The following is a 55,817-nucleotide window of genomic DNA, read 5'->3' on the forward strand; positions in this document are numbered from 1 at the left end:
GCCCGGAGTGTTCTTTTCACAGGCATCGCGGGTGAGCTTTCCTACTTGGAGGCTGCCTTGGATCGGATCGCTGGTGGCCGTGGCATCACACTTGACCGGGGTAGAGCCGGGCAGGCCACGCGGTTGTACGCCGATGGTGTCCCACTCATCGCGCACGGCCTGCGGCCACGGAACAGCGGTATTTCCAGCCCACATATAGGCATCACCACTTGGGCCACCAGGGTTGGTAAACAACGCGCCACGGCGGGCGCCTGGGTTGGCGGCGGGAACGCGCACGAAGCCGACGCTAATGGTGCCGGCATCAGGGTTGTCGTAGTACGTAGGGACCTCGATGCGGCCGCACTCGGCGCTGTCGATGTCCACCTGCTCTGGGCAGTCTTCCCAGGAAATGGCGGGCTTGGTGTCTTGTGGCGCGGCCGTGGCAATCGGTGCAGTAACACCAATGGCGACCGCAGCAGCACCGAGCGTGGCCGCAAGTTTAGAAGAAAAAGAAAGCATAGGTTAGGTCTCCAGAATAAAAATTATTGGTAGACCTAGCCTATGCTTTCTTGATGCCTTTGGCATCATATTCACAGTAGGTGGGTGCCCTCACCGGCCGGGGGAGGGCTATGCAACCTACTTGACGATGAGGACGATGAGATCACGCGGACCGTGTACGCCCTCGACGCGAGCGAGCTCGATATCAGAGGTAGCGGACGGGCCAGAGATCCACGTTGCCGGCTTCTCCGGGTTCATACGGGAGATGACCTCGGGGATGCCGTAGACGATCTCATCCTGGTAGACGATGCACAGGTGGCGATCCGGAACCAGGGTGAGCGCGCGACGGCCGCAACGCTCATCAGACTGGAGCACGATGGTGCCGGTCTGGGCGGAGGTGACGTGGGAATAAGTGACCACAGCGTCGGTCTCGTTCAGGGTGCGCGGATCGACGGACCTATCGTCCGGCTTGGCGTCGAAGCCCTCGAAGAGGGTGGCGTCCATGCCTTCGGCGTAACGAATGTCGTTGCACTCGCGGTCCTTGAGGATCGTGGCGATGGCCTGCTTGAGCTCGCCTTCCTCGGTGACGTGCACCTCGGCCTTGTAATCCTCGAGTCGGTCAATGAGCATATCGCGCAGCTCGTCCGCGTTCAGGGTGCCCTCGTGGTGGTAGTCGCGCGGGGCATCAACGTGGTCGGGCAGACCAGCCTGCTTCTGAGCGGAGCGGATGCGGCTTAGGATTTCCTGCTTTGCGTTCACTTTTGGGACTCCTCACGGGCCTCGGCAAGAAGCTCCTTGCCTTCTTCGGACTCGAACCACTGGCGGAAGGACTTCTTTGGCGGAACCGCGGTATCGCGGCCTTCGGACCAACCGGACATAAACAGTGGCAGGGATTCGATGGTCTTGTTGGTGCCACCCAAGATGCGGCCCAAGGCGACCATGTGGGTTGCCTTGTTCCACAGCTTCGGGTTGCTCCACAGCAGCTGAATGGTGTTGAAGAGCTTCGGCTCGATTGGTGGGGTGGCGTGGGTGACCTTCTGGTGGCGGTTTTCCAAAATGACGTCGGAAAGCGGAATCTTCACCGGGCACACCTCGTCGCAGCGGCCGCACAGGGAGCATGCATAAGGCAGGCTGGCGGAAGGATCGTTGTGGTCTTTCATACCGGTCAGCTGCGGCGTCAGGGAAATGCCGATCGGGCCAGGGTAGACGGAGCCGTAGGCGTGGCCGCCGGCGCGCTCGTAGACCGGGCAAACATTCAGGCAAGCCGAGCAACGGATGCACTTGAGAGCCTGATGGCCAATCGGGGAGGACAGGGCCGCGGTACGGCCGTTATCCAGCAGGACCAAGTGGAAGTTCTGCGGGCCATCGCCCTCAGTAACACCGGACCACATGGAGGTGTACGGGTTCATACGCTCTGCGGTGGAAGAACGTGGCAGCAGCTGGAGAAAGACCTCCAAGTCCTGGAAGGTTGGCACTAGCTTCTCAATGCCCATGACGGTAATGAGGGTCTCTGGCAGGGTCAGGCACATGCGGCCATTGCCCTCGGACTCCACGATGTTGATGGTGCCGGTTTCTGCCACGCCGAAGTTGGCGCCGGAAATGGCAACCTTGGCCTTCATGAACTGCTCGCGCAGGAACTGGCGGGAAGCCTCAGCCAACTCTGCCGGCTCTGCCTGCAGGGAGTCATCGGTATTTGGCATCTTGTTGACGAAGATATCGCGAATCTCCGCGCGGTTGCGGTGGATAGCCGGAACCAGAATGTGGGACGGCTTATCTTCGCCCAACTGCACGATGAGCTCTGCGAGGTCGGTCTCGCGAGCGTTGATGCCCGCTGCCTCCAGGTGCTCGTTCATGCCGATTTCCTGGGTGGCCATGGACTTAACCTTGACCACATCGGTCTCGCCGGTGGCGCGAATGAGACCTTCGATGATCTGGTTGGCTTCCTTGGCATCGCGTGCCCAGTGGACAACGCCGCCGCGAGCCTTGACTGCCTCTTCGAACTGCTCGAGCAGTTCGGGCATGCGAGCGGCAACATCTTCTTTGATGGCGGAACCTGCAGCGCGCAGCTCCTGCCAATCGTCCAGCTCTTCTACAGCGTTGGAGCGCTTTTCACGAATGGTGGTGGTAGCGTGCTGCAGGTTGTGGCGCTGGGTGGCGTTATTAAGGCCAACGTGAGCCAGCGGGACGAAAGCCTTGCTGCCGCGCAAATTGCCGTAGCCTTCCGGCGCGCGCGGTGGAGTGGTATCGAGGAAAGAGGTCATTAGAGCATCGTCTCCTTGGAGTAAGCGGCGGAGGTAGGAGTCCATGGGTGCTCCTTGGTTGAGGCCAAGATCTCAGCCATGTGAACGGCGCGGATACCGGAACGCTGGCGGCTCAGGGCACCACCGATGTTCATCAGGCAGGAGGAGTCACCGCCGGTAACGTATTCAGCCGCGGTTTCCTTAACGTGGCGGGTTTTATCGGTGACCATCGCACGGGATACCTCTGCATTCTTGATGGCGAAGGTACCGCCGAAGCCACAGCATTCTTCCTTATTGGGAAGTGTGACTAGGTCAATTCCTTCTACTTCCTGGAGAAGCTGCAATGGGCGGTCTCCGAGCTTCAAAAAGCGCAGCCCGTGGCAGGAGGGGTGGTACGTTACGCGGTGCGGGAAGAATGCGCCGACGTTGGTCACACCGGCGACATCCACTAGGAATTCTGGGAGATCCAGGGTCTTTTGAGTGGTCTTGCGTGCGCCGTCGACGTCGGCGGAGTTGCCAAATCGGTCAGCGATGCGCTCGTGCTGCTCGCGAACGGCGCCGACACAGGAGCCGGAGGCCGCGACGACATAATCAATGGAGGGATCGGCAAAGGCATCCGCATAGGAGCGGATCATTCCCAGGGTTTCCTTCTGGTAGCCGGTATTGATGTGCATCTGGCCGCAGCAGGTCTGCTCCTCCGGGAAGACCACCTCGTGGCCCAAGCGGGAGAGAACCAATGCCGTTGCCTTTTGTACGTCCGGGAAAAGGGCGTCACCAATGCAAGTGGAAAATAGCGCAATGCGCATACGGTGCTCCTCGTTGATTTTTTACATGGGGGTAGCCACAACCCTACTCCTTTTAAGCAGTACGTGTGTAATACATCCCCCGCTTGACCAGCAATTATTTCGCAATATTAGTGTTGCAGAAAACTGCTATCAACCGTTTGTGCTGCAAAGGCGAACTTTTTGCTATAGCCCTTTTCACACTCGTCTTTTCAGTGAACTAGAATCGTGCGACATGACTCCAGCTGATTTGGCCACACTAATCAAAGAAACCGCCACCAAGGTTATGGCGGACCACGACCTTGATTCCTCCGTTTTGCCTGAAACGGTCACTGTAGAGCGACCTCGTAACCCTGAGCACGGTGACTATGCCACCAACGTGGCGCTGCAGGTAGCTAAGAAGGCCGGTGCTCACCCACGCGAGCTAGGCGGCTGGCTGGCAGCGGCGCTCGCGGATGATGAGGCCATTTCTGAAGCAGATATTGCCGGCCCGGGCTTTATTAATATTCGTCTTGCTGCCGATGCACAGGGAGAGATCGTTGCCCAAATCCTGCGGGCGGGCCAGGATTATGGCTCTAATGACTCCTTTACCGGCAAGAAAGTAAATCTGGAGTTTGTTTCCGCTAATCCGACTGGACCGATTCACCTGGGCGGTACTCGTTGGGCGGCTGTGGGCGATTCTCTCGGCCGCGTATTGGAAGCATCCGGCGCGCAGGTTACCCGCGAGTATTACTTCAACGACCACGGCGGCCAGATTGATCGTTTTGCCCGATCCTTGGTTGCCGCAGCTAAAGGGGAGCCGACCCCAGAGGACGGCTATGGTGGTGCCTATATTCAAGACATTGCTGCCGCTGTGGTGGAAAAAAATCCTTCCGCGCTCGAAGGCACTGCCGATGAGGTTCAAGAGGCCTTCCGTGCGGATGGCGTGGAGATGATGTTCGCGCAAATCAAGCAATCCCTGCACGAGTTTGGCGTGGATTTCGATGTGTACTTCCACGAGAATTCACTCTTTGAATCGGGTGCCGTTGACACGGCTTTGGATAAACTCAAGGCAGAGGACCATCTGTATGAGGCAGAGAATGCCTGGTGGCTAAAGTCCACCGACTATGGCGACTCCAAGGACCGCGTAGTGGTGAAATCCGATGGCAATGCGGCCTATATTGCCGGCGACATCGCTTATGTGGCCGATAAGTTTGACCGCGGTCATGACTTGAATATCTATATGCTCGGCGCGGACCATCACGGCTACGTTCCGCGGCTGAAGGCTGCGGCAGCAGCGCTGGGCTATGACGCCGATGCGGTGGAGGTACTCATTGGTCAGCTGGTCAACCTGCTGCGCGATGGCCAGCCGGTGCGCATGTCGAAGCGGGCGGGCACAGTCATCACCATGGAAGACCTTGTTTCGGCTATTGGCGTAGATGCCGCGCGTTACTCGCTGGTGCGCTCTTCTGTGGACCAGAGCATCGATATTGATTTGGGTCTGTGGGAATCCCAGTCTTCTGATAATCCGGTGTATTACGTGCAATACGGCCACGCCCGCCTGTGCTCCATCGGCCGCAAGGCAGCCGAGCTGGGCGTCGATTCGGAAAGTGCGGATCTCTCCTTGCTCACCCATGATCGCGAGGGTGACCTCATCCGCACCCTAGGCGAGTTCCCGGCCGTGGTGGAAGAAGCCGCGCAGCTGCGCGAGCCGCACCGCATCGCCCGCTATGCCGAGGACCTCGCTGCGGTCTTCCACCGTTTCTATGATTCCTGCCAGGTCCTGCCCAAGGCGGGCGAGGATGAAGCTCCTATTCACGCCGCCCGCCTCGCGTTGGCGCAAGCCTCCCGCGTGGTCTTGGCCAATGCCTTGACCATGGTGGGCGTAAGCACCCCGGAGAAGATGTAAGTGGCGGACTTCAATGAGCTGCCGGCCCACGTCTGGCCGCGCAATGCAAAGCGCGAGGAAGACGGCGTAGTAACCATTGCTGGTGTTCCGCTGCCGGATTTGGCGGAGGAATTCCAGACCCCACTTTATGTCTTCGATGAAGATGACTTCAGGTCCCGCTGCCAGGACATGGCCCGCGCGTTCGGTGGACCCGAGCATGTGCACTATGCCTCCAAGGCCTTCATCTCAAAGAAGATCGTGAACTGGGTTAATGAGGAAGGCCTGTGCTTGGACGCGGCCTCGCTCAATGAGCTCAAGATTGCCTTGGCCGCAGAGTTTCCAGCCGAGCGCATCACTACGCACGGCAACAATAAGGACGATGAATACCTGCGTTTGTGCGTAGACGCCGGCGTGGGCCACGTGGTCATTGACAACGAGCTCGAGCTGGAAGAACTCAATCGCATTGCAGGCGAGGCCGGCAAGGTCCAGCCGGTGATGATCCGCGTCAAGCCGGGTGTTGATGCGCATACGCACGAATTCATCGCCACGGCGCATGAGGACCAAAAGTTCGGCATTTCGCTCGCCACGGGCGCGGCCTTTGCTGCGGCCAAGCGTTGCTTGGAGGCGGATAACCTGCACCTGAGCGGCCTGCACTGCCACGTGGGATCCCAGGTCTTTAATGCGGAGGGCTTCAAACTTGCTGCGGAGCGCGTCATGGGGCTGTACCGCCAGATTTATACCGAGCTGGGTGTGACGTTGGAAGAGCTCGATCTGGGCGGCGGTTTTGGTATTCCCTACATGCCTTATGAGGAGGCGCTGGATATCGAGCGCGTGGCCGGCGATATGCTCGGCGCGGTCAAGCACACCGCAGAGGAGTTGGGCATTGAGGCGCCCTTCCTCTTGGTTGAGCCCGGTCGCTCCTTGGTTGCCGGCTCGGCGGTGACCGTCTATCGCGTGGGTACCGTCAAGGATGTAGAAACTGGCAAGTCGGATCTGCCGCTGCGTCGCTATATCTCCGTCGATGGTGGAATGTCAGATAATATCCGGCCAGCGCTCTACGGTTCGGCCTATGACGTGCGGGTGGTCAACCGCTTTAGCGATGGGGAAGAGGTGCCCTCCCGCGTGGTGGGCTTCCATTGCGAGTCCGGGGATATTCTCCTTCAGGACGGCGAGCTGCCCAATGATATCCAGCCGGGGGACTTGATCGCCTTTGCGGCGACTGGCGGCTACCAGTACATGATGTCCTCACGCTATAACGGTGCGGTGCGCCCGGCGGTCGTTGCCACGCGCGTAGGCGAGACTAAGCCTATGCTGCGCCGAGAGACCATCGAGGATCTTCTTTCCCTCGAAGTGGACTAGCCTAGGCACTCGGTCCCCGTCATAAGGCCTAATTTAATTCAGGCCCTGTGACGGGGGATTTTCTATGTATAGACCCATTTACGGCGAAAGTAGACAGCTTGTTCTGTATAGTGTTCTGTATCCGCAATTAGCGGGCACAACACCTTTACCCCAACCGCACAATGGAGACGGATTATGGCTGCATCTACTAGCGAGCTTCAGGCACACAAGCATTCCGGCAAGGGCGAGGGCGAGACCGTTGGCATCGCCCTGCTGGGCTTTGGCACCGTGGGTGCTGAGGTCTTCCGTCTGCTGGGAGAAAATGCTGATGCCTTTGCTCATCGCATCGGTGGTCCAGCCGAGATTCGCGGCATAGCCATCCAAAATAAGAATAAGCTGCGCCCAGGCGTGCCCCAGGACCTTTTGACCGATGACGCCAAGGCGCTTGTCGCCCGCGATGATATCGACCTCGTGGTTGAGGTAATTGGCGGTATTGACTTCCCGCGCGAGCTGGTGCTCGCCGCACTTAATTCGGGAAAGTCCGTGGTGACCGCCAACAAGGCCCTAGTGGCCGCGCATGCTGACGAGTTGGCAGAAGCTGCCGACCGCGCCGGCGTAGATCTTTACTTCGAGGCTGCCGTGGCCGCTGCCATCCCAGTGGTAGGCATGTTGCGCCGGTCCTTGGCCGGCGATCAGGTAGAGCGCATCTCCGGCATCGTCAATGGCACCACCAACTTTATCCTGGACGCGATGGAGTCCACGGGCGCTTCCTATGACGAGGCGCTGGCAGAGGCTACCCGCCTAGGCTATGCCGAGGCCGATCCCACCGCGGATGTCGAGGGCCACGACGCCGCTTCTAAGGCTGCCATCATGGCGTCTTTGGGCTTTCACACCCGAGTGAAGTTCGAGGACGTCCACTGCGAGGGCATCACCAAGGTCACCGCCGCGGATATCGCCGCGGCAAATGATGCCGGCTATTCCATCAAGCTACTGGCCATTTGCGAGCGCCTCCAGCGTGAGGACGGCTCCGAGGCCGTCAACGCCCGCGTACACCCCACCTTGGTGCCTAAGGAGCACCCGTTGGCTTCCGTGAGCGAGTCTTATAATGCCATCTTCGTTGAGGCAGAGGCCGCAGGTTCCCTGATGTTCTACGGCAACGGCGCGGGCGGCAATCCTACGGCGTCTGCCGTGCTTGGCGACGTCGTCGGGGCAGCCCGCAATATCGTCCACGGCGGTCGCGCACCGGGCGAGAATACCTATGCCAACCTACCTATCGCAGACTTCGGTGAGGTAGAAACCCGCTACCACATCGATATGGAAGTCCAAGACCGCACCGGTGTGCTGGCCGCCATCTCCGCTGTCTTTGCCGACAATGACGTTTCCCTGCGCACCGTGCGCCAGGAAGACGGCGCGGACACCGCCCGCCTCATCGTGGTCACCCATGCCGCCAAGGAGGCCACCTTGGATACCATTGTGGCTGCTTTGGGCGAGCTCGAAGAGGTCAAGGCTGTTCATTCCGTAATCCGCCTCGGCAGCTAGCCCGGAGCAATAGACTGGACAGCTATGAGTATCGAAGTTGAAGTCGGCACCAAGGCAATTGTGACCGTTCCTGCCTCCACGGCGAACCTTGGCCCAGGATATGACACCTTGGGCATGGCGCTGAGCCTGTATGACACGGTCGAGGTAGAGGTCACCACCTCGGGCCTTGTGGTGGAGATTTTCGGCGAGGGTGCAGAAGATCTGCCGCGCGATGGCTCCCATTTGGTGGTCAAGGCGATTCGCTCCGCGCTTTCGGCAGCCGACGCCACCGTGCCGGGCCTCCGCGTGGTTTCGCATAATACTATCCCGCAGTCGCGCGGCTTGGGCTCTTCCGCTTCCGCCGCAGTGGCAGGCGTGGCCGCCGGCAATGCGCTGGCGGGAAGCCCCCTGACCCAGGAGCAGGTGGTGCAGCTTTCTTCCGCCTTTGAGGGCCATCCCGATAATGCCGCCGCCTCCGTGTTGGGCGACGTCGTGGTGTCGTGGACAAATGTCCCCGTCGACGGCCATTCTTTGCCGGACTACCGCGCCGCGTCCATCAAGGTGCACGAAGATATCCGCGCCACCGCGCTCGTGCCAGATTTCCATGCCTCCACCCAGGCGGTGCGCCGCGTCTTGCCGTCGCACGTGACGCATTCGGATGCGGCGTTCAACGTCTCGCGCACCGCGGTCCAGGTGGCGGCGTTGCAGAACTACCCGGATCTCCTGTGGGAGGGAACCCGCGATCGCCTGCATCAGCCGTACCGCGCGGATGTGCTTCCCGTGACCGCGGAGTGGGTCAACCGCCTGCGCAATCGCGGCTATGCGGCCTACCTATCCGGAGCCGGCCCCACCGTCATGGTGCTGCACACCGACGATATCGATGAGGGCATTCTTGCCGACGCCCGCGAACAGAACCTCCGCGTCATCGATCTCACCGTCGCCGGCCCCGTCAGGGTGGAGCTTACGCAGGCTTAATTTCCAGCCTGCACACGTTGTGAGGCTGGCGTGGCACCAAGTTAATGGTGGTGTCTTCATCGCTGGTTTCTTGCAGGAAGCCAGCGTGTACCGCGCACAGGAACGGCGAAGGCTTAAGCCCCGAAGAGACAAACGGGCAGGCATGGAGCTCGATGTCGGTTGAATCAGGCTTGGTGGCAGGATCAAAGCCCATATCGCGCAGGGTGGCAAAGAGCGTATCGAGCGCACCATTGGAGGCATCCGCGCCCGCAGTGCGCGCCCAGCGTCGCCCCATCTCGAGGGCCTTGGTCGATGCGGCGTCATCAAGCTCTTCCTTATCCGCCAGCATCGTGGTAAGCACTTCCACCAAGGTGATGTATTCCTCTGCCACCGCTTTATTATCCGGTACGCGGGCCCGAAAGATGAGGGAGGGGCGCCCGCGGCCCTTACTCGGCGCGGAGACTACGTTGACGGCCCCAGCGTTGACCAGCTCATCGATGTGTCCGCGGGCGGTGTTGACGTGCATGCCTAGTTCCTCGGCGACGGTGCCGGCCTTGGCGCCTTCGGGGTGGCGCTGCACAGCGGTGAGCACCTCGCGCTGCTTGGGCGAGAGGTTGAGGGCCTCCGGAAAGAGTTCGGTGGTGGGCCGGGGAAGTGAATCAGGCATGGTGGAAATCCGCCTTGGGATCTGCGAAAACAGAAATATTAGTTGGGGTGGATAAAAACGTTTGCTTTAGACACTGTTAAGGATACGATGTTACCCACCTCAACGTCTAAAGCGAACTCGCGGTCTATCGGTACGCACGCCTCTTGGCCGCCCAGATCAACGCGCAGCTGCATCGCCGCGAGGCTGGTGGCCTCGACTGCAAGGACTCGCACCGTCCACTGATTGCACGTTTCCTGCGCGGCGCCAATTGTAGCCGCATGCGGGTCAAAGGTCACCGCCACCTTCTGGCCGGGCGCAAGAGACGCATGCTCCGTGGCCGCCAGAACGGTAATATCGCCGCACGCGACTTCTACCGCGGACGCGCCAATCTCGGTTACGGTTCCCTCGAGGCGGTTAAGACCCGCTAGCGCCGCAACGAATCCTGTCGGCGGTGCCTCAAGCAGACGCGCGGTTGCGCCGTGCGCCCGCACCTGGCCGGATTCCATGACCAGCATGTCCTGCGCTAGGTGCGCAATATCGAGCGCATCATGGGTAACAAGCAGTGTGGTGCGGTCTGCGCAGGCCGCGTGCAAGAAGCGGCGCCATCTCTCGGCCGATTTCACGTCGACTGCGGCCAGGGGCTCGTCCACAATCAACACCGCCGGCCGTGCGGCTAGCGCGCGCACCAGCGCCACGTGGGCGGCTTGGCCGCCGGAGAGGGCGGGAACGGGGACGTCGGCAAGCTCGTGCAATCCCGCTGCCGCCAGGAGCTCCTGCGCACGTACCTTATCGCGGGTGACCATGGCCACCGCCTCCACGGCCGTCGAGCGCGGCGGCAACCCCGGCCGCTGGGTGAGCAAGACGACGTCGGCGCCCTCCGGGGAGATCTCCCCGCCGCTCAGACGCCCGGCAATGCGCCCTATGAGCGTGGTTTTACCGGAGCCGTTTGGGCCCACTATGGCGGTAATAGCGCGTGGGGAAAAGTCCGTGCGCACCCCATCGACCTTCACGGAAACGGCCGGAACCTCAGCGGGTCGGGTGAGCTCGCGCAGCTTGTCGACGTCGAAGGTGTGCAACTTCCGCGCCCGCGGTTGGTAGTGCCTCCGCCGCAGGACAGGCAAGCCTGCCAGTGCCAGGCATAGTAATGCCAGGCTGATGAGCAGCGCCGAAAGTACATAAGCGCCGTCCGCGTCGACCACGCGCTCTAAATAAATGCCCAGCGGCATGGTGCGGGTAACCCCCGGCTGCGAGCCGGCGAAGGTTAGGGTCGTGCCAAATTCGCCTAGGGATCGGGCGAAGGCTAAGCCGGCACCGGTCGCCAAAGCGGGCGCAATAGAAGGCAGGGTGATTTTGCCGAGTATCTCCCACCGCCCCAAGCCCACGCCGCGCGCAGAAGCGAGGATTTCCTGGTCTAGCTGGCGCAGCGCCGAATCGACCGCCACCACCACAAAGGGCAGTGCCACAAAGGTCTGTGCCAAAACGACTCCGGGGAAGGCGAAAGCGAAGTGGATACCTAGGGCGTCGAGAAGTGGGGCCAGATACCCCTTGCGGCCGAAAGCTGCGGTAAGTGCCAAGCCGCCCACCACCGGTGGCATGGCCAGAGGGAGGTAGACCAAGAGGCGTACTACGGCGCTGCCGCGGCCGAGCTGCTGCACCCACAGGGCCAGCCCCAAACCCAGCACGAGCGCAAGGACCATAGATTGGAAGGCGGCTGCCACTGAGATGAGTAGCATGTCTCGGATCTCGTCACGCGCGAGGTAGTCGCCGATGCGATCCCACGGCACGCGCAGCCCGAGGGCCGCCACCGGAACAATGATGGTGGCTACCGCAATGAGGCCAATAAGGCCGATGAGCAGCGGGGACTTTAGGCGGATGGGTTGTGGGGAAGACATAGAGATAGAGACTAGTCTGCCTGCTGGAAGCCGAGCTCGCGCCAGGTGGAATCAAAGTCAGTGGCCAAAAGATCTAGGATTTCTTGCGCCTCCTTGGGGTGTTCGGCTTCGGCCGTGACTGCGCCGACGATCTGGTTGGCGAATTTGTCCGCCCCAGGAATGTCAATTACCTCGACATCATCGCCAGCTGCGGCGGCATCGGTGGAATACACCCATCCGGCATCGGCTTCACCCGCGGAAACTTTTCCTAAAACGTCCGCTACCTGGCGCTCTTGGGAGGAGGGGTGAACGTCGAGGTGCTTGTCATCGATGATCTGAGAGGAGATATCGCCGCACGGTACCTGCGGATCACAGAGCACAAAGTGGCGGGCGCGGGAAAGATCCTGCAGCGAGTGAATAGTGGCCGGATTTCCCTTAGGCACCACCATGACCATGACGTTGGTGGCAAGCACCTTAGGTTTGGTGACGGTGCCGTCTTCGACTGCTTGGTCCATGGTTTTCTTGGACGCCGTTAGGAGAAGATCTGCTGGGGCGCCCTCGCGCAGCTTGCTCACGAGATCGGAGGAGCCGCCATTGTCAAAGCTCAGATTCATTGGCGGCTCGAGCTGGCCTGCGCGCTGAGTGAGTTTCTCATTGATGACGCGGGTGGAGGACGCAGCCAGGACATTAAGCGTAGGAGCATCCGCGTCTTGGGCGGAGGTCGTTGAAGTTGGGGGAGCGCAGGATGTAAGGGCGAATGCGATGGCGGCGAGGAGTGCGGCGGCGCGCTTCTTCATCTGCGGAGGGCTCCTTCTACAGTGGAGAGTGTGACCTATCCAGGATAGCCCTCCGCCCTGCGAGGGTTTAGCGCACGCGGGTGAACTTGATGTGGAAGTCGTTTTCTTCTTCCTTGAGGTAGTCCAGCTCGAAGCTCTCCTCGCGAGCCTCGACCTCCTTGAGCAGTGGAACTGGATTATGCGGGGCGATGAGGATCATGGATTCGCCCACGTTGAGGGTGCCCAGCGCGCCATGGATGGCGCCGTGGCGAACGGCGTGCGGAATTTCGGAGGCGTTCAGGGTCGGGATGGAGTGTGGCTTATTGGCATCGGAAATGGGCAGTTGCATGGTTTGTAGTCCTTTCTTAAGGGGTGCGGTTTTCGCTCTGTTAGCAATATTAGTACGATAAAACCCGTGCAAAATAATAGCGTGGCGCATCGCCTCATCTTCCTCGCCTTCGCTGGCCTATCGCTGCTGGTGGGCCTAGCTGCGGGCGCCACTCTTTTGGGGTTGACCGCCACCCCTGGCGCGTCCTTTGCCGCCGACCACGGACCGCTCATGGTCTTCGGCTTCGTGGGCGGAGCCATCGGACTGGAGCGCACCGTCGCTGTGCGCACCTCGTGGGCATGGGCCGGGCCCGTATGCCACGTCGCCGGCGTACTGGGCATTCTCGCCGGCCTGCCGCGTGCGGTCCCCGCAGTGTGTTTTGCCGCCAGCTTCCTTGTCCTTGGCTTCATTTACGCCACTATCTATCGCCGCCAGGCGAGCCTCGCAATCCTGGTGCAGGCAGCTGGCGTAATCGGGGGAGTAGCAGCCGCTGCACTGTGGGCCATGGGCCCCGGGTTCGCTGCGGCGATGCCGTTGTGTGTCCTCTACGCCGTGGCCACCATCATCGGCGAGCGCATGGAACTAGCGCGCGTCACCATGGCCGGAACCCGCGCCGAAAACCACCTGACCCTCCTAGTTCTGGGGCTGGCGGCGGCCAGCGTCATCTACGTGCTTGCCCCTGCGGCGGGCTATCGCGCCATGGGCATGGTGCTCATCGCCATCGCTGCGGCCACCGCGCGGGTGGACGTGGCCAAGAATCTGGTGCGCTCTCACGGCCTGCCGCGCTACTCGGCGGCGTGCATGTTGGCCGGCTACGGCTGGCTCGCCCTCGGCGGCTACCTCTGGCTGCTGCACGGACAGTCCACCGGCTTTGCCTATGATGCCTCAGTGCACGCCATCTTCTTGGGCTTTGTCATGTCCATGATTTTCGCGCACGCTCCTATCATCTTCACCTCCGTGATTCGCCGCAGATTGCCGTACCACCCGGTGCTCTATGTGCCGGTGGTGCTCTTACATGGCGGCCTCGCGTTGCGCCTCCTTGCCGATTGCGCCGAGCACACCACTGCCCTCCACACCGGCGGGGTAGTTACGATATTCGCAGTGTTAATTTTTCTCGCCTGCGGCATTTCCTTGACTGCGAAGGAGGCGCGACGTGCGCATTCATGACGTATCCCTGGCCGCGCGCGGCCGCTGGCATACCCTGAGCGCCGCCATTATTGGCCTGTGGATCTTTATTGGCCTCGGCGTTCTCATTGCCGCATCCTTGGGTGCACCTGTGGTGTGGTGGGATATCATCCACCCCTTTACCATTGGCGCGCTGACCACGGCGATCATCGTCTTTTCCACCCATTTCACTGAGGCGTTGACCCGGACTGCGGGTGGGGACTATCGGGGCGTCGGCAGTCGCGTGGGCCTAGTGCAGCTCGGGCTAATCCTGCTGCTCATTGATAGGGCGGGGTATGACTGGGGCCCGCTTGCCGACGCCGCCTCTATACTCATCATCGCCGCCCTCACCTGGCATCTGTGGTTCGTCGCGCGGCGCCTACGCGGCTCATTGTCTGGTTCTTTTGCCGTGACCGTGCCTTTTTATATCGCGGCGGCCGTGTTCATGATTGCCTCCGTGGTGCTTGTCATCCTCAGCGGTAATGGGGTAGGCGAGTATTCCCTCCTCGTCGGCGCCCACTCGCACGGCATGATCTGGGGCTTCGCATGGCTTACCGTCATCGGCACGGTGGTCACGTTGCTCCCCACGCTATCGGCCACCGCGATTTCACCCACCGCTCGCGCGCGGTGTACTCGCGCGCTCATCGTGCACTGCGTTGGCTTGTCCTTGGCGATGGCGCTATACGCGGTGGGCCTTAGCCGCGTCGCAGGCGTGGCCCAACTGCTCGTGGTCCTCGCGGCGGTGCTCGTCATTCAGCCGGTGCTTGCCACCGTAATGGGCCGCTCGCCGCGGCTGACCACCGCCACCGTTGCCGTCATCGCCGGACTGCTGTGGATGTTGGCGCTGTGTGCCGGTGACGCCATTTCCGCAGCGGTGGGCGCTTACCCGCGCACCATCACCCTGGTTTTGCTGCCCGCCTTCCTCGGTGCCGGCCTCTTGCAGTTGGTCACCGGAGTCCTTCACCACCTGCTACCCATCCTTACCGGCGCACGCCCTGATACCACTGAGCGCACCGGCTACGCCCGTCTGCTGCTCATCAACGTGGGCGGACTGCTGACATTGCTAGGCGCTACCGTGGCCGGGCTTATCATGATGGGGATAGGCCTTGCCGCCAACGTTATTGCCGTCGGCCGAGCCATCTACCTACAGAAAAGACTGGAGAGTTAAATGCTGAGCGTTTCTTCCTCACAACCTGCGGAAAAACCCGCGCCGAAGGATTCATCGTGGGCCTCGTGGCTGCTCATCGGCATCGCGCTGGCGGCGGTCATCGCGCTCGCGGTGATCAATTCCACCGGCAAGGGCACGGAGTCTGCCGCACCGGTATCCTCTGGCGAAACGCAGACCATTGACGTGGGCGTGGATGGTATGGCCTTTACCCCCTCGTCCATCGACATCGAGCCCGGCACCCACCTGGTGGTCAACTTCACCAACTCCGGCGACCAAGTCCATGACCTTAAGATTGGCGACGCCGAAACCGGCCGCGTTGACCCGGGCGAGACCGTCCAACTCGACGCCGGAGTCATCGACTCCTCCGAGGAAGGCTATTGCACCATCGCCGGCCACAAGATGCAGGGCATGACCTTCCAGGTCAACGTGGGAGACGGCGCCGCTGCAGGACATGACCATTCGGTGTCCTCAGCTAGCAATCCGCACGTAGACGTGCCAACTGCCGCCGAACTCGGCGCTCAGCGCGACGATTTTTCCGCCTTTGACGCCACCTTGCAGCCGGCCGCTGAGACGAAGACGCACAAAGAGACCTGGACGATGACCGAGGAAGTCGTGGAGGTCGCCCCCGGCATCAAGCAGATGCGTTGGCTCTTCAACGGCCAAGCCCCGGGTCCCACCCTGCGTGGCAAGGTGGGCGATAAGTTCGAAATCACCATCAAGAACGAGGGCTCCATGGCCCACTCCATTGACTTCCACGCCGGCGAGGTCAACCCAGATAAGACCATGAAATCCATCCAGCCGGGCGAGGAATTGACCTACAAGTTCACCGCGAACCGCTCCGGCATCTGGATGTATCACTGCTCCACGATGCCCATGTCCCTTCACATCGCCAACGGCATGGCCGGCAATGTCATCATCGATCCGCCGAACCTCAAGCCCGTTGACGCGGAGTATAACTTCATGGCTACCGATGTCTTCCTGGGCGAGGAATCCACCGGCGCCGACGCCCAGCGCGTTGCCGACGGCCGCTTCGACCTGATGGCCTTCAATTACTACCCTGGCCAATATGACGCAGAGCCCATCAAAGCCAAGGTAGGCGATACCGTCCGCTTGTGGTTGACCAACTTAGGCCCCGACCAGCCGCTGAGCTTCCACGTTGTGGGCGAGCAATTCGATACTGCCTACAAGGAAGGCGCCTACCTCATCAAGAATGAGGACTCGACCGGCTCGCAAGCTCTGGACCTCCTCCCGGCGCAAGGAGGATTCGTCGAGATGACGTTCAACGAGCCCGGTACTTATTCCTTTGTCAATCACATCATGACTAACGCCGAGAAGGGTCAGCACGGCAAGTTTATCGTCACCGAGTAGCCCGCCTGCGGTTCGGCCCCTCTCGCCGTTCGGCCCTTCCCGCCCTTCGCACTCACCAGCGACCGTTCGTGGTCACATTTGGTGCCCACCGTGAGCGCGAAGGGCGGGTTTGTGCATTCGTCCACCCCTCGCGCTCACGGAGGCGGCGATTTCGCGCTTGCTGCGGCTCTCAGTGAGCGCGAAGGGAGCGGAGGCCGAGACTTCTTCTCTTGGCGCTCACGGGCGGAGGCGGTGGGTTAGGTCAGCGGCTGCCGGTGAGCGCGAAGGGCAGTGTAGGGAGTGAACGCAGGAAGCTCGCGCAGCTCCGAACGGGTGTCGTAGTCGCGTTCGGCGCCGGTGCCGGGAATCTCGATGAAGTTGGCGCCATGGATGAGGCGACGGACGGAGACGCTCCGAGCCGTAGGAAGGGAATCGAGCTGAGCTTGGAGCGCGGGAGCGCGCCAGAGGGAACACAGCGGCTGGAGGTAGCCGTCGGCGGCGCGGGTGAGTACGGCATCGGCTGTGGAGGAGGCGAGGGTCGAGCGCAGACGGGGAAGCAGTAGCGGCGAATCGGGGGCATCCACGGCGAAGAGGGCGAGCTCGGAGCAGTGGGATAACGCCTGGGCGCCGGCCGCGATGCCGGCGACAGGACCACCGTAGAGCGGTGACTCGCACACCTGGGGCACGCCGAGGCGATGCGGGGAGACAGCCACGGTCGGGGTGCCGTAGGGAAGCTGGGCGAGCAGGCGGTCGATAAAGCGCGTGCCGTGGACAAAAAGGGAGGCCTTATCGGCGCCGCCCATGCGCCTGCCGTGGCCGCCGGCGAGGATGACCGCGCCTAGCATTAGGACTCCGGGAGGGTGCGGGACCAGTCCCCGGAGCGGCCGCCGGATTTCGCCACGATTCCGCAGCGGCGGATATACGTGGAGCGGTCCACGCCCTTGACCATGTCGATGATGGCGAGTGCGGAAACGTTCACGGCCGTCAGAGCCTCCATTTCCACGCCGGTGCGGTCGGCGGTGCGGACGGTGGCGGAGATGGACACGTGGTCGTCGGCAAGCGTGAGCTCGACTGCGCAGCCGTGTACGCCGATGGTGTGTGACAAGGGAAGTAGCTCGGGGACCTTCTTGGCAGCCGAAATGCCGGCGATGCGGGCAACGGCGAGGACATCGCCCTTAGGCACGGTGCCATCGCGCAAGGCGGTCATAACTTCCGGGGAACAGGCTACCTCGCCCTCAGCGGTGGCGGTGCGCACCGTGGGGTGCTTCTCGGTGACGTCGACCATGTAGGCGGCGCCGTCAGAGTTCAGGTGGGTAAATTCCATGGTTGCTCCTTAATACAGATAAACGGTGATGTCTTCGCCCATGGCCGGCGGCTTGGAGTCAATGAGGCAATAGCCATTGGTGCCGGCCAGCGACACGATGCGGTGACTGCCGTGGGGCAGGTGCGAGGTGATGGCCGGCGCTGCCTGAAAGTCTACGGTGACGGGAACAATGGTCGGCCGTCCGCGGGAGGCGGGAAGGGGCGAATCCACCCGGGCGCGCAGGTTGACCCGCTGGCGTGGCGCGGGGTGTCCGGACAGTGCGGCGATAAGTGGCCGGGCATAGAGCTGGAAATCGACGAAGGCCGCTACGGGGTTGCCGGGCAAGCACAGCACCGGGGTGTCATTCCACAGGGAGTAGCCCTGCGGGGCACCCGGGCGCTGATCGACGTGCCCGAACCACGCGGAATCCGTGCACCCGAGTACGGTGTGGACAACGTCGAAGGCGCCGGCGGATACTCCGCCTGAGGTGATGACGAGGTCGTGGGAGGGGGCTAGTTCATCTAGCGCAGAGGCGAGGTCCGCAGGGGCATCACCCACGTGGACGTGTGCGTTTGCACCTGCAAGGGCAGCGAGCATCGGGCCATTGGAATCCGGTAGTTGGCCGGGGGCGAGCTGCGCTGGGGAAGAGACGAGTTCTTCGCCAGAAGAAATGACTGCGATGCGCGGGCGGCGGAAGATCGAGACGGAATACACGCCGGCGGAGGTGAGCGCGGCAATGCCGGCGGCATCGATAAGCGTGCCGACGGTGGCGACTGGCGCGCCGGGCTGGATATCCTCGCCGGCGGGGCGAATATGCGACTTGGTGGGGGCCTCCGTGATGGTGACCTCGTCCGGAAGTGCTACCGGGCCAGCCGGGGTGGTGGTGTTCTCCACGGGAACGACGAGCATTCCTGCGGTATCGGCCACGGGGGCACCGGTCATGATGCGAACGGCGTGGCCGGCGGGCACATCGATGGGAGCCGCGCCGGCTGGCACATCGCCGGCGACGGGGAGGGTCCATGGTGCGGAGGAGGAAAGATCCGCGGCATGGACGAGGAAGCCATCCATTGCCGAATTGGCATGGGGCGGCACGGGGAAGCGCGCGGTGGCGTCAGCGGCGAGGACGTGGCCGATGAGGGAGGCGTCGACTGGCGCGGACTCGGCCGGTGGGGTGGAAGCCAGCGCGAGTACGGCATCGAGGTGCGCGGAGATGCTGCGGGGCGTGGACATAAGACTCAGGTTAGCCGCCAATGGCGGACATCGGACGGTCTGGTTGGAGAAAGCCCTCGTCATCAATGCCGTGACCGGGTTTTTTGGTCCACATTTCCCCGGCCCAAGCCTCCATGATCTCTGCATCGCTCGCGCCGGAGCGCAGCAGGTCTCGCAGCGGGGTTTCGGAATTGCCAAAGAGGCAATTGCGAATGGCGCCGTCGGTAGTAAGGCGGGTGCGGTCGCAATCGCCGCAGAAGGGGTGGGTGACCGAGGCAATGATACCCAGCGTGCCGTGCGTGCCATCCGGAGCGCTGACTTCCCACAGGGCGGCGGGGGCGGAACCGCGTGGTTCGCGTGCCGGCGTCATGGAAAAGTGGGTGCGCAGTCGGGCGAGGATATCTTCGGCCGTGACCATGTCCTCGCGGCGCCACTGCTCGCGGGGCCCGAGCGGCATCTGCTCGATGAAGCGAAGCTGGGCGCCGTGGTGGACGGCATAGTCCGCCAGCGGAACGATGTCTTCTTCGTTGACCCCGGGCATGACCACGGCGTTGATCTTGATGGGGTGCAGGCCCGCGGCATCCGCGGCGGCGATGGCCTGCAACACATGGTCGAGCCGGTCGCGGCGGGTGAGCGCGGCGTAGCGCTCGCGGTCGATGGTGTCGAGCGAGATATTGATGCGGTCGAGCCCGGCCGCGGCGAGGGCGCCGGTGCGCTTTTCTAGGCCAAGCCCGTTGGTGGTCAGCGCGGTGGACGGGGCGCGACCCTGGTCGGTGCGCAGCTCCTTGGTCGCGGTAATAATCTTCTCCAGCGACTTGCGTAGCAGGGGCTCGCCGCCGGTAAAGCGCACTTGGCGGATGCCCAGCTTGCCGACGCCTATGCGGATCAGCCGGATGGTTTCCTCATCGCTCAAGGTTTGCTCTGTGGGCATCCACTCCAAACCTTCGGCCGGCATGCAATAGGTGCAACGCAGGTTGCAGCGATCCGTGAGGGAGACGCGCAGGTCACGGGCTTGGCGTCCATAGCGATCCAGCAGTGCGCGCGTGCCATCAGCGGCCGGTGCAGGTAGATCCGCCGGCGGTTTCGCTCGGCCTACGGTAGGCAGGGGCAAGGAAACCACGGGCTGCTGGGAGGAAGAGGTCATTGGTGCCAGTCTAAGAGAGGGGACGAGGTACACCAAGCTGCAACGGCGACTGACGCGAATTTATTCCTAGTTTTCCCGGCTTAAATCGGCGGCGCCGGTGACGTCGAGCCGCTGGGATTCACCCGGGCCCTTGAGCCGGATGATGTTGTACTCGCCCTCTGCCAGGTGGGCGCGCAAATCTTTCTTATCGAATTTGCCCACGGATGTCTTATCGATGGACTTCACAAAGGTCCAATACTCCGGCAGCATCCAGCTCGGCAGTTCCTTGCGCATGCTGGCGCGCAGGCGCTCCGCAGTCTCGATAGTGGGCGAGGCGCCCTCGGCCAATACTGTGACGGCGAGTGGGCGCTCGACCCATTGCTTATCGGGGTAGCCGATGACGGCGGCCTCGACGACAAGCTCGTCGGACATGATGAGGTTTTCTAGCTGCACGGAATAGATCCATTCGCCGCCGGAGCGAATGACATCGCGGGCGCGGTCCTCCACGGTAAGGAAGCCGTCCTTGGTAACAGAGCCGACGTCGCCAGTGCGCAGCCAGCCATCGGCGGTGAACTTATCCTCCGCGGCCTCGACTTGCTTGCCGCGGAATTCGGAGGCGATTTCGCCCGGCTCAGCGGTGGGCGAGTGGTAGTAGGAACCGGTGACCAGGTTGCCGCGCACCTGCAGCTCGCCGGCATTGCGGTCGGTGCGAGCGACGACTTGCCCGTCGTTGACCACGCGGTATTCCAGTGAGGCGGGGATGCGGCCTTGGGATACGCGGTAGGCCCAGCGGGTATCGCCGGAGGCGCCCTGGGGCGGGCGGGCAACGCTGCCCACGGTGGAGGTTTCCACCATGCCCCACACGTGGACCACATCGACGCCGTAGCGCTCCTCCCACATCTTGATCAGCGTCGGCGGGACGGGGGAGCCGCCGGCGTAGATCTCGGTGAGCGTCATGCGCTCTGGAGGGTGATGCATGTAGTGGACAAAGAGCTGAATCCAGATGGTAGGCACGCCGTGTGCCACGCGCGGAGAGGTAGCGGCGATGGCTTTGGCTAGGGTGGGGGCGGACACGTCGGCGTCGGGAAGCACCAGCGGGGTGCCCGTCATGAAACAGGTGAAGGGAACGCCCCAGCTGAGCACGTGGCAGATAGGAATGCAGCACAGGAAGGTCTCGCCGTGGGTAATGCACAGCGAGTCTGAGGAACGCAGCTGCATGGCCTCCAAATAGAGAGACCGGTGTGAATACAGCACTCCCTTGGGTGCGCCCGTTGTGCCCGTGGAATAGCACAGCGCCGCGGCCGTGCGCTCATCTAGTTCGGGCCAGTCATAGACGGTAGAGCGGCCGTCGATAAGAGCCTCATAGGAATACACCTCAACCCCGCGGGGGAAAAGGTGAGCAAACTGCTGCGCTGGTTGGGCGCCGGTGATGATGACGCTTCCCACGGAGTCGGTGCCCACGAGCACCTTGCCTAGCTGCTGCGCCAAGCGGGGATCGCACACGATGGCGGAGATTTCCGCATGGTTAATAATGTGGCGGATCTGGTCATTCATCAGCTGCTTATTCAGCGGGGCAAAAATCGCGCCCTTGCAGGCGGTGCCGAACATTACCTCCAAGTGCTCGGCGCAATTCCACATAAAGCTGCCCACGCGCTCATCGCTGGTGATACCCAATTCATCGTGAATGGCGTGGGCGAACGCGGCGGCGCGGGCAGCGATATCGCGGAAGGTAACTTCCTCGGCCGGATCGAATTCTGAGCCAGTGCCCTCACCGTGCCAGGTGGTAACCGTGGTGTCCCCGTGTACCGAGGCACCGTATTCCAAAATGCGGGTCAGGGAGAGGGGGATATCCATCATCGTGGAAAGCATGCCTCTACTGTAGCGGTGTCATGGTGCGGGCGTTGCTCCCTATGCGTTATACTTGTTCGCGACTGGTAGGAAACCGGATATTTTAGCTCCCCTTTCCTATGCATTCGGGCCCAGAGAAGTATTTTTGCCCGCAGTCGTTTCTTGATTTCTTCCGGTTCGTGCACTCGCTGTGCGAAGTCTCCACAAGGACACGGAAGAGGCCTCATACTTATTGCCCGGCAGGACGCGCATGCGCCTTGGCACGAGGGCGAGAAGTCCTAGAAAAATACACATTGGCTTCCAGTGCAACGCCGCGAGCATAGGCTGCGGCGGCTCCCGCATAATCGGACCTGGTCAAGCAACGAAAGGATATCCGTGAGCGAAACGGACAACACTGCAGCACAGGATCTTGCATCCCTGAAGCTGCCGGAATTGCGCAAAATGGCCGCAGAGCGCGGCCTACGTGGTGTCTCTGCCCTGCGCAAGGGGGATCTCATCACCGCCATCAAGACCGGACAGGTTCCGCCTAAGGCCAAGGCCAAGGTGGAAAAGGCCGTTCAGGTAGAAAAGGCGGAGAAGCCTGAGAAAGCAGATAAGCCGCGCAAAAAGGCGCAGGAAGATGCGCCGCTGAAGGCGGAAAAGCAGGAAGAATCCGGCGAGAAGCAGGATAACCGCCAGCAGAGCTCTGGCGAGGAGCAGCGCTATGAATCGCGCTCCCAGGCCCGCCGCGCTCGCCGCAACCGCGCCCGCCGCCAAGAGCGTCAGGAGCGCCAAGAACGGCAAGAGCGCGAGGAGCGCAACCGCAACGAGGAGCAGGGCGGCGCTAAGGACAACCGCGACAATAGCTCCCAGGATGGCTCCGATAATCAGGGCGAGAAGAATGACCGCGGCGATAATAAGCAGCGCGGCAACCGCCACGAGGACAACAATAACCACGAGCGCGGCAACCGCCGTGGGCGCCGCAATCGCCGCAACCGCCGCGGCCGCGGAAATAACAATGACAATAATGGCGGCAATGATTTGCAGGTCCGCGAGGGCGATGAGCTGCAGGCTGTCGGCGGCATCTTGGACGTCGTAGACAATAATGTCGCTTTCCTGCGCACCACGGGCTACCGCGCCGCGGCTTCCGACGTCTTTGTCAACAACGGCATCGTCCGCCGCCTAGGTCTGCGCTCTGGTGACGCCATTACCGGTCAGGTCAAGGTTTCCGGCCCGACGCATACGCACGGCAATGGCCGCAACCGCCGCAAGTACAATCAGCTGGTGCAGGTCGATACCGTCAACGGCATTGATCCGGAAGGCGCAAAGCAACGCCCGCACTTTAATAAGCTGACCCCGCTGTACCCGAATAAGCGCCTGCGTTTGGAAACGGATCCGAAGATCCTCACCACCCGCGTCATTGACCTCATCATGCCGATTGGTAAGGGCCAGCGCGCGCTTATCGTCTCCCCGCCAAAGGCCGGCAAGACGACGATTCTGCAGAATATCGCCAACGCGATTTCTACCAATAACCCGGAGTGCTACCTCATGGTCGTCCTCGTAGACGAGCGCCCTGAGGAAGTTACGGACATGCAACGCTCCGTCAACGGTGAGGTAATTGCCTCCACCTTTGACCGTCCGCCATCAGAGCACACCTCCGTGGCGGAGCTGGCTATCGAGCGCGCCAAGCGCCTGGTGGAGCAGGGCAAGGACGTCGTGGTCCTGCTGGATTCCATTACCCGCCTCGGCCGTGCTTATAACAATTCCTCCCCGGCTTCTGGCCGCATTCTCTCCGGCGGTGTGGACTCCAATGCGCTCTACCCGCCAAAGCGTTTCCTGGGTGCCGCCCGCAATATCGAAGAGGGTGGTTCGCTGACGATTATCGCCACCGCCATGGTGGAGACCGGCTCTACCGGCGATACCGTCATCTTCGAGGAATTCAAGGGCACGGGCAACGCCGAACTGAAGCTGGACCGTGGCATCTCTGAGCGTCGCGTCTTCCCGGCGGTGGACGTCAACCCGTCCGGTACTCGTAAGGACGAGCTGTTGCTCGTTCCAGAGGAAGCACGCATCATGACCAAGCTGCGTCGCATCCTCTCCGCCCTGGACTCCCACCAGGCCATTGACCTGCTCATTAAGCAGCTGAAGAAGACCCGCTCCAATGGCGAGTTCTTGATGCAGGTGGCCTCCTCGGCCCCGATGGCTGCGGATAAGGATGAAGAAGATTATGTCTAATCAGGTTTCGCTCGTTGATGACATCGTGTCCGAGTACCAGGGCATTGAGATGCAGATGGCCGATCCGGAAGTAGCCGGCGACCAGAAGCAATTCCGCAAGCTCTCCAAGCGCTACGCGGAGCTGCGCCCCATCATTATGGTCAATGATGAGCTTAGCCAGGCGCGCGAGGATCTCGCTGATGCCAAGGAGATGGCCTATGAGGACCATGACTTCCAGGAGGAAGCGGACCGCCTAGCAAAGTCCGTGGAGAGCTTGGAAGAAAAGCTCGCTGACCTGCTCGCGCCGCGCGATGAGCAGGATTCCGAGGACATCATTATGGAAATCAAGGCCGGCGCGGGCGGCGAAGAAGCGGCCCTCTTTGCCGGCGACTTGGCCCGCATGTACGAGCGTTATGCGGACAAGACGGGCTTTAATTGGGAGGTCTTGGGCCTCAATGAGTCCGATTTGGGCGGTGTGAAGGATATGACCATTTCCTTCCGCTCCAAGTCCCCGTCGCGCGATGGTGCATGGTCCGTATTCAAGTTTGAGGGCGGCGTGCACCGCGTGCAGCGTGTTCCGGTTACCGAGTCCCAGGGTCGCATTCAGACCTCTGCCGCCGGCGTGCTGGTCTACCCGGAGCCGGAAGAGGTCGAGTCCGTCAATATCGATGACAAGGATATTCGCGTCGACGTCTACCGTTCTTCCGGTAAGGGCGGTCAGGGCGTGAACACCACCGACTCCGCGGTGCGTATTACCCACCTGCCCACTGGGCTTATCGTGACCTGCCAGAAGGAGCGTTCCCAGATTCAGAATAAGGCGCGTGCGCTGCAGGTTCTGCAGGCCCGTCTGGATCAAATGGAGCGCGAGGCGCGCGAGGCTGAGGCCGGCGAGCAGCGCGCCTCTCAGGTGCGCACCATGGACCGCTCCGAGCGCATCCGCACCTATAATTGGCCGGAAAACCGCATCACGGATCACCGCATTGGTTACAAGGCCAATAACTTGGACTCCGTGTTGAACGGTGACATGAATGACCTTATTAAGGCTCTGCAGGACCAAGAGCGTGCCGAGCGCCTCGAGGCCGAAGGGTAAACCAGCGTGGATAACACGTATGGACGGGCGCTGCGCCGCGGGGTGCAGCGCCTTCGTGCTGCCGGGGTGGCCAGCCCTGAATGGGATGCACGCATCATGGCCGCGCACCTAATCCACTGCGGCCACATGGATATCCCGCTCGATCAGTCTCCTATGCCCGGCTTCGACGTGGCCTTTGATGCACTGCTGCGCCGCCGGGAGGCCCGCGAGCCTTTGCAGTACGTACTAGGCAGCGCCTGGTTCGGACCGCTGGAGCTCAAGGTGGGCCCGGGCGTGTTTATCCCGCGGCCGGAAACCGAGGTTATGGCGGACTGGGCGGTGCGCAATGCCGAAGGCCCGCGGCTCGTTGATTTGTGCACCGGCACGGGCGCGTTGGCGCTCTACCTCCACCACTATCTGCCTGACGCGCAGGTGAAGGCAGTGGAGCTTGCCGACGCCGCCTTGGCCTACACTCAAGCCAATACCCATAACACCGGGGTAGAGGCTATCCAGGCCGACGCCACTGCCGGCGACACCTTGGCGGACTGGAATGGGACCGTAGACCTCCTCGTGACCAACCCGCCCTACGTGCCGGAGACCCCGGATCTTGAACCCGAGGTATATCACGACCCGCATAACGCGGTTTTTGCCGGAGCGGATGGGATGGGGGTCATTACCGGCCTTATCCCGACCATTGCGCGCCTTGTGCGCCCGGGCGGCAAGCTAGCTATCGAACACGACGATTCCACGAGCGAGGTCGTACAAGCCGCATTGGCCCGACACGGCGGCTTTGAACAGATCGCCGCGCTGCAAGACCTGACAGGAACGCCCCGCTTTGTCACTGCGGTGCGCGGGGTAGACTAGGACACCATTGAGGGCAAGAAGGGGAAAAGATTATGCAAGGAAAGATTTTTAACTGCGCCGATGATGCCGAGCGCGAAGAGGGCATGAACATTGCGGTCAAGGCTGCGCAATCCGGTCGCCTTGTGGTCATGCCCACCGATACGCTCTATGGCCTCGGCTGCGATGCCTTTGATAACGATGCCGTAGCCAACCTCTTGGCCACCAAGCAACGCGGCCCAGATATGCCGGTGCCGGTATTGGTGGGTTCCTGGGATACCGTTCGCGGTCTGGTTGCTTCCTATACCGATACCGCGCGTGACTTGGTGGAGGCCTTCTGGCCCGGTGGTCTGTCCATCGTCGTTCCGCAAGCGCCGTCGCTGCCGTGGAACCTCGGCGATACCCGCGGCACCGTGATGCTGCGCATGCCGTTGCACCCCATTGCCATCGAGTTGCTGCGCGAGGTTGGCCCCATGGCTGTCTCCTCTGCCAATATCTCTGGTCACCAGCCGCCGACCACGGCGCTTATGGCCAAGCAGCAGCTTGGTAAAGCCGTGACGGTTTACCTGGATGGGGGAGAGACGGCCGTTGGCAAGCCGTCGACCATCATTGATCTCTCTGGTGAGCGCCCGTACCTGCTACGCGAAGGAGCGCTCTCGGCCGAGGAAATCGGCGAGGTTATCGGCGTCGACGCGCAGGCCCTGCGTACCCGCCCACAGGCTTAAGGGGGGAATTCGCGTGAGCGGCAGTGGTGTCCCGCTGCGCGAGCTGGCCCTCGTCATCCTCGTCGCAGCAGCATTTACGTATCTCACCACCGGTGTGGTGCGCTCCTTTTTGGTGCGCACCGGCCGCGTGGCGGAGATTCGGCTGCGCGACGCCCACACACAGCCCACCCCGCGCATGGGTGGGGTGGCCATGTTTACCGGCTTCGTGGCGGCGATATTCCTCGCAGCCCAGCTTCCAGCCTTGACTCGGGGCTTTATGCCCGTTACTCCGGAGATGAATGCGGTGCTGTGGGCGGCCCTGGCGCTCGTGCTTGTCGGAGTGGTTGATGACTTGGTGGAACTGAGTGCCATAGTGAAGCTTTTTGGCCAGCTCTTTGCGGCCACCTTGATGAGCGGGCTGGGCCTTACCTGGACGCTGCTTTTCATCCCTTTTGGCGGCGGTACCACGGTAGTCCTCGACCAATTGCAAAGCACCCTGCTTACCGCATTTTTTACCGTTCTGCTCATCAATGCCATTAACTTTGTTGACGGCCTCGATGGCCTAGCGGCAGGCCTTGGCATGATTGCGGGCGGGGCAATTCTGGTGTTTTCTTTGACGGTTCTCCACGACCAAGGCGGTGCAGTCTCGGCCTACCCACCGGCCATCATCAGCGCTGCCCTGGTGGGAATGTGCGCTGGATTCTTGCCGCATAACTTCGAACCGTCTCGCATCTTCATGGGCGATTCTGGCTCGATGCTTATTGGACTCTTGCTCGCTGCGGCCTCGACTTCCGCGTCTGGCAAGATCAACATGTCGCTTTATGGCACGGTGGACATTGTCGCCTTGATGTCGCCCATCATTGTGGTGGTCGCAGCGGTGTTTATTCCAGTCCTGGACCTTGTCTGGGCTGTGATTCGCCGCCTGTCTCAAGGGCGCTCGCCGTTTGCTGCAGATAAGGCGCACATCCATCACCGCCTACTCTCGCTCGGCCATACCCACCGCCGGACTGTGCTGGTCCTTTACCTGTGGGTCTCCGCCGTGGCCTTCGGCGCGGTGTCCTTTTCCATCGTGCCCGCGCCGGTGGCCATCGGCGTCACCATCGTTGCCTTGGTCCTTGCGTTTGCGGCGACCCTGGTACCTTTGCGGCAAGGAAAGATTGGCCCCGCTGTGCGGGAGACTGTCGTGGTGAAGGAATCCGAGCCCACGTGAGGTAGGGTGTGTAGCCGTGAGTGAAGCACAAGCGACTACGCAACCCTCGGAATTTGATGACCACCGCCGTCCTATGCAAAGGGCGGTCAAGCTGGGTGGTCTTGCCCTGCTGGTTATCACGGTGGTCTCCCTAGCCGTCTGGGGCGGTATCAGTGGTCTTCCCGGTATTTGGGGAGTCCTGGTCGGTGCCGCTATCGGTGGCGGCTTCGTCTTATTTACCGCCTTGTCGGTCTTGCTGACTGCCAATACCACTCCTGCCAACACCATGGCCGTGGTGCTGGGCGGTTGGCTGCTCAAGGTCATCGTCTTGGTCATGGTGCTTCTCGTAATCCGGGATATGGATTTCTATGACACTGTGGCGCTGTTCGTGACCGTGATGCTGGCGCTTTTTGCCACTTTGGGCACGGAGGTGTGGGCCGTCGTCACCTCGCGGGTCACGTACGTCTCGTAGCCGGGAAGTGGCCTTTGTATGGGCCCACCGCTTTTCTGGAAGGAAAGGTGGTGGGCCCTTTTGCTCTGTGTTCATGCAATCGTTTCTGTTGGGGTTACCCCCGTCAAGGTGGGGAAATAGGCAAGTGTGATGAACTCCACGTAGCAGGATTTCGGCAGAATGTGGCCTTTTTGTTGTGAATTTGTGGCGGAATTGAGCCTGCAGTGGCGAAACTAGGGCCGTTAGTGGCCCCCCACGTGCGAAAACTCGCGATCTAACTGATACGCTTTTCTTCGGGTTACCGCGGGCTAGCGCAAAAGCTGGCTTTCGCAGCGGTGAATCCCTGTCTTATGCACGCTGATGTGCGACGGAGTCCGTGTGTGAGGCAGAGAGTTTGAGACGTCCATCGCACCACACGGCCTTCGACAAGCTGTGTGGCCCGAACACGGGAGAGAACGCTGAGCGTTACAACATTGGCCATGAAGGGTAGCTTCCACGCACCCGAACTGGACCCAGAATTTTTCCCGGGGCACGTAACCGATGATGGCGGAGTCGTTGACCTCTGGTTGAGCGATTTTGCCAACGGTTGGTTCGCTTTGGATCGCATCATGCTCGTTCGCCTTCTGATGGCGGCCGTGCTGGTGCTCCTATTTGTTGTCGCCTTCAGGAACCCCAAGCTGGTTCCTAAAGGAATTCAAAACGTAGGCGAGCATGCGATTGACTTCGTGCGAGTTCAGATCGCAGAAGACATCTTGGGCAAGAAGGAAGGACGTCGCTTCCTTCCACTTTTGGCCTCTATCTTCTTTGCAGTTTTGTTCTGGAACCTCACAACTATTGTGCCGGGTCTGAACATTTCTCCGAACGCCCGTATCGGTATGCCAATCGTCTTGGCAGCTGTTGCGTATATCGCCATGATTTACGCCGGCGCTAAGCGCTATGGCTTTGGCAAGTTCATCAAGTCCTCGGTGGTTATTCCTAACCTGCCGCCGGCCTTGCACATTCTTGTCGTGCCGATTGAGGCATTCTCTACGTTTGTTATGCGCCCAGTCACCCTGGCTCTTCGTCTTATGGCGAACTTCCTGGCTGGCCACCTCATTTTGGTCCTGTTGTACTCGGCTACGAACTTCTTCTTCTTCCAGTTCAACGCCTGGACCGCAGTGGGTGGCTTGACCCTGGTCGCAGCGGTTCTGTTCACGCTTTACGAGCTTATCGTCATCTTCCTGCAGGCATACATCTTTGCCCTGCTGACGGCGGTATACATCGAATTGTCGTTGCATGCAGATTCGCACTAACAACAACGCGAACCTCGCGGTTAACTAAATACCCCAAAATCAAACCAACACCGCCCCGCAGGACACTCCCGCGGGATATACATTGAAAGGGAACGACTTTCACATGAACGAGATCATCCTGGCTCAGGACGCAGCAACCACCTCCTTCGACGGCCTTCAGTCCCTCGGCTACGGCCTGGCCACCATCGGCCCGGGCCTGGGCATCGGCATCCTCGTTGGCAAGACCGTTGAAGGCATGGCACGCCAGCCTGAGATGGCCGGCCAGCTGCGTACCACCATGTTCCTGGGTATCGCCTTCGTTGAGGCACTTGCCCTCATCGGCCTCGTTGCAGGCTTCCTGTTCTAAAGAACGCTTTACACAAGTAAATCGAACTTTAAGAACGGAGACCCATGAACAACGTCATTTACTACCTTGCAGCAGAAGGAAGTGAGCACCTGCCGCTGGAGAGCGGCAACTCCATCCTCCTGCCCAAGATGTACGACTTAGTCTGGTCAATCATTCCGTTCGCCATCATCTTGCTGATTTTCGCGAAGTTCGTTCTTCCGAAGTACAGCCAGATGCTGCAGGAGCGTGAAGACCGGATCGAGGGCGGCTTGAAGCGTGCCAAGGCCCAGCAGGCCGAGGCTAAGGCTGCTCTGGAAAAGTACAATGCTCAGCTGGCCGATGCCCGTGCAGAGGCAGCCGAGATCCGCGAGCAGGCGCGCGAGCGCGGTAAGCAGATTGAGGCCGAGGCTAAGACCAACGCGGAAGAAGAGTCCCGCCGCATCGTCGCCAATGGCGAGAAGCAGCTGGAGGCTTCCCGCTCGCAGGTTGTTACTGAGCTGCGTTCCGAAATGGGCCAGAACTCCATCAACTTGGCGGAGAAGATTCTGGGCGGCGAGCTTTCCGACGCCTCTAAGAAGTCCTCCACCATTGATGGCTTCTTGTCCGAGCTCGACTCTGTGGCACCGGCCGGAAAGTAGGCAACTATGAAGGCAGCTAGCCGCGAAGCACTCGCAACCTCACAAACCCGCTTGGATGAGATCCTGGGAGGCGACAACAATGTCGCGACCGCCGCGCAGGCGGGCCTGGATATCTTCGAGGTTGTCGATGTCTTGGATGCAGACCGCGAATTGCGCGTCGCATTCACCGATATCGCCGCCCCGAGCGAGGCACGCAAGTCCCTGGCTGAGACCCTGTTTGGCTCCAAGATTTCCGGTGGCGCATTGCGCATTATCCAGGAAGCTGCGGCCGCACAGTGGTCCACCCCGAAGGACTTTGTCAAGGGCTTGGTGTCCCTGGGCCGCCGCGCACTGCTGCGCGGTGCTGAGGCGCAGGGGCAGCTGGGCCAGGTAGAAGACGAGCTCTTCCGCCTGTCCCAGATCCTTGACCGTGAGGGCGAGCTCACCCAGCTGCTTTCCGACCGAACTGCTGATTCCGCCCGCAAGCGCGGATTGCTGGCAAACGTGCTCTACGGCAAGGTCACGATGTTTACTGAGGCACTGGTGCTTCAGGCCATCTCCCGCCCAGAGCAGAACCCGATCGACGACGTAGCCGCACTGGCTGATTCTGCAGCTGACCTGCAGGACCGCACCATTGCGCGCGTTACCGCAGCGGGTGAACTAAACGAAGGCCAGCAAGCAGTACTCGCTGAGAAGCTGGGCAAAATTTATGGTCGTGCGATGTCCATTCACTCTGAGGTTGACACCAGCCTCCTCGGTGGCATGCGCATCCGCGTCGGCGATGAAGTCATTGATGGCTCCACGGCAGGCAAGATTGCCCGCCTGCGTGCCCAGATGGCGTAGCCGAAACGACAGAAACGATTTAAGTAAGTGCTGGAAGATACTACCGAGAGCAGGAAGAACATGGCGGAGCTGACGATCTCCTCCGACGAGATCCGTAGTGCGATTGCGAACTACACCTCGAGCTACTCCGCGGAGGCCTCCCGTGAGGAGGTCGGCGTGGTCATTTCGGCAGCTGACGGTATTGCGCAGGTTTCTGGCCTGCCGTCCGTTATGGCGAATGAGCTGCTCGAGTTCCCAGGCGGCGTGATTGGCGTCGCACAGAACCTTGACACTAACTCGATCGGTGTCGTGGTCCTGGGCAACTTCGAGTCCCTCAAGGAGGGCGACGAGGTTAAGAGGACCGGCGAGGTTCTCTCCATCCCAGTGGGCGAGGAATTCCTCGGCCGCGTAATTAACCCATTGGGTCAGCCGATCGACGGCCTAGGCCCAATCAACGCTGAAGAGGAGCGCGTCCTCGAGCTGCAGGCACCATCCGTGCTGCAGCGCCAGCCGGTTGAAGAGCCAATGCAGACCGGCATCAAGGCTATCGACGCAATGACCCCGATCGGCCGCGGCCAGCGCCAGCTGGTCATTGGTGACCGTAAGACCGGTAAGACCGCGGTCTGCATCGATACCATTTTGAACCAGAAGGCTAACTGGGAGTCCGGCGACAAGGACAAGCAGGTACGCTGCATCTACGTCGCCATCGGCCAGAAGGGCTCTACCATTGCTGGCGTGCGCCGCACCCTTGAGGAGCACGGCGCACTGGATTACACCACCATCGTGGCCGCACCGGCTTCCGATTCCGCCGGCTTCAAGTGGCTGGCACCGTTCTCCGGTGCAGCGCTGGGTCAGCACTGGATGTACCAGGGCAACCACGTCCTGGTTATCTACGATGATCTGACCAAGCAGGCTGAGGCCTACCGTGCCATTTCCTTGCTACTGCGCCGTCCGCCGGGACGCGAAGCATACCCAGGCGATGTGTTCTACCTGCACTCCCGCCTGCTGGAGCGTGCTGCAAAGCTTTCCGACGACATGGGTGCTGGCTCCATGACCGCCCTGCCGATCATCGAGACCAAGGCAAACGACGTCGGCGCCTTCATTCCGACCAACGTCATTTCCATTACTGACGGCCAGGTCTTCTTGGAGTCCGACCTGTTCAACCAGGGCGTTCGCCCGGCTATTAACGTCGGTGTTTCTGTCTCCCGTGTCGGTGGCGCTGCACAGACCAAGGGCATGAAGAAGGTCGCCGGTAACCTGCGTCTGGACCTGGCTTCCTACCGTGACCTGCAGGCCTTCGCGGCATTCGCATCTGACCTGGATGCTGCTTCCAAGGCTCAGTTGGAGCGCGGTTCCCGTCTGGTCGAGCTGCTGAAGCAGTCGGAGTCCTCCCCGCAGCCGGTGGAGTACCAGATGGTGTCCATCTACCTCGCCGAGGCTGGCATCTTCGACGTCGTTCCCGTTGAAGACGTCCGCCGCTTCGAGGATGAGGTGCACGAGTACCTCAATGCCAATACCCCAGAGGTCTTTGAGCAGATTTCCGGCGGCAAGCCGCTCACCGATGAGTCCAAGGACGCATTGGTTGCGGCAGCTAAGGACTTCCAGCCAACCTTCCGCACCTCCGAGGGCCACAACCTAGGCTCCGAGGCGCCGGTAGAGCCGTTGGATGAAAGCGACGTAAAGAACACCGAGCTCAACGTCTCCCGCAAGACGGCTAAGTAGAGTTCAGAACTCAAAACTAACCGTCTAGATTAAAGAAGGGAGGAGAAACGATGGCTACTCTTCGCGAACTACGTGACCGCATCCGGTCCGTCAATTCGACTAAGAAGATCACCAAGGCCCAGGAGCTCATTGCTACCTCGCGCATTACCAAGGCGCAGGCTAGGGTAGAGGCCTCACAGCCGTACGCGGCTGAGATGACCAGCATGATGAATAAGCTGGCTGCGGCTTCTACGTTGGAGCATGACATGCTGCGTGAGCGTGAAGACGGAAACGTCGCCGCCATCCTCGTGGTCACTTCTGACCGCGGTATGTGCGGCGGCTACAACAACAACGTCTTCAAGAAGGCGGCACAGCTGCAAACTCTCCTGGAAAGCAAGGGCTACGAGGTAGTTCGCTACGTTACCGGTAATAAGGGCATCGGCCACTACAAGTTCCGCGAGGACGAGGTAGTTGGCAGCTGGGGCGGTTTCTCTCAGGATCCAACCTGGGAGACCACCCACGATGTGCGCCGTCACTTGATTGATGGCTTTGTTGCTGGTTCACATGGCACTACCAAGGGCCGCGACGGCCTGCATGCGCAGGGTGAGGGCGCCGGTGTACGTGGCTTTGACCAGGTACACGTTGTCTATACCGAGTTTGAGTCCATGCTGACCCAGACTGCGCGTGCTCAGCAGCTGTTGCCAGTTCAGCCGGTTATTCAGGATGAGGAGTATCACCTCGGTGAATCCGCTCTGACTGACTCCGAGTCTGCGGACGATATCGCCGCAGGATTCGAGTTTGAGCCAGACGCAGATACGCTGATGGAAGCGCTGCTTCCGCAGTACGTCTCGCGTATCCTGTTTGCTATGTTCTTGGAAGCTTCTGCTTCCGAGTCCGCTGCACGCCGTACAGCTATGAAGTCTGCTACTGACAACGCAACCGAGATGGTCGAGGACCTCTCTCGCGTGGCTAACCAGGCCCGTCAGGCACAGATTACCCAGGAAATTTCAGAGATCGTCGGTGGCGCTGGCGCGCTATCTGACAGCGCAGAAAGTGACTAGATTATGACTACAGCTCTGCAAGAGCAGAATGCACAGTCTTCGGCAGTCGCCGGTCGTGTCGTGCGCGTCATCGGTCCGGTTGTGGACGTGGAATTCCCACGTGAGGCACTGCCGGCCCTGTACAACGCACTGCACGTCGACATTAAGCTCGAAGCTGTTGCAAAGACCGTCACCCTCGAGGTCGCTCAGCACCTCGGTGACAACCTTGTCCGTACCGTGTCCATGGCACCGACTGACGGCCTCGTCCGCGGTGCCGAGGTCATCGACTCCGGAAAACCAATTTCCGTCCCAGTCGGCGACGTCGTTAAGGGCCACGTCTTCAACGCCCTCGGTGACTGCCTCGACGAGCCGGGTCTCGGCCGCGATGGTGAGCAGTGGGGCATCCACCGCGAGCCGCCAGCGTTCGACCAGCTTGAGGGTAAGACCGAGATTCTGGAGACCGGCATTAAGGTCATTGACTTGCTGACCCCGTACGTTAAGGGTGGCAAGATTGGCCTCTTCGGCGGCGCAGGTGTGGGTAAGACCGTTCTCATTCAGGAGATGATTACCCGTATCGCCCGTGAGTTCTCCGGTACCTCCGTCTTCGCCGGCGTCGGCGAGCGTACCCGTGAGGGCACCGACCTCTTCTTGGAGATGGAAGAGATGGGCGTGCTGCAAGATACCGCACTTGTCTTCGGCCAGATGGATGAGCCGCCAGGAGTCCGTATGCGCGTGGCTCTGTCCGGCCTGACCATGGCGGAGTACTTCCGCGATGTGCAGAACCAGGACGTGCTGCTGTTCATCGACAACATCTTCCGTTTCACCCAGGCCGGCTCTGAGGTTTCGACCTTGCTGGGTCGTATGCCTTCCGCCGTGGGTTACCAGCCAACCCTGGCTGATGAGATGGGTGTTCTGCAGGAGCGCATTACCTCGACCAAGGGCCGTTCCATTACGTCCCTGCAGGCCGTTTACGTTCCTGCCGATGACTACACCGACCCGGCTCCGGCAACGACGTTCGCTCACCTGGACGCCACCACCGAGCTGGACCGTGCTATTGCTTCCAAGGGTATTTACCCAGCAGTGAACCCGCTGACCTCTACCTCTCGTATCCTCGAGCCGGGCATCGTTGGCGAGAAGCACTACGAGGTTGCACAGCGCGTCATCGGTATTCTGCAGAAGAACAAGGAACTCCAGGACATCATCGCCATCCTTGGTATGGACGAGCTGTCCGAGGAGGATAAGGTCACCGTTCAGCGTGCCCGCCGTATCGAGCGTTTCTTGGGCCAGAACTTCTTCGTCGCACAGAAGTTCACCGGCCTGCCGGGCTCTTACGTGCCGCTGTCTGAGACCATCGATGCCTTCGAGCGCATCTGCGATGGCGAGTTTGACCACTACCCAGAGCAGGCTTTCAACGGCTTGGGTGGCTTGGACGACGTCAAGGCTGCATACGAGAAGTTGAACGAGAAGTAGGGAGAGGCACATGGCTGACATCACCGCCGAATTGGTTTCTGTCGAGCGCCTGCTGTGGTCTGGACAGGCCTCCATGGTCACGGCTGAGACCACCGAGGGTGAGATCGGCGTGCTTCCCGGTCACGAGCCAATGATCGGTCAGCTGATCGATAATGGCGTGGTGACCATCCACCCAGTGGACGGCGAGCGCCGCGTCGCCGCCGTGCAGGGTGGTTTCCTCTCCGTTACCCAGGACAAGATTACCGTCCTCGCTGATTGGGCCATCTGGTCCGATGAGGTGGATGAGGAGAAGGCTCAGAAGGATGTCGCTTCTGAGCACGAGCTCACCAAGTCCCGTGGCGAGGCCGCACAGCGTGCAGTTCGCCGCGCCAAGGCTTAATACCTTGGATTGGTAGGAGAGGGCAGCAATAGCCGCCCTTCCTGCTCTCTTAAGGCGCATCGGTTTATAGCCGGTGCGCCTTCTTCGTTTTTTCTTTGCCTTTTCTTATTGGCGTGTAGGCCCTTCAAGGCGCTACAATCCAAAGAATCAGTTTCTCCACAGAGCGAGGATGGCGTGAAAGGCGCATGAATTCAACGGTGGTTGCAGTGCTTCTGTGGGCCCTTGCAGTGGCCCTGCTGCTAGTTATTTTTCTGGCTGCGCTTCGCTTTTTCACTGTGCGATCGCGCGGTACTTCAGTCCTCCTGCGCCGAGTTCCGGCTAAGAATTCCCTTTCCTGGCGCCATGGTTCGTTGCGCTATGAAGGCGAATTTGTGGAGTATTTCAAGCTCCGTTCTGTCTCTCCGCGCTGTGATCTGCGCATCAACCGCCTCGACATCGAAGTAGTGAGCACCCGCCCGCTTGATGATGACGAGGCTTCTTTTATGTCCGCTGCCACCGAGGTCGTTCGTTTTCGGGCCAAGGGGAAAGAATATGAGCTGGCGTCCGACGCACACGGCATCATGGCCTTCGGGGCGTGGGTAGAAGCCGCTCCATCAAAGCGCCAGCAGCGCTTTGACTTCCGGGAATTGCGCGAGCGCGCTACCCGTCAATCCAAGCGATAACTCCACCCGCTAGGGTAGAGAACATGCGTTTAGTAATCGCCCGATGCTCAGTAGATTACGTGGGCCGGTTGGATGCCCACCTGCCGATGGCAGACCGCCTGCTCATCGTCAAAGCGGACGGTTCCGTGTCCGTGCATGCCGACGACCGCGCTTATAAGCCGCTCAACTGGATGACACCCCCGTGCACCCTGAAGGAGTCAGCGATTGAAGACCTCGACGGGGAAGACACCGGCGAAATTTTGTGGCTGGTGGAAAACCCCAAGGGCGAGCAGTTGCGTATCACCATTGCTGAGATTCATGAAGAAATCTCCTATGACATGGGCGAGGATCCAGGCCTAGTCAAGGATGGCGTCGAAGCTCACCTACAAGAGCTCTTGGCGGACCAGATTGATACCTTGGGCGAGCGCTACACCTTGGTGCGCCGCGAATATCCTACAGCCATCGGTCCTGTGGACATCATGGCGAAGGATGAGAACAATAATAACGTCGCCATCGAGGTAAAGCGCCGCGGTGGCATTGATGGCGTAGAACAGTTGACACGGTATCTAGAGCTGCTTAACCGCGATGAGCTTCTCGCCCCTGTGTCCGGTGTATTTGCGGCCCAGGAAATCAAGCCGCAAGCTCGTACCTTGGCTGAGGACCGCGGCATTCGGTGCGTCGTACTGGATTACCAAGAGCTGCGTGGGCTTGAGTCTAATGAATTGCGGCTGTTCTAATGCCACGGCGAAATAGGCGTAAACCCTTAGAAGTTCGATCCCTACCTAAGGACGGCTCAACCTTCCTGGGCTCGCAAACGGTCGAGGGACCAAGCTGGACGCACGGCGAACCCTACGTCATGCGGCATATCGGTTCTGCTCGCGCTCAGAAGTACTACTTGTGCCCTGGCTGTAACCAAAACATTCCGCCCGGGGTGGCGCACATCGTCGCCTGGCCGCGGGACGTGGGCCGCCAAGGCGACGATCGCCGGCATTGGCACCGCCACTGCTGGGAGCGTAGGTAGACTAGCGGGCATGATTGTTGCATTTTCTGTAGCCCCTGCGGTGGTCAATAATGACTCCCAAGAAATGGCCGATGCCGTGTCCGAGGCTGTGCGCGTGGTCCGCGAATCCGGCCTGCCCAACGAGACTAATGCCATGTTCACCTTGCTAGAAGGCGAATGGGACGAGGTCTTTGACACGATTAAAAAAGCCACTGATGCAGTGCGTGAAGTTTCCCCACGCACTTCTTTGGTGGTCAAGGCCGATATTCGCGAAGGCGTAACTAATCAGCTAACGGACAAAGTAGATGCGGTTAACCGCCGCCTTGCAAAGGAGGACTAGATGACTTCACCAAATAATGCTTATGTAGGAGGAGCGCTCGACCTCAGCCAGGTCAAGGCGCGAGCCGAGGCTCGGCAGAAGGCGCAGGAATCGCCGCAGACAAGTGCCGGCGGCGTCCAGCCGTTCTTCACGGTGACCGAGGCCAACTTCGAGCAAGATGTGGTTCGCCGGTCTACGGAAGTTCCGGTCGTGGTCCTCATCGGTACTGCTCGCTCTACCCAGTCGGAGCAGTTGAAGACTGACCTTGCGGATTTGGCCACGCAAGGAAACTTGAGCTTCTTGGTTGCTTACGTGGATGCGGATGCTACTCCGCAGGTTGCGCAGGCCTTTGGTGTTAAGAATCTGCCGACAGTCGTGGCCTTGGGTGCTGGGCAGCCTCTGACGAACTTTGAGGGTGCGCAACCCAAAGACGCCCTAAAGCAATGGGTCGATACCCTGGTGCAAAATGTTGGACCACAGCTGAAGGGCCTGCAAGGCAATGAGGCATCGGAACAGCCACAAGAGGAAGAAGAGGATCCGCGTCTCCAGGAAGCAGAAAGCTTCTTGAACGCCGGCGACTTTGATGGCGCTCTCAACGTCTACAACTCCATCTTGGAATCCGAGCCCGATAATGTGCAGATCAAACAGGCGCGCGACACCACAGTCTTGCTCCAGCGCCTCGATCCTGCCAACCAGACCGAGGACCCGATTGCGGCCGCGGAAGGGGATAAAGGGGACGTCGATAAGCAAATGCGAGCTGCCGACGCCGAGGTGGTAGCCGGAGCCCCAGAAAAGGCCTTTGATCGCCTCATCGAGACTATGAAGACAACGGCCGGCGATGACAAGTCCCGCCTACGCGAGCGCCTGCTGGAGCTCTTCGGACTCTTTGAGGGGAATGACCCGCGCGTGATGGAAGCTCGCACCAAGCTGGCGAGCGCCCTGTACTAGATGAAGGAACGAAAGCATGACCTCAGTGTTGTTCCTGTGTAATACAAATCGCGGAAAGTCGCAGATGGCTGCGGCGCTAGCCGCCAAGCATGCGCCTGACTGGGATATTTACTCGGCTGGGGTGCAAACTACCCCGGAGCATACCCAGCAGGGCATCAATCAAGAAGCCAAAGCTTCCCTCGCTAAGGTGGGCGCAGAAATGTCTGGTAGCCCTGCTCTAGTGGATCCCCACCTGGCTGCCGCTGTCGACCACGTCATCGTAGTAGGTGATGCGAAATATGAGGGGCCAGCGCAGCGGTGGGACATCGAGGATCCTTCGCTGCGTGGTTTGGAGGGCGAAGAGCGCATGGACGCGTTGCGCGATGACATAGATGCTCGCGTAGCTGAGTTCGTGCGCGCCCAGCGATAACTCTCTATCCTTCCAGCACGTACCACTGCACGGAATTGGCCGGCAGATGCAGCGTCGTGGAGTTGTTCTCCACGCGGATGCGCTGGGGAAGTGGGTTCCCAGCGCCTTCGTAGACGGCGTCATCGGTGTTGAGCACCATCTGCCATTCGCCGTCCTGTGGAACCCAGAGGCCATAGTTGGGGACGGAAGAGCCAGAAAGGTTGCACACGGCGAGCAGAGCAGAGCCGTCTGCACCGTAGCGGACGTAGCCTAGGACGTTATTGGTCGAGTCATCTGCCTTGACCCATTGGAAGCCATCCTGGTGGAAATCCTGGCTCCACAGTGCTGGGGTATCGCGGTAGACGAGGTTGATATCCCTTACGAGGCGCTTGATGCCCAGGTGCCATTCGCTACCCCAACCGTCGAGGTTGCCCCAGTCCACGGAATACCCCTCGGCCCACTCGGTAGTCTGGCCAAATTCCTGGCCCATGAAGAGCAGGTTCTTGCCGGGGTGGGAGAACATGTAGCCATAGAGGGCGCGGAGGCCGGCGGCCTTATTCCAGTCGTCGCCAGGCATGCGCTCCCACAGCGAGCCTTTGCCGTGCACAACTTCGTCGTGGCTAAACGGTAGGACATAGCGCTCGGAGTAAGCATAGACCATGGAGAAGGTGAGCTCGCCGTGGTGATAGGAACGGTGAATGGGCTCGTGCTTGAAGTACTCCAAGGTGTCATTCATCCAGCCCATATTCCATTTCAGGGAAAAGCCTAGGCCGTTTTCAGAGGTAGGGGCGGTAACTCCCGGCCAGGAAGTGGATTCCTCGGCAATGGTGAGTACGCCTGGATGCGTGCGGTTGAGGGTGGCGTTGGTTTCCTGCAGGAATTGCACGGCCTCGAGATTCTCGCGCCCGCCATATTGGTTGGGCAGCCACTCATCGCGGGAGTAATCGAGGTAGAGCATGGAAGCCACGGCGTCTACGCGCAGGCCGTCGATGTGGAATTCTTCGGCCCAGTATAGGGCGTTGGCCACGAGGAAATTGCGGACCTCATTGCGGCCGAAGTCAAAGACATAGGTCCCCCAATCGGCCTGCTCGCCGCGGCGGGGATCGGGGTGCTCGTAGAGAGCCTGGCCGTCAAAGCGACCCAGGGCCCAATCATCCTTGGGGAAGTGTGCTGGCACCCAGTCCACGATGACGCCGATGCCATTCTCGTGCAGGGCATTGACCAGCTCTCGGAATTCATCCGGCGAGCCCCAACGCGCAGACGGCGAGTAGTAGCCAGAGACTTGGTATCCCCAGGACCCGCCGAAAGGATGCTCGGCCACGGGCAAGAGCTCGACGTGGGTGAAACCGTGCTCCTTAAGGTATGGGATGAGATCCTCGCGCAAGCGGTTGTAGTTGGCGCCGATCTTCCACGAGCCGACGTGCACCTCATAGATGCTCATGGGCACATCGAGGTTGCCGGTACGCTTGTCCATCCAGGCGGAATCGGACCAGGCGAAACTGGTGGAATCCACGATAGAGTCCGTCTCCGGCGGGCAGGCGGTGCGCTTGGCTAGGGGATCGGCCTTGTCCTTGCGGCCCTCGTGGCTAAAGATGGCGAACTTATAGTGCTCGCCAGCACCGATACTGGGAACAAAGACCTCCCACACGCCGGTAGAGCCGAGTGAACGCATCGGATAGTGGGTGGGGTTCCAGCCACAGAAATCGCCTACTACGGCAACGCCCTGGGCATTGGGCGCCCACACGGCAAAGGAGACGCCGGAAACGGTACCCATTTCGGTGTCATAAGAGCGCAGGTTGGCGCCGAGGACATCCCAGAGGCGCTCGTGGCGGCCTTCCCCAATCAGGTGCAGATCCAGCGAGCCCACCGTGGGAAGGAAGTGATAGCCGTCTGCCACAGTGCGAGTAGGCGCCTCCGGATAGGAGATTTCTAGGCGGTAATCACAGTTATCGCCTACCTCTGCTTCCCAAATATCATCGCCTACCAAGTCCATGGAAATGGATTGGGTGGGGGTGTGAATGTGTACTGCCGTGGCGCCAGGCTGGCGGGTGCGTACGATGCCTTCGTGCCAACCATAAAAGCCGTGTGGGTCATGGTGGCGGCAGTCGTTTATGCGGGCGAGGTCAGCGGCCGGGATAGTCATACAATCAGAGTACCTAGTTCGAGTGCGGTCCGGTGGGCGAATATTTACGGGCGGTAGTCGGTGACCTCGCGCCAGGTGAGCTGTTCCTGGAGGGCGTGGTCGGCAGGGGGAAGGACAAAGACATGGGCGACGTCGCGAAGCGGCTCTAAGCGCACAAAGTTGCGCTCGGACCAGTGGTAGGCAGCGCCGGTAATCGTGTCCTGGACGGTATAGGACTCGCCGGGGTGGCGGCCGATAGCCTGCATATCTACCGTGACGGTGGCTTCCTGTGCATTGCGCGGATCCAGGTTGACCACAACGAGGACTACATTGCCGGAGGCTGGATCCGCCTTCGAATAGGCAATTATGGCTTCATTGTCGGTGTCATGGAACCGCAGGGTGCGCAGTTGCTGCAATGCAGGATTATCGCGGCGGATCTGGTTGAGCAGCCGGATATAGGACTCGAGGGAATCTCCTGACGCAGCCGCCGCCGCAAAATCGCGCGGGCGCAGTTCGTACTTCTCAGAGTCGAGATATTCCTCGGAGCCTGGGGCTACCGGGGTGTGCTCGTAGAGTTCAAAGCCGGAGTACACGCCCCATAGAGGCGACATGGTGGCGGCTAGGACAGCGCGAATGGCGAACATGGCACGCCCGCCGGTCTGCAGGGACTCGTGCAGGATATCCGGAGTATTAACAAAGAGGTTGGGGCGGCAGATATCTGCTTGGTCGACGTGCATCCGGCCAAACTGGGTGAGTTCTTGTTTAGAGGTCTGCCAGGTGAAGTAGGTATAGGACTGGGAGAAACCCGCCTTCGCTAGACCGAAGAGGCGAGGCGCGCGGGTAAAGGCCTCCGCCAAGAAGATGACATCCGGATGGGTGGCATGTACGCGGGTAATCAGCCAGTTCCAAAAGTTTGCCGGCTTGGTGTGCGGGTTATCCACGCGGAATGTACTCACACCGGCTTCCACCCAAATCATCAAGGTCTCATAGATCTCGTGGTAGATGGCTTCAGGAGCGTTATCGAAGTTAAGCGGATAAATATCCTGATACTTCTTCGGCGGGTTCTCGGCGTAGGCGATGGAGCCATCCGGAAGAACGGTGAAAAATTCTGGGTGGCTGCTAGCCCATGGATGATCGGGCGATGCCTGAAGTGCGAAATCAAGCGCTACCTCCAGGCCGAGTTCCTGGGCGCGGGAGACGAGTTTTTGGAAATCCTCCATCGTGCCCAGGTCCGGATGGGTGGTGGAGTGCTCCTGGATGGCCCAGGGGCTTCCCACATCGCCGGGCTCGGCCACGACCGAATTATTCTTTCCCTTGCGGTGTACCTTGCCGATGGGATGGATGGGCGGAAAGTACACCGTATCGAAGCCCATATCGGCCACCCGCTCCAGTGCCTTGGCAGTGGTGTCAAAAGTGCCGTGGACTGGATTTCCCTCTTTATCCCAGCCTCCCGTGGAGCGGGGAAAAAGCTCATACCACGAGTTATAGAGTGCGGCCCGGCGCTCCACATATACCTCGTGGATTGCGCCCTCCACCAGCAGGTCGCGCAGGGGATGCGAGTGCAGAATGCCTGCTACTTCCTCCGAGAGTGCTACCTGCACGCGCTTATCGACGTCCAAGGACTCATCCTCCAAGTCCCGAGCGGCCGCAAAGAGCGGTTCCACCACATCCGACGGGGTTTGCAGAGCCGCGCGAGAAAACAACTCGGCGCCATGCTGCAGGTCATTGGCCAGCTCAGCAGCGGATTGCCCAGCCGCCATTTTCTTGGTTACCGCGTTCTTCCACGTGGCGATGGGATCGGACCAGGCATCGACGCGGAAGTACCAGGTGCCTTGGGTGCCCGGGGTAAATACGCCGTGTACGCGATCCTGGTCATCGGGATCAACTTGCATAGTGACGGAGGAGGTAGCCGTGGTCCGTGCCGCCCACGCAGACAGGGTTGCCGAGACCGCATCGTGACCCTCGCGCCAGACGAGGGCGGTGACAGGAATTACCTCGCCTACAACGGCTTTGGAGGCTACAGAACCGGCGGAGATAAGCGGGCGGACATCGTCAATACCAAGGCGAGTAGTCATGCCCATAAGACTAATGCAGCTGTGTCAATTTCACCGGGCAAAGAACAAATCAGTCACAATGGAAGGCGTGAACGACGTAACTCCCACTGATCAAGATTGGCTCGTAGATTTTCGCGGCGTCGAGCTGCGCCGCGGCGGCAAGACCCTCGTCGGACCCGTGGACTGGCAAGTAGAGCTCGATGAGCGCTGGGTCATTATTGGCCCCAATGGCGCGGGCAAGACCTCGCTGGTGCGCATGGCCGCGGCCGAAGAGTTCCCCTCGAAAGGCACCGCCTTTTTGATGGGGGAGCAAATCGGCAAAACCGACATGCGCGATCTGCGTGCACTTATAGGCATCTCTTCCGCGGCGGTGCAATCGCGCATCCCGGACACTGAGCGAGTAGACGATCTAGTTGTCTCCGCAGGTTACGCTGTGCTGGGCCGCTGGCGGGAAGAATACCAGGACATGGATTTCTCCCGCGCGGATGACATCTTGGCCCAAGTTGGGGCCACCCACCTCAAAGAGCGCACCTGGGGAACCCTGTCTGAGGGAGAAAAGAAGCGCGTCGTCCTCGCTCGCGCACTCATGTCTAACCCAGAGTTGCTCATCCTCGATGAGCCGTCCGCAGGAATGGACCTGGGAGGCCGCGAAGACCTCGTGGGATACCTTGGCAATCTAGCCATGGATCCCGATGCCCCAGCGATAGTCATGATCACCCACCACGTGGAGGAGATCCCCTATGGCTTCACCCACGCCATGCTATTGGATGAGGGTAAGGTTGTGGCAAAAGGACTGATTAATTCCGTCCTCACCTCCGAAAATCTGACTCGCGCTTTCCACCAGCCCATTCAGGTGGACCGCATTGGACAGCGATACTTCGCCCGCCGAGCTTCTCTATGACCAATCCTTTTCATGACCGTCTCGATGCCATTGACGCCAGCGATACCACCGGCTTCCACGGTGGGCGCCTGGCGGCAACCGTCCTGCTCCTGCGGGACGGCGCTGATGGTCTTGAAGTGTGGGTACAAGAGCGCGCCCACACCATGCACAACTACCCGGGGCATTCAGTATTTCCGGGCGGCGGTGTAGACCCACGTGACTTTCCGCCGCGTTCCTGGGACTCGGGCGAGCTGTGGGCCGGAAAGTCTGTCATCTCCATGGCGCGCCGGATGGGGGTGACCAAGTACAAGGCCCACGCCCTTGTTTTCGCCGCTGCCCGCGAGCTCTTCGAAGAGGCCGGCACCCTTTTCGCCATCCGCGAGGACGGCATTGTCTCCAATGCGCGGCGCTATCACAAAGAGCGAAAACTACTAGAAAACCACACCATTTCCTTTACCGAATTCCTTAGCAATAACGGAATGCGCGTCGACGCCGATATGCTCCTTCCTTGGGCGCGCTGGGTAGGAAAGGGGAAAAGCCATTGGTTCGACACCTTCTTCTTCGTTGGGGTGTTGCCCTCCGGCCAAGAACCCGATGGGGATACCGATGAAGCAGACGATGCCGGATGGTTCTCCCCGCAGCTCATCCTGGACGGCTGGCGCGCCGGGCTGGTGCGCCTTGTCATCCCCACGTGGGCACAGATGCAAAGGCTGAGCAACTATTCCTCCGTACAAGAGGTCCTAGAGGACGCGTCCTTTTCGGACCTGCGCCCCGTCATTGGGGATCCACGCGAAGATCCCCGTTACCGCGAATTCTTTTCCACCACCCCTTTAGACCGAATATGAGTTATACCCCCGCAGAAGTCGACTTCCTTGCCGAACATCAAGAGGAAATAGCACACCTCGACCTCACCTTAACCAAGGCTTCTCGGCTCAAAAACACCGAAATCCTCAAAGCTAAGTTCGGTGAGTATGGCCGCGCGGTCATGGAGCTGGTAACCGCCCGCAGTTCCGGAAAGCTCCCGCCCGATTGGCTTATGGACGCAGACTCTGCCCAGCAAGCAACCCCCATCGAAGTGGCGGCGTATCGGACGAAATTCCTTGCCGAGCAGGGGGTGCGCAGCGTCCACGACGTCACCTGTTCCATCGGCACCGAAGGCTATAATTCTCCGCTCGACTACATTGGCTCAGACCTGGATGAATCACGGGTAAGAATGGCGAGGCATAACCTCTCTTCCGCCAAAATTTTCCGCGCGGATGCGCTGACGACTACTACCACTGCCGATGTTCTCCTTGCGGACCCAGCCCGCCGCGCCGGTGGCAGGCGAATCACGCGGCCGGAGGATTTGGTGCCACCGCTCCCGGAGGTCGTCGATAAGCATCGCGACAAAGAACTGGCCATCAAGTGCGCTCCTGGCCTTGATTTTAGCGAGTGGGACGGCCTCGTCACGGTCGCGAGCGTCGATGGTGGGGTAAAAGAAGCCTGCCTTTATACCCCAGGCCTTGGCAGCGGCCGAAGAGCGGTAATGATTCGAGGAAACAAGCTGGATGTCCTCGACGACCACGCAGGCAACCTACCCGATGCTGGAGACATTGGCAGTTACCTCATCGACCCGGATGGGGCCATCGTTCGAGCGGGATTGGTCCAGCACTACGCGGCCAGGGAAGGGCTGCATCAAATCGATCCACGCATCGCATACCTGACAGGAGAGAGGATTCCGGCGGGGACTTCGGGATTTCCATTCATAGAAAAAGTACCCCTAAAGAGATTAAAATCCGTACTTAAATCCTATGATGCGGGAAGCCTAGAAATCCTTGTACGCGGGGTAGAAGTGGACCCTGACCAGCTGCGGAAGAAGATGAAGCTGAAGGGAAAGAAACCATTTGCGGTCATCATTACGCGAATTGGCTCACAGGGAATCGCCTTGCTGTGTCAACCCCGAGTATCATCGTCCGAGGATAATTACGCAACATAAATATATCGGAAAGGTGAGTGCCCAATGCCAACTATCGTGGCTCTGGTCAAACACGTGCCGGATACGTGGTCTACCAAGTCTCTGAACGATGACCACACCCTGGATCGCACCTCCGTGGATAACGTCATTGATGAGGTTAATGAGTACTCCGTGGAACAAGCCCTGCGACTGCGCGACAATAACCCCGATGCGGGCTACAAAGTCGTAGCACTGACGATGGGGCCGGCCCAGGCCGACGAGGCACTGCGTAAGGCTTTGGCTATGGGCGCCGACGATGCCGTGCTCGTCTCCGATGATTCCTTGGCCGGAGCGGACGCGCTATCGACCGCTTGGACCCTCAATGCCGCGCTCAATCAGCTTGACGACGTCCAGCTGATCACCGCCGGCACCGAAGCTTCCGACGCCTCCACCGGCCTGCTTGCCGGCCTGCTCGCCGAATACCGCCAGCTGCCGGCCCTTACCGGCCTGCACAAGGTAGAGCTAGCTGACGGCACCCTGCAGGGCACCCGCGATGATGCGCGCGGCACCTGGGAACTTGAGGCGTCGCTGCCAGCGATCGTTACGGTGAACGATAAGAGCGACAAGCCACGATTCCCCAACTTCAAGGGTCTTATGGCAGCTAAGAAGGCGGAAATCACCACCTTCACCCTGGCTGACCTGGGCATCGAGGCCATCGCGCCGACAACCTCCGTGTCGGCCGCTGAGAAGCGCCCACCGCGCACCGCTGGCGAAGTTATTTCGGAGCCCAACCCGCAAGATGCAGCGAAGAAGATCGCTGACTTCCTGTCCGCAAAGAACTTGATTTAGGAGTAGATATGTCGCACGTTTACGTACTAGTTGAGCACGACGCGGACAACCTCCTTCCCGTTACCGGCGAGCTGATTACGGCCGCACGGGAATTGGGTACGGTGTCCGCAGTGGTCGTCGACAAGCAGGCCGATAAGTTCGACGCCGACCTTGCCGCCCTCGGTGCCGCACAGGTGGTTCAGGCAACGGCCGAGGATTATGAACAGCGTTTCCTTACCCCGGAGGTTGATGCCCTGCATGCGCTTGGCGCTGCGAACCCAGCGCCCATCGTGCTGGCTGCAACTCCGGCCAATAACGAGATTGCCGGCCGACTTGCGGCTCGCCTCGCCTCTGGCGCACTGGTCAATGTTAGTGGCATCGCCGCTGATGGCTCCGCCCAGATGAGCATTTTCGGTGGTTCCTATGAGACCACCTCTACTGCCGCTGGCCAGTGCCCGATCTACACCCTTCGACCGGGTGCGGTTGAGGCTGCACCACAGCAGGTGGAGGCGCAGCCGGCGCCGATGCCGTTGCCGGCCGCCACGGGCAAAGATGTCAAGGTAGCCTCCTTTACTCCGGCCCAGAAGTCCGCACGACCAGAAATTACCGAGGCCAAGGCAGTCGTCGCCGGCGGACGTGGCGTGGGCGACGAGTTCGGTGCCGTCGTCGAGCCGCTTGCCGACGCCCTCAGGGCCGCAGTCGGCGCCACCCGCGACGCCGTCGATGAAGGCTTTTATGACGCCGCGTATCAGATCGGCCAGACCGGTGTTACCGTCTCGCCCGACCTCTACATCGGCTTGGGTATCTCTGGCGCTATCCAGCACACCTCTGGCATGCAGACTTCCGGCACCATTGTGGTGGTCAACCAAGACCAGGATGAGCCGTTCTTCCAGATCGCTGATCTCGGCGTCGTGGGCGACCTGCATGAAATCGCACCAGCCCTGACCGAGGAACTGAAGGCGCGCCAGTAATGCCGTACTACTTTGACTATGCCGCTACCCAGCCGATGCGCCAGAGCGCGATTGACGCGTGGGTGGCGGCGGCCGGCTCCGTCAACTCCGGCGCGCAGTATGGTTCTGGCCGCAAGGCGCGGTCCGTGCTGGATGATGCCCGTGAAAAGGTGGCTTCCCTCCTCGGCTGCGAGCCCATCGAAGTCATCTTTACCTCTTCTGGCACCGAGGCGGACAATATCGCCATTCAGGGTCTCTACGCGGCTGGGCAAACAAACCGCATTATTTCTACCGATATTGAGCACCCGGCCGTGCGCGATACCGTCTCTAAGCTGGAGAAAACAGGAGCAGCTGTCGATATCCTTCCCGTCGACCGTTCCGGGCACATTGCAGGTCTATCGGCCCTAGACACGCTTGCCGACGTCGCTACCTGCATGTGGGCCAACAACGAAACCGGCGCCATTCAGCCCATCGAAGAGATAGCCACACGTGCGAATGCGACAGGCACACCCGTGCACGTGGATGCGGTGCAGGCCGTGGGCAAAGTTCCCATCAATTTTTCTGATCTAGGGATCGCCAGCCTCGCCGCCAGCGCCCACAAGTTCGGCGGCCCCCGCGGCATCGGTTTGCTTTTGGCCAAGCGCAGTCCTGCGCCCCAGCCGATTGCCTACGGCGGTGGCCAAGAACGGGGCATCCGCCCTGGCACCGTGGACGTGGCGGGCGCTTCCGGTTTAGCTGCGGCGTTGGAGGAATCCGTCTCTGAAATCACCACCCAGGGTGAGCGAATTGCTGCTCTCCGCAATAAGCTGCGCGACGGAATTCTCGCCACCATCGACGACGTAGTGGTCAACTCAGCCGAGCCGTGCTTGCCTTCCCACCTGCACGTCTCATTTCCCGGTGCTGATGGCGATAGCCTCATCATGCTGCTGGATTCCTTGCAGATCGAGGCCTCTACCGGCAGTGCTTGCAGCGCTGGCGTAAACCGCATGTCTCATGTGCTCGAGGCAATGGGCGTAAGTGAGGCGGAAGGAATCGGTTCCCTGCGTTTTACTCTCGGTAGGCTTACTTCGGAAGAGGATGTTGACTACGTCTTGGCTCATCTTCCGGAGGTTATTTCACGAGCCCGTTCCGTCTAGCTATCATTCCTTTCTTTCGCCGCAGCTCGCCGGGCGGCGATAGCTTGGCCTACCGTTAGCGCCCAGTTCTTGTTCTTGGGCGCTAGCGGTCCTTGGGGCTCATCGTATTCCCAGCGGCCATCGTCAAAGAGCCATACTATGTCTCCAGTATGTGGATCCATGATGTAGAAGGCACCACCATCGGTTTTGATGTTGTGGTGATGCTGGCAGAGTGATGCCAAGTTGCTCCCCGCTGTTTTCCCTCCCTGTGCATGGTCAATCCGGTGGTCCTTTTGGCAGTTCTCTGCGGGGCGATTACAACCTGGCCAGCGGCACACGCCATCGCGGCCTTCCACGTAGGCGCCAACGAGCGGGGGAGTAACGTAGCTTTCGCTCTCCATCCTTTTTGCAAGGTCCATATCCCGCGTCTGGGTGGGGCGCAGACTGTCAGCGGTCTCAGGGCTTATCCATCCGAATCCCCGGATAAATGCGGGAGCAGCCTCCTGGTCATCGGCTCGGTACATATGAAGAACCACTTTTGCCCGCGACTCAATTTCGCCCAGAATCAACTTGGCTAGGGCTTCAGCTTTTGTGAGGTTATGCTCTTTGGCTGCCTTACTAACGTGTTCATCGATGGCTAGCATGGTAGCTTCATCGAATTCCACTGCTAGCCCAGCCTTCCCGCCGAAACTGTGGTAGGTGAAATAGGAGTCGTTCCCTGCATCAGGCTCTTTATCTTCATTGGGGTGTGGGTCCTCCACAGCGATGAGGCCGTTTAGTTTTCGCCGCAAATTCGTATTCGAAGGCAGTACCTGACCGGGCTTCGTGGGGGTCAGGTAATGTGCAAGCTCTTGGTCTATCCGCTCGAGAATTTCGGTCGGGATGTCGCCCAGCTTGCTAAGCACGGCGTCGATAGTAATAAGACGAGAGAAATCCAGGAAGTAACAGGTTTCCTGGAGCGCCTTTGTGAGTGGTAGCTCTGCGAGTCGATAAAGGGCCATTGTTATGTCTCGCGTGCGCCGCTCGCTTAAGCCCGTGCGGGTGGAAAGTGTGTGGCAAGATATGTCGAAATCTTCTTCTAGGTCTGGCTTCACCTCATTCCAGAATAGGTAATCTTGTTTTCTGATTTCTGTGGCTTTAACTGCAAGCGGATCGTTGGGGTCATTGACTATGTAGTAGGCGTCCAAGATGAAATCCCCCGATTTGTAGAACATGTGTGCTTAACTCCATGGTGAATATTTTAAGCCGTGCCCTGCCCCTTTGCAAGGGGTAGGGGCAAAAATATGTTCTAAAGGGACGTATCCCAAGAAGGGGTGAAATGGAGGTGAAGAAAATTATCTCAAGTGGTGCGTGTTAAAGATGTGACAGGAGTGAAGACGTTGCTAGACTCACGCGCATGACATCAAAGAAGGCACTCCGAAAGAGCATTACTGCGGTGGTCACCGTGGCTGCACTAGCCGTAAGTGGTACCGCCGTCGCCCAGGCGGTGAGCCTCGGTGCACCTAAGGGCATTGACGTTGCAGCGCACCAGCATCCAGGCGGTACACCTATCGATTGGTCAAAGGTGCGTACCGACGGTCAGTCCTTTGCATTCGTGAAGGCTACCGAGGGCGGTGATTGGGTAAACCCCCACTATGTAGAGGATATTCAGGCGGCTAATGCTGCTGGACTCAAGACCGGTGCATACCACTACGCACGTCCGGCGGGCGACGCCAAGACTCAGGCGGCCAACTTTGCCGCGCAGATCGCCCTTGCCCCGAATCAGACATTGCCTCCTGCACTTGATATCGAGGTGGCGGAAGGAAAGTCTGCGGCACAGCTGGAGCAATGGATTGAAGAATTTACTAGCGAGCTCAAGCGTCTTACCGGTCGCACACCCATGATCTACACCTACAAGTACTTCTGGATGGGGCAGATGAATAACTCCCAGAAGTTCTCGGATATGCCATTGTGGCTCGCGGCCTACCAGGATCAAGCGCCCGATGCCGTAGGCGGTTGGAACAAGCTATCCTTCTGGCAGCGCTCTGGCTCCGGCAAGGTAGCAGGCATTCCTACCGACGTCGACATGAACCTGTTTAATGGTTCTAAGCAGCAACTACAGTCCTTCAGCGACGGCAACTACGTGGACGTCGGCGGCGCGCTCGAGCAGCTGGTGGTGAGCGATGGGCTTGACTTGAGCTCCGATAGTACGCCGCTCATCGGTGCTATTTTGGCCCTGGCGGCGGGGCTGATTGCGATTCCGCAGCTTGCCGACGCCGCCGAAAAGTCCGGCCTCGATCCCCAAGCGGCGGAGGGCTTGGCCAGCTTCGTAAAGACTCTGCAAGACAAGGATGCCCTTCCAGTGGAGGACCTGGGCGATATGGCGAAGGGCAACTTCTCCGTCAGCGACCTAGCTATCCTGCTGGACAATGCCGGTCACGTGAACAACGTTAAGTCAGGCAACGTCTCCGAGTCGGAGGTATCGGAAGCTAAGAATGCCGCCAAGAACGCCGGCGCTGACGTACCCGATTTTGACGCGGGACAAGTAGCTACGCTGCTTAATCGCGTACTGCAGTAGCACCGGTGAAAAACGCGCGGGTCCAGGCCTCGTCTTTGTAATGGGCGGGCACTGCCCCGCCTAAGAGTGCCTTTGCCAGCTGGGCGGCTTCGACGGAGCCCTCGGCTGGCATTTCTGTATCTGAGGCTACCAGGATGATGTTCCCGTAGCGCCGACCCTTGAGCATCGGTGGGTCCGCGATGACGGCGAGGTGGTCAAAAACTCGATCGAGGCCCGCCAGCTCGCTCTTTGCCAGCTGTAGATCGGAATGGTCGCCGCAGTTGGCTACGTAGAGGCCACCCGGCGCCAGCGACTGCTTTGCAGCCTGAAAGAATTCCACGGTGGTGAGGTTGGCTGGTGTCTTGTCGCCAGCAAAGACATCGCGGATGATGATGTCGCGGCTGGACGGAAGGAACCCCTCGGTTTCTGTGCGGGCCTCGCCGGCACGGATTTTGACGGTGGGGGAACGCGGGACGTCGAAAAGCGTACGCACCAACTCGCCCAACTTGGCGTCGAGTTCGACCACCGTGTGGCGGCTGCCCGGAAGCTTGCTGGCAAAATAGCGCGGAAGGGAGCATCCCGCGCCGCCTAGGTGGGTCACGCGGAGCTTATTCGCTGGCCGAGTATTGAGGTGCTCAACCGCCGCCGCAATCCAGCGCATGTACTCAAACTCCAGCTCCTCCGGCTCACCGAGCACAATGTGGCTGCTCGGCACGCCATTAACGTTGAGAATATAGGCGCGGTCGCGAAACTCATCCGGCACAACCTCGGCTGTGCCGGTAGAAATATCGTAGGTGCCGGTAATTCCCGGATCGGTGGAAGCTCGCTTTCTGCCCATGTCACACAAGCTTAGGGAATGGATTCGATTTAAACCGCGTTGGGGCTAGGGAGTAGACTTTCGGGCCTGTAGTCAAGGTGAAATGGGGAGCACAATGCGAGTATTGGTTGCCATGTCCGGCGGCGTGGACTCATCGGTTGCCGCCGCCCGTGCAGTAGAAGCCGGCCACGAGGTAATTGGCGTTCACCTCGCGCTGCACAAAGACGCGCAGCAGACCAGGGAGAAGGCCCGCGGTTGCTGCTCGTTGGAGGATTCGGCCGACGCCCGCCGCATCTGCGATAAGCTGGGCATTCCCTTTTATGTGTGGGACTTTTCGGAGGAATTCAAAGAAGAGGTCATTACGGAATTCGTGGATTCCTACGCCCGCGGCGAGACCCCCAATCCCTGCCTGCGCTGCAACGAGAAGATTAAGTTCCGAGCGCTGCTGCAAAAGGGCATGGCGCTTGGCTTCGATGCGGTTGCGACGGGCCACTATGCCACCATCGACGAAGACGGCTATATGCGCCGCTCCTTGGACGAAAATAAGGATCAATCTTATGTGCTCGGCGTGATTTCGGCTGAGGAGTTGGAGCACTGCTTTTTCCCCATTGGCGATACTCCTAAGCCGCAAATCCGCGAAGAGGCTGCTGCGCACGGATTTTCCACCGCGAAGAAGCCGGATTCCTATGACATTTGCTTCATTCCCGACGGCAATACGCAGGCGTTTCTGGGCGCCCGTATTGGATTGCGCCCCGGCATGATCGTGGATCAAGAGGGCACGGAGCTCAAGGAGCACGATGGCGCGTGGAATTACACCATCGGCCAACGCAAGGGCCTGGACATCAAGGCGCCGGCTGCCGACGGCCGCCCCCGCTACGTCACCGATATTGATGCTGCTACCGGCACGGTTACCGTCGGCGCCCGCGAGGACTTGGCCGTAACCTCGATTCAGGCCGATCGCCTGAAGTACCTCCACCCGGGCATGGATGGGGATTTCGAGTGCGAGGTTCAGGTGCGCGCACATGGCTCCGTGGTGCCATGTACCGCCCACGTTGACCGCGAGGCGGACGAGATGCGCCTCGAACTCAAGGAGCCGCTATCTGGTGTCGCCCGCGGCCAAGCGGCGGTGCTGTACTTGCCTTCGCCGGATGAGCTGGGAGACATCGTCATCGGCTCCGGCACCATCTGTGGAACTAATTAAGCACGCAGTTGGCAATGAGCTGATCTAGCGCTCGGACATCGATATTGGGGCCAATGTTGATTTTGAATTCGCCAGCCCTAGTCCACAGCTGCAGCTCAGCATTGAAGTCAAGGAGCTTTCCCGCGTTTTCCGTGGACCACATGTTGATGGAGGAATAGGGCAGGGAGTACATTTCTACCTTTTTGCCTGTAAGGCCTTGAGCGTCGCGGATGATGAGGCGCCTATTGGTAAATACGGCGGCATCGCGGACTGTCTTGAAAGCGCAGACGGGATATTCCTGTTTGGCCAAAACAGTGGAAATGTCCTGGGGAATTTCGCACTCGTTGTAGAAGGTCCAGCCGGAGTATTTTTCCACGCCCATAGTAAGGTTCCTTTCGAAGTGATACGTCGCGTATCGGATGGATAATTTTGAGAAATAATACTAGCGCCGAGGTGAATATGGACGCTTTTGGCTTAGGCCCTATGCCGGGATACTCCATGAGTGAGGCGGCAGACATCGTGATGGGTGAGACGGGTGGTCTCCCGCACCTTCCGCAGTTGCCGGACCGCGGGATTTATGCTGGGGCCATTGGGCGCACGGCGGGCTTGTTGGAAGCAGTCTCCATTGACCGCGGACCGCGCTCATGGGTGCTCAGTGATCGGCCGCAGCTCATCTCGCATCGGATTGTTGACCAGATGAGCCGGGATGTGGACGAGATTCAGGAGGTGTGGGGTGAGTCAGTTCCCCGTATCAAGGTCCAAGCGGTAGGCCCGTGGAGTTTGGCGGCCGCTGTGGAGCTAGGAAACGGGCACCGCGCGATTACTGATGCGGGTGCGTTCCGGGATCTGCGTGGTGCTCTGTTGGCCGGAATTAAGGAACACAAGGCGCAGGTGGCACAGCGTTTTGGGACAGAGGTTCTTGTGCAGCTGGACGAGCCCCTGCTTGCCGACGTCCTTTCAGGCACCCTTCCAGGCACCACCGACTTTGATACGATCAGGGCTTTTCCCGCGGACCAGGTCAATGCGACACTGGCGGAGTTTGGCGCGGACTACCTTCGGCTTCGCGAGCCATTATGGGAAGTGGCGGCGAAGACGGTGCTGCTCGATTTTGCTGGTCTAGCCTCGCCCGAGCATCTCGATGGCTTGGGGCAGTGGATTGATGGCGGCGCTCGCGTCGGATTGGGCGTGGCAGGGCAAGATGCTCGCACGGAGGCTATTTCTATTGCACAGCACTTCGACCGCATGGGGCTGTCGCGGGAGCGAATTCCAGAACAGGTTGATATCTTCCCGTGGCCGGTGGAAAAGGCCGTGGACAGCTATTCTTTTGCCGCTGAGGTGGCGGGCATCCTCATTCGCGACGCCGGCGATCTTTAATCGACGCGCCCGCGGCTATCCGTGGTGGTGAAGTATTCGCCCATATAGGGAATAACGTAGCGCAGCTTGCCGTGTGCGGTGGGTTCGATGAGGTCGGCGTCGATAAGCCGCTGGCGGGTGGCCGACAAGGAGCGTACGGTGCGGTCCATGTGGCCCGCGATGTCTGCGATGGTGGCGATGCCATCGACTTCGACTGCGGCCATCGCTTCTAGGAACTCCCGCTGCGCCGGCGGCAGGGCTAGCGTCGCAGGCTGGTGCACCTGCGCGCCCATGATCGATATTGCATCTGGGGCGATAGAGGCGATTGTCTGCTGGGAAATGCCGCCTTCTTGGTTGCGGCGACTGCGCTCCCATGCCAGTGAGCCGACCAATTGCACGAGGTAGGGGTAGCCGCGGGTGAGCGCGGCGGCGTCGGCAATCGCTTCGTGGCTAAACTCCAGCCCCGACCCCGAGGCCGTGTGCTCTAGGGCCTGCTCCGCATTGGCCGGCGACAAGGGGCCGAGCACGAATTTCTGGGCCCGGCGCAGGAAGGTTACCCCGGGCAAGTCCAGCAAGTGGTTGACCCCCTGCGGCAGGCCAGCGGCCACCAAGGCGATATCGATTTCATCGCGCACCAAGTCTTGGTAGGCCACGGCGATGGTGGTGAGGTCTTCGACGTCGGCGTCTTGAACCTCGTCGATG

General features: G+C 60.3%; 55 protein-coding genes (2 of these 55 cut by a window edge). 36 read left to right on the forward strand and 19 right to left on the reverse strand.

Going from position 1 to position 55,817, the window contains the following annotated elements; translation table 11 throughout:
• From RAE04_RS03965 to RAE04_RS03980, 4 genes are all read right to left on the reverse strand, one after another.
• Positions 1-498: the beginning of an alpha/beta fold hydrolase gene (locus RAE04_RS03965; RefSeq protein ID WP_317026503.1), read on the reverse strand. Its footprint begins 1,074 nt before the window's first position; only the first 498 of its 1,572 coding nucleotides appear in the window; its start codon is at positions 496-498; the stop codon falls past the left edge of the window.
• 117 nt (positions 499-615) lie between these two features.
• Entirely contained in the window at positions 616-1,236 is a 621-nt protein-coding gene (locus RAE04_RS03970) for a lactate utilization protein C (protein ID WP_239272894.1), read from the reverse strand.
• Entirely contained in the window at positions 1,233-2,738 is a 1,506-nt protein-coding gene (locus tag RAE04_RS03975) for a lactate utilization protein B (RefSeq protein WP_317026605.1), read from the reverse strand. The genes RAE04_RS03970 and RAE04_RS03975 overlap by 4 nt, the downstream gene beginning before the upstream one ends.
• Positions 2,738-3,523 (reverse strand): (Fe-S)-binding protein, encoded by a 786-nt coding sequence (locus RAE04_RS03980; protein WP_284791357.1) that lies wholly within the window; start codon positions 3,521-3,523, stop codon positions 2,738-2,740. The genes RAE04_RS03975 and RAE04_RS03980 overlap by 1 nt, the downstream gene beginning before the upstream one ends.
• Positions 3,524-3,734: 211 nt before the next feature.
• Here RAE04_RS03980 and argS point away from each other — a divergent pair, with 211 nt between their 5' ends.
• The 4 genes from argS (at position 3,735) to thrB (ending at position 9,197) form a co-directional block, all read left to right on the forward strand.
• Positions 3,735-5,387 (forward strand): arginine--tRNA ligase, encoded by a 1,653-nt coding sequence (gene argS / locus RAE04_RS03985; RefSeq protein ID WP_317026504.1) that lies wholly within the window; start codon positions 3,735-3,737, stop codon positions 5,385-5,387.
• On the forward strand, positions 5,388-6,725 hold the full coding sequence (gene lysA / locus RAE04_RS03990; protein WP_317026505.1) for a diaminopimelate decarboxylase: 1,338 nt from the start codon (positions 5,388-5,390) through the stop codon (positions 6,723-6,725).
• Between the two features lie 174 nt (positions 6,726-6,899).
• Positions 6,900-8,243: a homoserine dehydrogenase gene (locus RAE04_RS03995; RefSeq protein WP_317026506.1), complete on the forward strand. Its 1,344-nt coding sequence runs from the start codon at positions 6,900-6,902 to the stop codon at positions 8,241-8,243.
• A 24-nt stretch (positions 8,244-8,267) separates the two neighbouring features.
• On the forward strand, positions 8,268-9,197 hold the full coding sequence (thrB, locus tag RAE04_RS04000) for a homoserine kinase (protein ID WP_317026507.1): 930 nt from the start codon (positions 8,268-8,270) through the stop codon (positions 9,195-9,197).
• Here the strand turns inward: thrB and RAE04_RS04005 are convergent.
• From RAE04_RS04005 to RAE04_RS04020, 4 genes are all read right to left on the reverse strand, one after another.
• Positions 9,184-9,843: a helix-turn-helix transcriptional regulator gene (locus tag RAE04_RS04005; protein ID WP_317026508.1), complete on the reverse strand. Its 660-nt coding sequence runs from the start codon at positions 9,841-9,843 to the stop codon at positions 9,184-9,186. The two genes, thrB and RAE04_RS04005, sit on opposite strands and share 14 nt — an antisense overlap.
• Positions 9,844-9,881: 38 nt before the next feature.
• A complete protein-coding gene (locus tag RAE04_RS04010; protein ID WP_317026509.1) occupies positions 9,882-11,714 on the reverse strand; it encodes an ATP-binding cassette domain-containing protein in 1,833 nt (610 codons plus the stop codon).
• 11 nt (positions 11,715-11,725) lie between these two features.
• Entirely contained in the window at positions 11,726-12,490 is a 765-nt protein-coding gene (modA, locus tag RAE04_RS04015) for a molybdate ABC transporter substrate-binding protein (RefSeq protein WP_317026510.1), read from the reverse strand.
• A gap of 67 nt (positions 12,491-12,557) precedes the next feature.
• Positions 12,558-12,818, reverse strand: a complete 261-nt coding sequence (locus RAE04_RS04020; RefSeq protein WP_239272903.1) for a DUF2249 domain-containing protein — start codon at positions 12,816-12,818, stop codon at positions 12,558-12,560.
• Between the two features lie 66 nt (positions 12,819-12,884).
• Between RAE04_RS04020 and RAE04_RS04025 the strand changes: the two genes are divergently transcribed.
• The 3 genes from RAE04_RS04025 to RAE04_RS04035 are packed head-to-tail and all read left to right on the forward strand — an operon-like array spanning position 12,885 to position 16,497.
• Positions 12,885-13,964, forward strand: coding sequence for a hypothetical protein (locus RAE04_RS04025; RefSeq protein WP_317026511.1), 1,080 nt, complete (start codon positions 12,885-12,887; stop codon positions 13,962-13,964).
• Positions 13,951-15,129 carry a beta-carotene 15,15'-monooxygenase gene (locus RAE04_RS04030; protein ID WP_284786653.1) on the forward strand — a complete coding sequence of 393 codons (1,179 nt, stop codon included), beginning with the start codon at positions 13,951-13,953 and terminating at the stop codon, positions 15,127-15,129. Before RAE04_RS04025 ends, RAE04_RS04030 begins: the two co-directional genes overlap by 14 nt.
• Positions 15,130-16,497: a multicopper oxidase domain-containing protein gene (locus RAE04_RS04035; RefSeq protein ID WP_317026512.1), complete on the forward strand. Its 1,368-nt coding sequence runs from the start codon at positions 15,130-15,132 to the stop codon at positions 16,495-16,497. It abuts the gene before it with no gap.
• Positions 16,498-16,733: 236 nt separating this feature from the next.
• On the opposite strand, the gene RAE04_RS04040 is transcribed toward RAE04_RS04035, so the two are convergent.
• The 5 genes from RAE04_RS04040 to RAE04_RS04060 form a co-directional block, all read right to left on the reverse strand.
• Positions 16,734-17,321, reverse strand: a complete 588-nt coding sequence (locus tag RAE04_RS04040; protein ID WP_317026513.1) for a molybdenum cofactor guanylyltransferase — start codon at positions 17,319-17,321, stop codon at positions 16,734-16,736.
• A complete protein-coding gene (moaC, locus tag RAE04_RS04045; RefSeq protein ID WP_317026514.1) occupies positions 17,321-17,800 on the reverse strand; it encodes a cyclic pyranopterin monophosphate synthase MoaC in 480 nt (159 codons plus the stop codon). The genes RAE04_RS04040 and moaC overlap by 1 nt, the downstream gene beginning before the upstream one ends.
• Before the next feature lie 9 nt (positions 17,801-17,809).
• Entirely contained in the window at positions 17,810-19,009 is a 1,200-nt protein-coding gene (locus RAE04_RS04050) for a molybdopterin molybdotransferase MoeA (RefSeq protein ID WP_294165094.1), read from the reverse strand.
• Between the two features lie 10 nt (positions 19,010-19,019).
• A complete protein-coding gene (gene moaA / locus RAE04_RS04055) occupies positions 19,020-20,132 on the reverse strand; it encodes a GTP 3',8-cyclase MoaA (protein ID WP_317026515.1) in 1,113 nt (370 codons plus the stop codon).
• A gap of 66 nt (positions 20,133-20,198) precedes the next feature.
• Positions 20,199-21,980, reverse strand: a complete 1,782-nt coding sequence (locus RAE04_RS04060; RefSeq protein WP_269953380.1) for a long-chain fatty-acid--CoA ligase — start codon at positions 21,978-21,980, stop codon at positions 20,199-20,201.
• Between the two features lie 354 nt (positions 21,981-22,334).
• Between RAE04_RS04060 and rho the strand changes: the two genes are divergently transcribed.
• From rho to RAE04_RS04160, 20 genes are all read left to right on the forward strand, one after another.
• Positions 22,335-24,173 (forward strand): transcription termination factor Rho, encoded by a 1,839-nt coding sequence (rho, locus tag RAE04_RS04065; protein WP_284838936.1) that lies wholly within the window; start codon positions 22,335-22,337, stop codon positions 24,171-24,173.
• Positions 24,166-25,242, forward strand: coding sequence for a peptide chain release factor 1 (gene prfA / locus RAE04_RS04070; RefSeq protein WP_288211467.1), 1,077 nt, complete (start codon positions 24,166-24,168; stop codon positions 25,240-25,242). The genes rho and prfA overlap by 8 nt, the downstream gene beginning before the upstream one ends.
• A gap of 6 nt (positions 25,243-25,248) precedes the next feature.
• Positions 25,249-26,085: a peptide chain release factor N(5)-glutamine methyltransferase gene (gene prmC / locus RAE04_RS04075; protein WP_317026516.1), complete on the forward strand. Its 837-nt coding sequence runs from the start codon at positions 25,249-25,251 to the stop codon at positions 26,083-26,085.
• Between the two features lie 32 nt (positions 26,086-26,117).
• Positions 26,118-26,786: an L-threonylcarbamoyladenylate synthase gene (locus RAE04_RS04080; RefSeq protein ID WP_317026517.1), complete on the forward strand. Its 669-nt coding sequence runs from the start codon at positions 26,118-26,120 to the stop codon at positions 26,784-26,786.
• Positions 26,787-26,799: 13 nt separating this feature from the next.
• Positions 26,800-27,975 carry an MraY family glycosyltransferase gene (locus RAE04_RS04085; protein WP_269953382.1) on the forward strand — a complete coding sequence of 392 codons (1,176 nt, stop codon included), beginning with the start codon at positions 26,800-26,802 and terminating at the stop codon, positions 27,973-27,975.
• A gap of 73 nt (positions 27,976-28,048) precedes the next feature.
• Complete coding sequence (locus tag RAE04_RS04090) at positions 28,049-28,426, forward strand: hypothetical protein (protein WP_218840748.1); 378 nt, start codon at positions 28,049-28,051, stop codon at positions 28,424-28,426.
• Positions 28,427-28,884: 458 nt separating this feature from the next.
• The gene (atpB, locus tag RAE04_RS04095; RefSeq protein WP_049361382.1) at positions 28,885-29,697 is read left to right on the forward strand and encodes a F0F1 ATP synthase subunit A; all 813 of its coding nucleotides are present in this window, start codon (positions 28,885-28,887) and stop codon (positions 29,695-29,697) included.
• 103 nt (positions 29,698-29,800) lie between these two features.
• A complete protein-coding gene (locus RAE04_RS04100) occupies positions 29,801-30,043 on the forward strand; it encodes an ATP synthase F0 subunit C (protein ID WP_049361381.1) in 243 nt (80 codons plus the stop codon).
• Positions 30,044-30,087: 44 nt separating this feature from the next.
• Entirely contained in the window at positions 30,088-30,660 is a 573-nt protein-coding gene (locus RAE04_RS04105; RefSeq protein ID WP_049361380.1) for a F0F1 ATP synthase subunit B, read from the forward strand.
• 6 nt (positions 30,661-30,666) lie between these two features.
• The gene (locus RAE04_RS04110; RefSeq protein WP_316127469.1) at positions 30,667-31,482 is read left to right on the forward strand and encodes a F0F1 ATP synthase subunit delta; all 816 of its coding nucleotides are present in this window, start codon (positions 30,667-30,669) and stop codon (positions 31,480-31,482) included.
• A 60-nt stretch (positions 31,483-31,542) separates the two neighbouring features.
• Positions 31,543-33,183 carry a F0F1 ATP synthase subunit alpha gene (atpA, locus tag RAE04_RS04115; RefSeq protein WP_239205751.1) on the forward strand — a complete coding sequence of 547 codons (1,641 nt, stop codon included), beginning with the start codon at positions 31,543-31,545 and terminating at the stop codon, positions 33,181-33,183.
• 50 nt (positions 33,184-33,233) lie between these two features.
• Positions 33,234-34,223 (forward strand): F0F1 ATP synthase subunit gamma, encoded by a 990-nt coding sequence (locus RAE04_RS04120; RefSeq protein WP_317026518.1) that lies wholly within the window; start codon positions 33,234-33,236, stop codon positions 34,221-34,223.
• Positions 34,224-34,226: 3 nt separating this feature from the next.
• A complete protein-coding gene (gene atpD / locus RAE04_RS04125; RefSeq protein WP_005323378.1) occupies positions 34,227-35,672 on the forward strand; it encodes a F0F1 ATP synthase subunit beta in 1,446 nt (481 codons plus the stop codon).
• A 10-nt stretch (positions 35,673-35,682) separates the two neighbouring features.
• The gene (locus RAE04_RS04130) at positions 35,683-36,051 is read left to right on the forward strand and encodes a F0F1 ATP synthase subunit epsilon (RefSeq protein ID WP_049378384.1); all 369 of its coding nucleotides are present in this window, start codon (positions 35,683-35,685) and stop codon (positions 36,049-36,051) included.
• 185 nt (positions 36,052-36,236) lie between these two features.
• Positions 36,237-36,713: a DUF2550 domain-containing protein gene (locus tag RAE04_RS04135; protein ID WP_005323376.1), complete on the forward strand. Its 477-nt coding sequence runs from the start codon at positions 36,237-36,239 to the stop codon at positions 36,711-36,713.
• Positions 36,714-36,736: 23 nt separating this feature from the next.
• Positions 36,737-37,429, forward strand: coding sequence for an endonuclease NucS (gene nucS, locus RAE04_RS04140; RefSeq protein ID WP_250410351.1), 693 nt, complete (start codon positions 36,737-36,739; stop codon positions 37,427-37,429).
• A complete protein-coding gene (locus RAE04_RS04145) occupies positions 37,429-37,713 on the forward strand; it encodes a hypothetical protein (RefSeq protein WP_080970426.1) in 285 nt (94 codons plus the stop codon). The genes nucS and RAE04_RS04145 overlap by 1 nt, the downstream gene beginning before the upstream one ends.
• A gap of 10 nt (positions 37,714-37,723) precedes the next feature.
• On the forward strand, positions 37,724-38,032 hold the full coding sequence (locus RAE04_RS04150; protein WP_317026519.1) for a thiamine-binding protein: 309 nt from the start codon (positions 37,724-37,726) through the stop codon (positions 38,030-38,032).
• Positions 38,033-38,959, forward strand: coding sequence for a tetratricopeptide repeat protein (locus RAE04_RS04155; protein ID WP_317026520.1), 927 nt, complete (start codon positions 38,033-38,035; stop codon positions 38,957-38,959).
• Between the two features lie 16 nt (positions 38,960-38,975).
• Entirely contained in the window at positions 38,976-39,368 is a 393-nt protein-coding gene (locus RAE04_RS04160; protein ID WP_317026521.1) for a low molecular weight phosphatase family protein, read from the forward strand.
• A gap of 4 nt (positions 39,369-39,372) precedes the next feature.
• On the opposite strand, the gene glgB is transcribed toward RAE04_RS04160, so the two are convergent.
• Together glgB and RAE04_RS04170 are read right to left on the reverse strand one after the other, a co-directional pair.
• The gene (glgB, locus tag RAE04_RS04165) at positions 39,373-41,490 is read right to left on the reverse strand and encodes a 1,4-alpha-glucan branching protein GlgB (RefSeq protein WP_317026522.1); all 2,118 of its coding nucleotides are present in this window, start codon (positions 41,488-41,490) and stop codon (positions 39,373-39,375) included.
• A 44-nt stretch (positions 41,491-41,534) separates the two neighbouring features.
• Positions 41,535-43,544 carry a maltotransferase domain-containing protein gene (locus RAE04_RS04170; RefSeq protein WP_317026523.1) on the reverse strand — a complete coding sequence of 670 codons (2,010 nt, stop codon included), beginning with the start codon at positions 43,542-43,544 and terminating at the stop codon, positions 41,535-41,537.
• Positions 43,545-43,602: 58 nt separating this feature from the next.
• Between RAE04_RS04170 and RAE04_RS04175 the strand changes: the two genes are divergently transcribed.
• The 6 genes from RAE04_RS04175 to RAE04_RS04200 are packed head-to-tail and all read left to right on the forward strand — an operon-like array spanning position 43,603 to position 49,250.
• Entirely contained in the window at positions 43,603-44,424 is an 822-nt protein-coding gene (locus tag RAE04_RS04175) for an ABC transporter ATP-binding protein (RefSeq protein WP_005327654.1), read from the forward strand.
• Positions 44,421-45,248, forward strand: a complete 828-nt coding sequence (locus RAE04_RS04180) for an NUDIX domain-containing protein (protein ID WP_317026524.1) — start codon at positions 44,421-44,423, stop codon at positions 45,246-45,248. Before RAE04_RS04175 ends, RAE04_RS04180 begins: the two co-directional genes overlap by 4 nt.
• Positions 45,245-46,378 (forward strand): THUMP-like domain-containing protein, encoded by a 1,134-nt coding sequence (locus RAE04_RS04185; RefSeq protein WP_317026525.1) that lies wholly within the window; start codon positions 45,245-45,247, stop codon positions 46,376-46,378. Before RAE04_RS04180 ends, RAE04_RS04185 begins: the two co-directional genes overlap by 4 nt.
• A gap of 24 nt (positions 46,379-46,402) precedes the next feature.
• Positions 46,403-47,185: an electron transfer flavoprotein subunit beta/FixA family protein gene (locus tag RAE04_RS04190; protein ID WP_317026526.1), complete on the forward strand. Its 783-nt coding sequence runs from the start codon at positions 46,403-46,405 to the stop codon at positions 47,183-47,185.
• An 8-nt stretch (positions 47,186-47,193) separates the two neighbouring features.
• Positions 47,194-48,135: an electron transfer flavoprotein subunit alpha/FixB family protein gene (locus RAE04_RS04195; RefSeq protein WP_317026527.1), complete on the forward strand. Its 942-nt coding sequence runs from the start codon at positions 47,194-47,196 to the stop codon at positions 48,133-48,135.
• Entirely contained in the window at positions 48,135-49,250 is a 1,116-nt protein-coding gene (locus tag RAE04_RS04200; protein ID WP_317026528.1) for a cysteine desulfurase family protein, read from the forward strand. The genes RAE04_RS04195 and RAE04_RS04200 overlap by 1 nt, the downstream gene beginning before the upstream one ends.
• Here RAE04_RS04200 and RAE04_RS04205 read toward each other — a convergent pair.
• On the reverse strand, positions 49,247-50,443 hold the full coding sequence (locus RAE04_RS04205; RefSeq protein ID WP_317026529.1) for an HNH endonuclease signature motif containing protein: 1,197 nt from the start codon (positions 50,441-50,443) through the stop codon (positions 49,247-49,249). The two genes, RAE04_RS04200 and RAE04_RS04205, sit on opposite strands and share 4 nt — an antisense overlap.
• 182 nt (positions 50,444-50,625) lie before the next feature.
• Between RAE04_RS04205 and RAE04_RS04210 the strand changes: the two genes are divergently transcribed.
• Positions 50,626-51,786, forward strand: coding sequence for a glycoside hydrolase family 25 protein (locus tag RAE04_RS04210; RefSeq protein ID WP_317026530.1), 1,161 nt, complete (start codon positions 50,626-50,628; stop codon positions 51,784-51,786).
• Here the strand turns inward: RAE04_RS04210 and RAE04_RS04215 are convergent.
• Complete coding sequence (locus RAE04_RS04215) at positions 51,767-52,603, reverse strand: spermidine synthase (RefSeq protein ID WP_049378396.1); 837 nt, start codon at positions 52,601-52,603, stop codon at positions 51,767-51,769. The two genes, RAE04_RS04210 and RAE04_RS04215, sit on opposite strands and share 20 nt — an antisense overlap.
• Before the next feature lie 94 nt (positions 52,604-52,697).
• Between RAE04_RS04215 and mnmA the strand changes: the two genes are divergently transcribed.
• Positions 52,698-53,783, forward strand: coding sequence for a tRNA 2-thiouridine(34) synthase MnmA (gene mnmA, locus RAE04_RS04220; protein WP_284836527.1), 1,086 nt, complete (start codon positions 52,698-52,700; stop codon positions 53,781-53,783).
• On the opposite strand, the gene RAE04_RS04225 is transcribed toward mnmA, so the two are convergent.
• On the reverse strand, positions 53,776-54,144 hold the full coding sequence (locus tag RAE04_RS04225; protein ID WP_284786685.1) for a PH domain-containing protein: 369 nt from the start codon (positions 54,142-54,144) through the stop codon (positions 53,776-53,778). The two genes, mnmA and RAE04_RS04225, sit on opposite strands and share 8 nt — an antisense overlap.
• Before the next feature lie 77 nt (positions 54,145-54,221).
• Here RAE04_RS04225 and RAE04_RS04230 point away from each other — a divergent pair, with 77 nt between their 5' ends.
• Positions 54,222-55,136: a methionine synthase gene (locus RAE04_RS04230; protein ID WP_317026531.1), complete on the forward strand. Its 915-nt coding sequence runs from the start codon at positions 54,222-54,224 to the stop codon at positions 55,134-55,136.
• Here RAE04_RS04230 and RAE04_RS04235 read toward each other — a convergent pair.
• Positions 55,133-55,817, reverse strand: the 3' portion of a protein-coding gene (locus RAE04_RS04235) for an AAA family ATPase (RefSeq protein WP_317026532.1). The gene runs 437 nt beyond the window's last position; only the last 685 of its 1,122 coding nucleotides appear in the window; its start codon lies off the right edge, out of view — the gene reads right to left on this strand; it ends in the stop codon at positions 55,133-55,135. The two genes, RAE04_RS04230 and RAE04_RS04235, sit on opposite strands and share 4 nt — an antisense overlap.

This window comes from Corynebacterium sp. CTNIH16, from assembly GCF_032821655.1.
In the GTDB taxonomy this organism is placed as follows: domain Bacteria; phylum Actinomycetota; class Actinomycetes; order Mycobacteriales; family Mycobacteriaceae; genus Corynebacterium; species Corynebacterium marquesiae.

What these genes read in the sequence shown, in the direction of transcription:
- RAE04_RS04020 (WP_239272903.1), bottom strand. Translation starts at nt 12,818, where the DNA reads ATGCAACTGCCCATTTCCGATGCCAATAAGCCACACTCCATCCCGACC.
- glgB (WP_317026522.1), bottom strand. Translation starts at nt 41,490, where the DNA reads ATGACTATCCCGGCCGCTGACCTCGCCCGCATAAACGACTGCCGCCAC.
- RAE04_RS04195 (WP_317026527.1), top strand. Translation starts at nt 47,194, where the DNA reads ATGTCGCACGTTTACGTACTAGTTGAGCACGACGCGGACAACCTCCTT.
- RAE04_RS04060 (WP_269953380.1), bottom strand. Translation starts at nt 21,980, where the DNA reads ATGCTTTCCACGATGATGGATATCCCCCTCTCCCTGACCCGCATTTTG.
- moaC (WP_317026514.1), bottom strand. Translation starts at nt 17,800, where the DNA reads ATGGAATTTACCCACCTGAACTCTGACGGCGCCGCCTACATGGTCGAC.
- RAE04_RS04225 (WP_284786685.1), bottom strand. Translation starts at nt 54,144, where the DNA reads ATGGGCGTGGAAAAATACTCCGGCTGGACCTTCTACAACGAGTGCGAA.
- thrB (WP_317026507.1), top strand. Translation starts at nt 8,268, where the DNA reads ATGAGTATCGAAGTTGAAGTCGGCACCAAGGCAATTGTGACCGTTCCT.
- RAE04_RS04130 (WP_049378384.1), top strand. Translation starts at nt 35,683, where the DNA reads ATGGCTGACATCACCGCCGAATTGGTTTCTGTCGAGCGCCTGCTGTGG.
- RAE04_RS04080 (WP_317026517.1), top strand. Translation starts at nt 26,118, where the DNA reads ATGCAAGGAAAGATTTTTAACTGCGCCGATGATGCCGAGCGCGAAGAG.
- RAE04_RS04160 (WP_317026521.1), top strand. Translation starts at nt 38,976, where the DNA reads ATGACCTCAGTGTTGTTCCTGTGTAATACAAATCGCGGAAAGTCGCAG.
- nucS (WP_250410351.1), top strand. Translation starts at nt 36,737, where the DNA reads ATGCGTTTAGTAATCGCCCGATGCTCAGTAGATTACGTGGGCCGGTTG.
- RAE04_RS04105 (WP_049361380.1), top strand. Translation starts at nt 30,088, where the DNA reads ATGAACAACGTCATTTACTACCTTGCAGCAGAAGGAAGTGAGCACCTG.
- RAE04_RS04010 (WP_317026509.1), bottom strand. Translation starts at nt 11,714, where the DNA reads ATGTCTTCCCCACAACCCATCCGCCTAAAGTCCCCGCTGCTCATCGGC.
- argS (WP_317026504.1), top strand. Translation starts at nt 3,735, where the DNA reads ATGACTCCAGCTGATTTGGCCACACTAATCAAAGAAACCGCCACCAAG.
- RAE04_RS04185 (WP_317026525.1), top strand. Translation starts at nt 45,245, where the DNA reads ATGAGTTATACCCCCGCAGAAGTCGACTTCCTTGCCGAACATCAAGAG.
- RAE04_RS04150 (WP_317026519.1), top strand. Translation starts at nt 37,724, where the DNA reads ATGATTGTTGCATTTTCTGTAGCCCCTGCGGTGGTCAATAATGACTCC.
- mnmA (WP_284836527.1), top strand. Translation starts at nt 52,698, where the DNA reads ATGCGAGTATTGGTTGCCATGTCCGGCGGCGTGGACTCATCGGTTGCC.
- RAE04_RS04200 (WP_317026528.1), top strand. Translation starts at nt 48,135, where the DNA reads ATGCCGTACTACTTTGACTATGCCGCTACCCAGCCGATGCGCCAGAGC.
- RAE04_RS03975 (WP_317026605.1), bottom strand. Translation starts at nt 2,738, where the DNA reads ATGACCTCTTTCCTCGATACCACTCCACCGCGCGCGCCGGAAGGCTAC.
- RAE04_RS04155 (WP_317026520.1), top strand. Translation starts at nt 38,033, where the DNA reads ATGACTTCACCAAATAATGCTTATGTAGGAGGAGCGCTCGACCTCAGC.
- RAE04_RS04005 (WP_317026508.1), bottom strand. Translation starts at nt 9,843, where the DNA reads ATGCCTGATTCACTTCCCCGGCCCACCACCGAACTCTTTCCGGAGGCC.
- RAE04_RS04035 (WP_317026512.1), top strand. Translation starts at nt 15,130, where the DNA reads ATGCTGAGCGTTTCTTCCTCACAACCTGCGGAAAAACCCGCGCCGAAG.
- RAE04_RS03995 (WP_317026506.1), top strand. Translation starts at nt 6,900, where the DNA reads ATGGCTGCATCTACTAGCGAGCTTCAGGCACACAAGCATTCCGGCAAG.
- RAE04_RS04190 (WP_317026526.1), top strand. Translation starts at nt 46,403, where the DNA reads ATGCCAACTATCGTGGCTCTGGTCAAACACGTGCCGGATACGTGGTCT.
- RAE04_RS04210 (WP_317026530.1), top strand. Translation starts at nt 50,626, where the DNA reads ATGACATCAAAGAAGGCACTCCGAAAGAGCATTACTGCGGTGGTCACC.
- RAE04_RS04170 (WP_317026523.1), bottom strand. Translation starts at nt 43,544, where the DNA reads ATGACTACTCGCCTTGGTATTGACGATGTCCGCCCGCTTATCTCCGCC.
- RAE04_RS04100 (WP_049361381.1), top strand. Translation starts at nt 29,801, where the DNA reads ATGAACGAGATCATCCTGGCTCAGGACGCAGCAACCACCTCCTTCGAC.
- modA (WP_317026510.1), bottom strand. Translation starts at nt 12,490, where the DNA reads ATGAAGAAGCGCGCCGCCGCACTCCTCGCCGCCATCGCATTCGCCCTT.
- RAE04_RS04145 (WP_080970426.1), top strand. Translation starts at nt 37,429, where the DNA reads ATGCCACGGCGAAATAGGCGTAAACCCTTAGAAGTTCGATCCCTACCT.
- RAE04_RS04120 (WP_317026518.1), top strand. Translation starts at nt 33,234, where the DNA reads ATGGCTACTCTTCGCGAACTACGTGACCGCATCCGGTCCGTCAATTCG.
- moaA (WP_317026515.1), bottom strand. Translation starts at nt 20,132, where the DNA reads ATGACCTCTTCCTCCCAGCAGCCCGTGGTTTCCTTGCCCCTGCCTACC.
- RAE04_RS04050 (WP_294165094.1), bottom strand. Translation starts at nt 19,009, where the DNA reads ATGTCCACGCCCCGCAGCATCTCCGCGCACCTCGATGCCGTACTCGCG.
- prfA (WP_288211467.1), top strand. Translation starts at nt 24,166, where the DNA reads ATGTCTAATCAGGTTTCGCTCGTTGATGACATCGTGTCCGAGTACCAG.
- RAE04_RS04135 (WP_005323376.1), top strand. Translation starts at nt 36,237, where the DNA reads ATGAATTCAACGGTGGTTGCAGTGCTTCTGTGGGCCCTTGCAGTGGCC.
- atpB (WP_049361382.1), top strand. Translation starts at nt 28,885, where the DNA reads ATGAAGGGTAGCTTCCACGCACCCGAACTGGACCCAGAATTTTTCCCG.
- RAE04_RS04230 (WP_317026531.1), top strand. Translation starts at nt 54,222, where the DNA reads ATGGACGCTTTTGGCTTAGGCCCTATGCCGGGATACTCCATGAGTGAG.
- RAE04_RS04040 (WP_317026513.1), bottom strand. Translation starts at nt 17,321, where the DNA reads ATGCTAGGCGCGGTCATCCTCGCCGGCGGCCACGGCAGGCGCATGGGC.
- RAE04_RS04205 (WP_317026529.1), bottom strand. Translation starts at nt 50,443, where the DNA reads ATGTTCTACAAATCGGGGGATTTCATCTTGGACGCCTACTACATAGTC.
- RAE04_RS03980 (WP_284791357.1), bottom strand. Translation starts at nt 3,523, where the DNA reads ATGCGCATTGCGCTATTTTCCACTTGCATTGGTGACGCCCTTTTCCCG.
- RAE04_RS04090 (WP_218840748.1), top strand. Translation starts at nt 28,049, where the DNA reads ATGCAAAGGGCGGTCAAGCTGGGTGGTCTTGCCCTGCTGGTTATCACG.
- RAE04_RS04110 (WP_316127469.1), top strand. Translation starts at nt 30,667, where the DNA reads ATGAAGGCAGCTAGCCGCGAAGCACTCGCAACCTCACAAACCCGCTTG.
- atpD (WP_005323378.1), top strand. Translation starts at nt 34,227, where the DNA reads ATGACTACAGCTCTGCAAGAGCAGAATGCACAGTCTTCGGCAGTCGCC.
- RAE04_RS04180 (WP_317026524.1), top strand. Translation starts at nt 44,421, where the DNA reads ATGACCAATCCTTTTCATGACCGTCTCGATGCCATTGACGCCAGCGAT.
- RAE04_RS04215 (WP_049378396.1), bottom strand. Translation starts at nt 52,603, where the DNA reads ATGGGCAGAAAGCGAGCTTCCACCGATCCGGGAATTACCGGCACCTAC.
- atpA (WP_239205751.1), top strand. Translation starts at nt 31,543, where the DNA reads ATGGCGGAGCTGACGATCTCCTCCGACGAGATCCGTAGTGCGATTGCG.
- RAE04_RS04175 (WP_005327654.1), top strand. Translation starts at nt 43,603, where the DNA reads ATGGAAGGCGTGAACGACGTAACTCCCACTGATCAAGATTGGCTCGTA.